The following is a 57,671-nucleotide window of genomic DNA, read 5'->3' as shown; positions in this document are numbered from 1 at the left end:
CCCTGGGCCAGCACGGTGTAGTCGGCGCTGGCCAGAAGGATCGAGGTGGCGGGGTCGTAGTCAGCGATCGCCGTGGGCAAAGCGGTGGTGGGGCGGTGCAGCAGCGGGGACAGGGTGGACAGCGACATGCTGGGCTCCTGAAGTGCGGAAGTGGTGATGAGAGGCGATGCCGGGGCGGGGCGTGGGGTCGAGAGACTGCCGACGGGGTGTGGGCGGTGTGGGTAAGGCCTCGCTTGGACAGTCAGCCGCTGAGACTGGCGCCGCCGTCGACGATGAGGTCGTGCATGGTGATGTGCCGAGCACGCGCGGAGGCCAGGAACAGCACGGCGTCGGCGATGTCAGCGGGAGTGGCAATGCGGCCCAGCGGGATCCCGGGGCGAAACCTCGCCAGTGAACCGGTGATCACTGCATGTGCGTCGTCAGGGCTCGTCCACAGCTGACGTTGCATGGAGGTGTCGGTGGAGCCGGGGGAGACGGTGTTGCAGCGGATGCCGTGCACGGCGAGCTCCAAGCCGAGGCATTTGATGAACATTCGGGTGGCGGCCTTGGAAGCGGCGTAGGCGGCCATGTTCATCCGGGGCACGCTCGCGGCGTTGGAGGCGACCGCGATGATCGTCCCGCGTCGGCGGGGGATCATGTGCTGGGCCGCGGCCTGGCAGGTGTGCATTACTGCGTCGAGGTTGACCGCCATGACCTCACGCCAGTCAGGGGCGGTGATCTCGGTCGCCGGCCCGGTACGCAACACACCGGCCGCGGCGATGAGAATGTCGATGCCTCCAAACTGCTCTGCGATGGTGTCGATGGCGGTGCGCACCGCGGGGGCGTCGCGGACGTCAACCACGACGGGGTGCGCACCTGCCAGGTCCTCGGCCAGGCGCTGCAGTGGGGCGGGCTGGATGTCCATCGCGACGATTGTCACGCCGTGATCGGCCAGGGTGGCGCAGATGGCCGCTCCGATGCCCTGGGCGGCTCCGGTCACCACCGCGACCTGGCCCGCCAGGTCATCGGAGTTTGAGATGGAGGGCACGGCGGGTCTCCTCATCGGCAATCGCACCGCCGCGGCGGTGAGGGGGAAAACAGGGGCGTTCATCGGAGGAGCTTCCCTCCGCGATCACCTCTGTCAAGAGGGTTGTCAAGTTAGGAGTCAGGGGTTCGTCTCGGAAAGGGTAGTGCTGTACCGAAACCAATTCGTGTCTGTTTTGTGACATGAAAGGCAGGTCCTGCCGTGTCGCACCGCTGCATCGAGGTAAACAGCCAGCTCAGAGGATTCATTCTGGATGCCTTTGAGTTGCCGCTTGCAGGTGCCGATGCTGCGGAGGGCGTCGGAGCTGGCTGCGAGATGACAGTTCGATGGCACCGTTATGTGCCGGGCCCTGGCATTTCCAAATGCTTTCTGACAATCTCTGTCAAGCAAGAAGGAGGTAGTGGGAACCGCACCCTCACCGCGGTGGTGACGGCCAGCTTGACGTCACGCATCCGAGGCCGCCAGGGCGGACACGGGCCACCCCAGGGCTCGTGAATCCACCGTGTCCGTGCCGACGATCACGTCATCGATGGCTGGCGATCGCACCCCGCTGCCTCCTGACGTTCACCCATCCACCCCCACCCATCTGGTCTGGGCCGAGTCGAAGACATCGCCGTCACCGAGGCGAGGTCACCACCGGCTCGGCCTAGACCGTCATCGCCGCGGTGTCGGCTGGGAGACTCTGTGATCATCTACCCCTTACCTGGCCTGGGCCGGGTGGCCGCCATCGGCGCGGCATTGAGCCTGGCCGCTGCGTGCGCCACCGCGCCCGCGGCCGCCCCGCCGCCACGCGCCGCTACGAGCGCCCCCTCCCATACCCCCCGGTCCTCCCCGGCGCCGCACCTGACGCTGCGTGAGGCGGAGCGCATCTACGCCCAATACGCTCGCCTCAACCGGGAAATCTACAGCGTAAAGGGCGTGGGTTTGCAAAAAACACTCGCCGGACTCGCATTAGAGCTATCTCGCGCCGACTACCGCCTCGCCGTCAAGGAAGGCTGGCAGCCAACAAGCCCGCCTAAAGTCGTCGATACAGTCGAGATGACCATCGCCCGTGTGCCGCCTGGCCGACCGCAATGGTTTGTGGCGACGTTGAAGTATGCGAAGGCCGGGGCTTCACGGACCCATCTGATTTTTCAAAGCTCATCGGCAACAGCTGGAATTACAGGGTGGCGGGTAGTGGCCGGGGCGACAGCGGCCGCTGGGCAGACGCTGCCACCGATCGCGCGTGATGCAAACGGCATCGCCGAGGCGCTACCGGAGGATGCCGGCGGTCTGGTGGCCACGCCGCGACAGGTGGCAGGCGCACACGCGAGGTGGGTGTCGAATCTGGACGGCACGGCCGCCAGCGAGAAACAGATCCTGACAGCAGATGGCTACACCAGCGCCACAGTGCAATCCCGGCGTGCTGAGCGCGCCGAGCTGCGCGGCCAGTGGCGCTACAAGATGCGCACCACTCATGTGGGGACGGTGTATGGGCTCCGAACCCGAACGGGTGGGGCGCTGGTGTGGTACGCGTTGCGTGAGCAGCACATCTTTCGCGTCGCGGTGCCTGGTGCGGCGCCAGTGGAATTCACTCGCCGGCGCGGGCCGCGAGTATTGAGCAGCGGGCGGTCCTTTACGCGGGCGGTGCAGTTGTATGCCGCCGGCTGGTTCCTGGCGGTCGTCCCGGCTGCGGGGCCTGGTCGTCGAGCGAAGGTCACCGGAGACTGGTATAGCACGCTCTCTGTGCGGGGATCATGAGCGTGGCACAGCCCCTGCTGGATGTCACGGGGGACCATTTGGTGCGTAGATGGCTTTGATCGCCATGGTCGCTGGCCCGCAGCCGTCCACACCCGTCTTCAGTGCGGGGCACCGGGCGCATCGTGGGTAGGGACAAGGAAGTTCGCAGCTTCGGCTCTTCAGCAGGTGATGCATTGCACCATCTGGAGCGGTGAGTCCCTGCCCAGTGACGGTTTGGTTCCGCGGGTCAGATCTCGGGCTGGCAAAACGGGCGTCATAGGGTGCATGGCTGCTTCACCACATTGGGATTCCGTTTTCCAGGTATCGAGGAACATGGTCTTTCAAAGCCGCCAGCGCCTGTGCCGTACGCAGACGCTGGCGGCTAGGGAGACGGTCCAGGGCGCCGGCCTCCTCGAAGAAGGTGCAGGCAGAGAGTTCCTCGTCCTGGAGACGAAGGCGCCCGCACTGGTCATCGGTAAGGATGCCGCCATCGAAGACGAACGCCATCAGGTCGTCCCACGGACCGTGCGGAGCGACCCAGTCGACGCACAAAAGCGCTTTCAACGGGATGTCCAGACCGAGTTCTTCGCTCAGCTCCCGCCTCGCGGCCTCGGTGGGTGACTCGTTAGCTTCGGCCATGCCGCCTGGCAGGTCCCACCCCTCCTTGTATGTCGGCCGGACGAGCAACAGGCGCCCAGCTGCATCGCGCAGCAATACATCTGCGGTGACGCGCTTACGCGCCTGCCGCGCGTTGCCCTCGGCGAGATATTCGTTCCATCCAACGCCCCCTGGCTCAGGACGTCGCTTCACCTCTGGTCACCTCCTGAAGAGGCCGGGCTAAGGCTCGCGAGCAGGGATGTACGTTGCTGGTTAACCGCCGTCAGGTCGTCAAGCAGGGCGTTCACTGCCTGTACGCCGCGGTGGGGGATGAGGGTGAGGGCGAGATCGTTCAGCCGCTGAGTAACTCGTGAGGAGCCGAGAATCTGGCAAGAGCTCAGGAGCGTATGTCCGAGCGAACATGCCGCGTCGAGCTCTTGTTGTTGGACCAGGAGGAGGGCGAGAGAGATCTGGCTGAAGGCCCGGCTGCGGGCTCGTTCCTCACTGCGCAGGGAGACGGCTCGCTGTGCTTCCGCTGTGGCAGCGGGCAGCATGTCCAGGTCTTGTAGACACAAGACGGTCTCGCTGGATAGTGCCGCCTCATCGAAGGGGGCAACCCAGTATGGAAGGACCTCCTGAGACGTGCGTTCCAGTTGCTTTCGGGCTGCGGCTAAGGCGCGCTGTGCGGTATGCGTATTCCCGAGTCGAGCCTGTGCCCGCGCCTCCATGGCATGGAGCCGAGAGGACAACATCGGCACTTGCCCTCCCACTTTGATGCGGTCCTGGCCTGCACGGGCCAACGCTGCAGCCTCATCGGGTTGGTTGCTTTGCAGCGCCAGGTGACTCATGCCTGCCAGGATATTCGCGCCGACCGATGTGTCCGATACGGTCCGGGCGAGCTGGAGGGCTTTGGCGAAGTGCTTACGGGCCAGGTCATCACGCCCCGAGTCGTGGGCCATCCAGGCGGCCATCTCGGTCAACACGGCTGCGGATCGGAAGGCGTCATTGCCGTTGTGCTGTCTGTCGGCGCCGAAGAGTCCGGGTGCGATGGTGTGCAGTAGGTAGCGCAGCACGGAGTGGTAGACGTGTCCGCCTCCGAGTTGGCGATCTGCTCGGCGGAACGACTCTATGGCGATCAGGTGCGGGTTCTTCGCGTCGATCGGTGGTGATGGCAACAAGGTTGCCATCACCCCTTGTGCTCTTCCTTCCTGTATGAGGCTTTCGTCGCGGAAGGAGGAGTTCAACCCCAGCTCTTCGATGGTTACCTTGAAGTACCGCTCCAGCACGGCCGCAGCTGCGGGGCGTGGACGCGACGGGTTCGGGCCTTCCCATCGGCCTAGTTGCCGGACGCTGAATTTGGGCAGCGTTTTGATGGCGCCTTGGCGGTACATCTGCTGCGCGAGCGCCCAGAGGTCTTCCGCTAATTCTTCCTGGGTGCGATTAACGCTTTTTCGTGCATGGCAGAACGGTGAGGCTCTGGCTGGGTCGTAATTCACTCACCCTCCTGTCCGTAATATCCGTTTCCTTACCTTAGCGGGAATATCCGTGCGATGGAACACGATCGTTGTCCGGACCTGAGGAGGGAGTCTAGCTGCGCGAAGTCCTCTAATGGCGGGCTAATGGCGGGTTAGTGGCGGGTTAGTGGCTACCAAGTGTCCTGGTCATCTGTCCTTGACGCCTGTTCAATGACAGCTCTGTCAAAGGGTGCCGATGGCCCTTTAGTCCAGTTTGCGGTTGGGAAGGACATGATGGGCGTATATGACGTAGTGGCCGATCAGTTGCGTCTTCCTCAACTGGCTGACCGAAATGGTCAAGGGACGAAGCTCGGATCAGTTTCAGCGGTGCTTGCCCCGTTACGGCACCGGCTTCGCGCTGATCGCCCGGTTGCGGGGGGTGTGAGCCTCCTCAGGCCAGGGGGGTGGCCGCAACAGGTGATCTGTTTGTCCTGGTCGTTGTCTGTGGCTTTGCTCGTCAGGTTGCCTGTGGCGGGTCGTTTGATACTGCTGGTGCTCGTATGACCTGGCGACAGGGATCGCGCAAGAGGGTTGCCTTTGTCTGTGTGCCTTATGGGGTGGGTCATACGTCGGTGAGTGAGCGGCATGTGGCCGTGCTGGCCGAAGGCGTTCAGGGTCTCGGGCACACGCCGATGGTGATCGCGGCCGGCCCTACGGGGCAGGGGGATGAGGAGCCATTTCAGGTGCTCAGGTTGCGCTCGCTGTCGCTGCCCTACCCCTTGACGGGGGAGGCGCTGCGCGCGCGTCTGGCTGGTCATCCTGAGGTCGTCGACGAAGTGTGCGGGCTGCTTAGTCAGCAGGGTGCGGACTTGGTGTGTTGGAGCGACTTCTTGTGGGGGCTGGGCGTTTTCATGCCGGCTCCTGCCCGGGTAGCTACCGCGCTGCTGATCCATCACGTTCCTCCGGTGGCGAAGGACCCTCGTTGGCGCCAGGTTTTGGAGCGCGTCGGAACTGTGTGCGCAACCGATCCATCCATGGTGAGGCATGGTGCGAAAGCGGGCTGGAACACCGACAAGTGGTGGACTCTCCCCACTGCTGTGCCGGGGCGCAGAGCGGTGGTCGTGTCCGCGCAGGAGCGTGAGCGTCTGCGGCAAACAGGGCCGATTAGAGTCATTTGTGCGCAACCGTCAGCTCGTCTGATCACCCTGATGCGTGACCTCGCGCGAGGCGGGGAGCGGCGCGTCGAGGTGGTCTCCCTCACGCCCGACATCGAAGCGCCGTCAAACAAACAGGCCAACGTTATGGCTGCATGCCGCGGCCTGGCCCAACGGCGGCCCGGTCGTTTCCAGGTGATACGCCCTTTGAGGTGGCCAGAGGTTGATGCGTTTCTGGCTCAGGCAGCCGTGGCCGTTATCGTCACGAACGACTCTGAGGGGTGCTGCCCTCTCACTGCCAGTGCTTGGCACGCTGGTACTCCGGCCATCACGCTTCATCCGGACGGCACGGTGGTCATGGCTGGCGCCCCGCCTGCGAGCCCTTCACCCTCAGCAGGGGTGGGCACAGTGTGGTCGCTGCTTGAAGACCTGCTTGGAGGCATCCACGTCTACACCTCGGCCGTGCCGGTGATACCGGGGGCGTGCGTGCTGGGGGCGGGCCGCCTGCTCAGGCCCTATCACCGCTCGTCCCTATCTGACCCATCAACTCAGTTGCCATTCCTTGTGAGGAACACGCCATGAGGCGAACACGTTTTGTGATACTTGCATTACTTTTTGTGGTTGTGGCTGCCTGTGGAGGGCAGGCGCCGAAAGCCTCCGATACGGGCACAGGCTTGGAAAAGCCGACGTTGAAAGTCGCCTACCTCCCGGTGCCGGACGCCGCTGCGCTGCATATCGCCATCGACGAGGGGTTTTTCGCTGCCGAGGGCCTGACCATCAAGCCCGAGGCGGCGCAGGGAGCCGCCTTCATCCTCGGCCCCCTTGAGGGCGGCAGCGTCGATGTAGGGCTGATGAACTACGTCAGCGTCATCGAGGCAAAAGCCGCCGGTGCGCACGATGTGCGTATCGTCGCCGACGCCTACCAGGCGGCGCCCAACACCTTCGTCCTGATGGTGAAAAAGGGCTCCGCTCTCAAGAGCCCGGCGGATCTGCGCGGCAAGCGCATCGGCGTGGCCACCAAACGCAGCATCGGCACTCTCAGCACCGAAGTGCTGCTGGCCACCTACGGGATCAGCGCGAACGAGGTGACCTTCATGGAGTTCCCGCTACCGGAAATGCCCGCGCGTCTCACGGCTGGCGACATCGACGTGGCCTGGGTGACCGAGCCGTTCATCACCGCCCTGCAGAAGAGTAAGGGCGCCGAGAAGATCGGCGATGTGATGAGTGACGCCACGGCGGACTTCCCGGTGGCGGGCTGGGGCGTGACCGCTGAGTTCGCGAGGAACCACCCGCGCACCGTCGCGGCGTTCCAGCGGGCGATTGGCAAGGCCCAAGAGATCGCGGCCAGTGACTCCAACCGGGTCAGGGCGATCATCCCGACCTACACCAAGATCGACGCAGCCACCGCCGACATCATGACACTGGGAGCCTTCCCCACCACGCTGGAGGCCGCCCGGATCGAGCGGGTGCTGACCATCATGCGCGAGCGCGGCTATCTCACCAAGAACATCGACAAGATCGACCCGATGCTGATACCGCTGCCGGCCACCACATCGTCACCGTCCCCTGCAGCGCTGTGGTGTCTGGCCTGCTGATGATGACCGACCGCGCCTCGTCGAGGCCCTCGCCGCAGGGCCTCGACGACGGCCTCCCACAGTCATCGGCCACCGCCGTCGACACCGTGCCCATCCCTGACCGGCCTTGCGGTGACACCTCTTACCCGTACACGCCCTTCGAGCATGGGGACACCACTCCTAGGCACCTCGCCGGGGAGGATGAGATCACCATCTGCCCGCCACCGGTCAAAACATCATGACGGAGACATCACTTCAGTGCCTCGAGGTGGTGCCGCAGCGGCCGACACCACCGGTAGTGCGGCCGTATCACCGCTTGATCGTCGAAAGACGCCTCAGGGATCTGATGCACCTTCTCGTCCTGGCCACCTTCGTCGAGCTGGAGATCGCCGATCATCTCGCGGACGGGCCGCTGGATGTGCAGGCTCTGGCACGGCGATGTCAGGCCCAGCCCGATGAGCTCGAACGTTTTCTCCCGGTCGCAGCGGCAGATGGACTCCTGCGCCGCGATCGGATGAGCCGCTACCAGCTCACGCACCTGGGCCAAGCGATGCGCGCTGACATCGCAGAATCGTTGCGGCCCCTGGTGAGGGCGTGTACCGATGAGCCCATCGCCGCGGCCCTGCTGCGGCTTCCGGCGACGATCCGCGCCGGTAGCGCGGCAGCTTTCCCCGCAGGACCCCTCACCGGTCGGCCGGCGGCCGCCGCGCTGGTGCGCGAGTCCGGCACCGCTGACCGTGAAGCGCAGATCGTCGAAGCACTGAGCGGCCTCGACCTCGGCCTCGCCCACGCCAGGAGCCTCGTCGTGGTCGGCACCGACCCACGCCTCGTCGCCGCCTTGGTGAAAGCACACCCGCACTGTCGGGGCATCGTGTTTCGCGCCCCCGAGCAGGAGGGCACTGCCGCGGGGGCAGCGGGCTGTGAGGCGGATCGGCAGTGCACGATCGTGTACGGCATCATCACCCAGCACCTTCTGCCTCCTGCAGACATCTACCTGCTGATCGGTCAGCTGCGGGAGATGGACGACTCGAGTGCCCAGCAGGTGCTGTCAGCGGTGCGCGAGGCCATGAACAGCACCAGCAGCCGGTGTGAACTGTGGGTGGTCGAGGGCGTTCTCGACGCCGCCCCTCACCCGCAACACCCGTGGTCTGGCTCCTGGGTCTGTCGTCAGGTGTACCACCTGGCCCTGGGCGCAGGCCGGATCCGCACTCACCAGCAGTACCACGACCTGTTCGAATCGGCCCGCCTGGAACAGGTCAAATCCTCGCGAGCACTGACGGCCGATGACCACCTGTTCACCTTGCGATGTTCACGCTGAGGACCCCGCCGCACGGCCGCCTCATCACCCCATCCAACTTTTAAGGAAATGCATGATTGACAATATTGGTGCAGGCCACCGGGACCTTCGGGCCGCGGCGCACCGCTATGAGTATGAGTACGGCTGCGCACCAGAGCCGGCGACGAGCCCATCGGCGGCCGCATCGGTCCGCGGCGTTGCGTGCGCAGGCGGCCTCAGATGAGGTCCCCGCTGCCTTCTCGCCGGACCACCCCGCCCTCAAGCATCCCTTCGCCCGGTCACCCACGAGAAGTGATCCAGCGCGTCATCAACCGCTACTGGATGGCGTGCGGGGTGCGCGCTTTCATCCGCCTCGGTGTCCCCGACGCCCTGGCCGGCGGCGGCCTGAGCCTTCGCCACCTGGCCGAGCAGTGCGACGCGCACCCTGATTTCCTGGCGAGACTGCTGCGAGCCTTAGCCCCGCACGCCCTGGTGGCGGCCGACGCCACCACGAATCAGTGGTGGCTGCCGCCGGTCGGGGAGACGCTGATCACCGGCCGTCGCGGTGCCCTGGAGGCGGTGATAGAGCGCTGGGAGTCTCCTGCCTATGAACACGACCTGCGAGTCCTGCCCGAACTGCTCACCTCCGCCGTGACCACCCGCCCGGGCCTTCTGCTCGACCTGCTGTCGCCGCCGGCGGCTAACAGTGCTTCTGCTACCGAGATGTCTGACCCTCAGCGGAGCATCGCCGACCTGCTCACCGCCTTCGGTGACCTGGCCGCGCTCCGGGTCGCCGCAGAGCATCGCTGGGCCGATAAGCTACGCGACGGCGCGCTCAGCGCAGCCGATCTCGCCGAGCGGACCGGCGTTCACCCCGATCCCGTCAGGGAGATCGCCGACAGGCTGCGCACGCTGGACGTGCTCACCTCACCCGTCGATGACCACTATGAGCTCACCGCCGCCGGGCAGACCCTGCGCTATGACCGGCCCGACTCCATGCGTCCTGCACTGCAGATGTGCGGCCATCCGGTGTGGTGGGGGGCGATGTGGCATCTGGACACCGTCGTGGGGACCGGTCAGCCGTATCTCGCCCCGGGCACGTCGGCCTACGATGTCATCGGCGGCGATCCCGTCGCCCAAAGCGTGTTCGACCGGTTCATGACCTGCCGCAGCGCCCCGATCGCTGAGGCGCTTCGCATCTGGGCCGCCACCGCGGCGATTGAGCCCGGGTCCGTCATCGTCGACGTTGGCGGCGGCCGCGGCACCTTGCTGGCAGCGCTGCTGGAGGAGCTGCCCGGCTGCCGTGGAGTGCTGCTGGAGCGCAGCGTGGTCCTTCCCGCGGCGCGCACCTACCTGGCCGACCATCAGATGAGCGGCCGATGCGAGGTGGTCGGCGGCGATTTCTTCGCCCAGGTCCCATCCGGCGATGTCCACCTGCTGGGCAGCGTCCTGCACAACTGGAGCGATAAGGACGCCGTAGCGATCCTGAACGGCATCCGCGGGGCCACGACCGGCACGGGGCGGCTGGTCATCGTGGAATACGTGCTGCCCAACGGCCCTGAACCTCATAGCGGCTACGGCATGGACCTGCGGGGGATGGGCCTGTTTGCCGGCGGGCGCGAACGCACCGCCGCCGAATTCACCACCCTGCTGACCGAGGCAGGGTTCACGCTCTTGGCTGCTTGCAGCCTGCCGCACGGGCTCACCCGCATGATTGCCGTCCCGACTGCCGCCTAGAGCGCTCGCCGGCGAAAAGGGGCGCACTTCGCCGCTCAGATTCGCGCCGGATTCGGTGCGGCGGCGGGCACGGGCCGAGGTGCACCTCGGCCTGTGCCCGCCGCCCTTCCCCTGTCGCGCCCAGACCCCGCACCCGCAGCCACCGTGACCTTGTTGCCTGGAGTATTTGATGTCTCACCCCCCTCCTGCCCGCCCTGCGGCGGGTACCGGAAGATGTCCGGTACAGCCGTTGTACGGCGCGGACTTTCACGCCGATCCCATCGCGGTATTTCGCCGCCTGCGCGCCCAGGGCCCGGTCGCACCCGTGTGGCTCGCCGAAGGCGTGCGGGGATATGTCGTCCTTGACCTGGCGACGATCTACCACATCTCCCGTGATCCGCAGACGTGGTCGCGTGACTCGCGCCGGTGCGAGCAGCTGGCCGACGGGTCGATACCCGCCGACTCTGAGCTCAGGCCCATGATGGGATGGCGTAATAACCTGTTGTTCGCCGATGGGGCCGAGCACACGCGGCTTCGACAAGCCGTCGAAGCGGCTTTGTCTGAAATCGACAAGGGCGCTTTGGAGCGGCAGGTGCGTGCTGAGTGCCACCGGCTCATCGACGCTTTCAGCGCCGAGGGCCGCGCCGACCTGGTGGCCGACTACGCCGCCGTCGTGCCGTTGCGCGTCGTCATGGGACTGTTCGGCCTGGAGCCCGTTGAGGTCGACCAGATGCTGCCGCTGCTGCATCAGATCTGGGACGGCACGAACGCCGCGGAGGCCAACAGCAGATACGAGCACATGCTGCGCAGGCTCATCTGCCGCCAGCGCGTCCACCCGGGGGCGACCATCACCAGATTCCTCGAAGAGCACCCCGCCGACCTCAGCGATGAGGAACTCCTGCAGCATCTGGTCCTGCTCGTCGGCGCCGCCGGGGCCCCCACCGGCAACCTGATCGCCAACGCGCTCGCAGCGCTGCTGAGCGATGGGGCGCTGCGCTGTGATGTCGCCGGACAGCGGACCAGCATCCTGGAGGCCGTCCATCGGGTGCTGTGGCAGCAGTGCCCCATGCAGGTCTACCCGTTCGTCTACCCGGTGCGTAACACTACTTTGGGCGGCCACCGCATTGCGGCCGGTACCCCGGTCGGCATGGGGATCACCGCTGCGAATCTGGGAGAGGCCGACCAGATGGGCGGGCAGATGCAGGGCAATCGCGCGCACGCCTCTTTTGGTGCCGGCCTTCACCGATGCCCCGGCGAGAAGATCGCCATGGATATCACCGTCTGGGCCATCACCGTGCTGGCCGAGCGCCTGCCGGATCTTCGCCTCACCGAGCACACCCGCCTGACCTGGCGTCCCTCACTGTTCGCCGCCGCCGTCGAGCACCTGCCCGCCAGCTTCACCCCCTCCCAGGAGAGATCCTCATGGACAGAGCCCACCCCGTCGCCTTGGCCGCCGGCACCCCCCACGAACAAGCAGCCCGCCTCCACGCGCTCGGGCCTGTCTTTCAGGTGGCGCTCCCTGGTGAGGTCACTGCGTGGGCGGTAACCCGCCATGAGCTCTTGCGGCGCATCTGTAGTGATGAGCGCTTTGCGAAAAACCCGCGGCACTGGCGCGCCTGGACCACCGGCCTGATCCCCCCGGACTGGGTGCTGATCTCCTGGGTCGGGGTCGAGAACATGCTCACCGCTGATGACCCCGACCATGGCCGGCTGCGGAAACTGGTCGCCCAAGCCTTCACCCCGCGCCAAATCGAGCGCCTGGCGCCGCGGATCACCGAGATCACCGCCGCGCTGCTGCAGCAGATGGCCGAGCACGCCGCCGACACCGCAGGGCTGGTCGACCTGAAAGCAGGCCTCGCGCTCCCCTTGCCGCTGACGGTGATCAGTGAGCTGTTCGGCGTACCCGGCGAGCAACGCGAGCGGCTGCAACCGCTGTGCGCGACGGTGTTCGACCAGACCATCACCCCCCAACAGGCGCAGGCAGCCCACGAGGGCCTGCAAAACGAACTGGCCGAGCTGGTGCGCCACAAGCGCGCCAGGCCGGGCACCGACCTGACCAGCGCGCTGATCGCCGCCCGCGACGGAGGCGATCACCTCAGCGAGCCAGAGCTGATCTGGACACTGATCCTGATGATCGGCGCGGGTTATGAGACGACCACCAACCTGATCACCAACGCCGTGCACGGCCTGCTCACCCACCCCGACCAGCTCGCCCGCGTCCTCGGCGGTGAGGTCGGCTGGGCGGCGGCGGTGGAGGAGACACTGCGGCTGTATCCCAGCATCGCCGCCCTGCCTTTCCGCTACACCCGCCAAGATGTGCACCTCGGCGGCGTCACCATTCCCGCAGGCGAGGCGGTGCTGATGTGTTACGCCGCCGCCGGGCGCGACAGTGCCCAACACGGGCCTGACGCGGGCCGTTTCGATCTCACCCGGCGCCAGCAACCCCACCTGAGTTTCGGCCACGGCGCGCACTACTGCCTGGGGGCGGCCCTGGCCCGGCAGGAGGCCACCATCGCGCTGGAGATGCTCTTTCACCGCTTCCCCGCTCTGCGCCTGGCCGTTGAGGCCGACACGTTGACCTGGCTGCCGTCGATCGTCGCCACCGGCGTGACCTCGCTACCGGTCCTTCTCAGCGAGCAGCCCCACCCCGGCGCCGCGATCCCCTCAAGGGCCGCCTGACCTCACCGCCGCGCCGCCGGCCGCTTCGCGAGCGCGGCGCGCCCGGCCGTCGGCCCGCCATCCCCGGGCCGTTTTCCAGAGACCAGGGTCCATCCCCGTTCTGGTCTCACAGGGCCGGCAGCCCGAAAGCCTGTTCCCCTTCGCGGGCTTTTGGCTGTCTCGATTCGAGCCTTCACCCCTATCTCCTCTGACCCGAAAGCGTTCTGCTGTGCCCACCACCCGAGCCGGCGACGGCAACCCCACCAAATTGCCCGATGACGCTTTTCTCGTGCCGAACGTCGCTCGCATGAACGACTTCTACCTCAGCGGCAAAGACCACTACAAGGTCGACCGCGAAGCAGCCCTGGCCGTGATGCGAGCAGTGCCCGCACTGCAGACGACCGTGCGAGCAAGCCGCTACTTCCTGCGCCGGGTGATTCAATACCTCATCACCGAGGCAGGCATCACGCAGATCATCGACATCGGCCCTGGCCTGCCCGCGCTGGAAAACGTCCACGACATCGCCCAAGCGCATAACCCCGGTACCAAAGTCGCCTACGTCGACAACGACCCTCTTGTGCTCCTTCACGCCCGCGCGCTGCTCGCGAAGACCTCCGAAACCGTCGTGGCCTGGGGCGACCTGCGTGACCCTGACACCATCAGGACCAACTCCACGATCAGGGACCACATCGACTTCACCCAGCCTGTCGCCATCATGCTGTGCGGCATCTTGCATTTCGTCACCGACGAGCAAGACCCCACCGGGATCGTCTCGGCCCTCATGGACGCGGTACCGGCCGGATCGCATCTGGTCATCTCGCATGGAGAGCTACGCCAAGGTGACAAGGGCCTGCAGGCGGCGCAGAGAATCTACGAAAATGCCAACGCTCCGCTGGTGCTCCGCACCGAGCATCAGATCAGCGCGTTCTTCGACGGCCTGGAGATGGTCGATCCCGGGGTTGTGCGCATTCCCTGGTGGCGCCCCGAACCCCCGATCTTCACCCTCAACGAGGACGTCCTTGGTTTCGGCGGGGTGGGAGTGAAGCGATGAGCGCACACCAGCGAAAAGCCCTGATCAACCGGACACCGGGACTGTTCCGCAACCATCGGGCGTGTAGGTTCCCGCTCTTCGCCCAACGATCCGACCAGGCTCCGGGCGCAGCTCGACACGTCATCCCCAATGGCACATCGACTACGCCCCGCTCCGGCGGTGCTGGATCGCCACACGGCGCAGGCCCCGGCCCTGGCCCTGGCCCCGCAAGAGCATGCGGTCGGCCGCAGCGGATCAAGTCCGTCGCGGGCCTGAACCTGGTCATCGCGACGCTCGCGGACCCGGCGGCGCCGAGACCCTCATGAGCCGGTGCGGCGGCAGGAGTCCCCGTCTCCTGCCGGCGCACCTCCCTTCCCCCTGCGAGCGGTGGTGCGCAACCGGGGAACCGCTCGCGGGGCGGACCCCCAGATCAGCAATACCTTCGCGTGGCGCACAGCACTTTAATGATCTTGAAAGAGTCGAAAGGATTTCGTGAACACCACGACAGGTCAGAAGCTGGGGACGTCACCAAGGCGGCCCCTGCGGTGACACAGACTCTCGACAGCGCGCAGCTGTGGTCACACCAGCCGGTTGCCGTGGCCGCGATCGAACGAACGCTTCGGCGAGGCGGCCGGGCGACGGTGGAATCGGCGTGCGGCACCGGCAAGACCCGGATCGCGGCCCAGGCGGCGGGACGCCTGGCTCCGGCGGGACGAGTACTGATCATGGTGCCGACCCTGGAGTTGGTCGGGCAGATGGTGCGCACCTTCGACCGGCACGGCGGGGTGGCACTGGGCCGGGTGGTCGCGGTGTGCTCCGATGCCCGGGTGCTGTCGCGCGGCAACACGCTGGATGTCGAGGGCGCACAGGTGACCACCGACCCGGCGTCCCTGGCGGCGGCGACGGCGGGCCCAGGCCGGCTGACGGTTCTGGCCACCTATCAGAGCCTGCCGGTGCTGGCCGCGGCCCACGCCCGCTATGGCCTCAAAAGGTGGGATTTGGCGATAGCCGATGAGGCGCACCGCACGGCCGGCCGGGCGGGCCGGGCATGGGCGGCCTTCCACGACGACGCCATGGTCCCGGCCCGGCGCCGGCTGTACATGACCGCGACCCGCAAGATCCTGCTCGGTGACGGGGGGCGTGATGAGCTGGTGTCGATGGACGATCAGGGCATCTACGGGCCCGTGGTCTTTCGCCTGCCGACCTCGACAGCGATCGAGCGCGGCCTGCTGGCCGACTACGAGATCGTCGTCCCGCTGGTCACCGACGAGGAGATCCATCGGCTGACCGAGGAGCAGGAGCGTCACCTGCGGCTGGACACCGCCCTCATGGACCCCCGGACGTTGGCGATGCAAATCGCGGTCCTGCGTGCCGCGCGGGAGTACGGCATCCGCCGGGCGATTAGCTTCCACAACCGGGTGGCCGACGCCCGCCACTGGGCGGCGACGCTTCCCCAGGCGTGGCAGCTCATGGAGCCCGCGCATCGCCCGGCCTCGGTATCGGGCCACTACGTCTACGGCGGCCAGGACATCGCCGAGCGCCGCGCGGCACTGGAGCGGCTCGGCGACGATTCCCCGCACTCTCCCCACACTGAGAGCAAGAGTGGCGGGCACTTGTGTGTGGTGTCCAACGCCCGCGTTCTCACCGAGGGGGTGGACGCCCCCGCGGTGGATGCCATCGTGCTGGCCGCTGTCCGCAACAGCGTGATCGACACGGTGCAGGCCGTGGGGCGGGCGCTGCGAATCGGAGAGCGTCCCGGCAAGATCGCCCGTATCGTGGTACCGGTTTTCCTGGAGCCCGGAGAAAGCCCCGAAACGGCTCTGGAGAGCTCGCGGTACGCGCAGGTCTGGCAGGTGGTCCGGGCGCTGCGCGCACACGATGATCGCCTCGCCAACCATCTCGACAAGATGCGGGTCCAGATGGGTGCCCGCAACCAGGACGCCGCCGCTGCAGCCGACGTCGAGCCGTCACCGATGCGCCCCACCTGGCTGTCGGTGACAGGCGCGCCGGTACCTGAGGGGTTCGCCGCGGCCATCCAGGTCCGCGCGGTCCAGGCGGCCACCTCCACGTGGAGTGAGTACTACGGTGCCGCCCGCGCCTACTTCGCAGAGCATAAAGATTTACTCATCCACGAGAACTTCCAGACCGCCGGAGGCCTGCGGCTGGGGAAATGGGTGAAAAAGCAAGCCGCTGACCACAACGCCGGCGTGCTCAGCGCCGAGCAGATCGATCTGCTGACAAAGATCGGCATGGTCTGGACCCGGCGGGAGGAAAAATGGCAGCACGCCCTGAGCGTGGCTCGCACCTACGCTGAAAAGCACGGCAGCCTGAGCCTGATTCCCGCAGGCCTGACAATAGACGGGGTACCGCTCTCCTCGTGGCTAAAAACCCAGCAAGTTTGCCTGAGAAATGGCACGCTTTCCGAAGAACGCCGCCTGGCGTTAGAAGCCGTCGACCCTGCCTGGCACAAGACCGTTTCCTTATGGGGGCGGACCTACCAGGAGGCGCGTGAATTCGCCGCCACGCACAAACACTTGCGCCCCGACCCCGAATATCGAACCGCTACGGGCACGAACCTGCTTGCATGGCTGGATCATCAGCGTGACCGTGGCGGCACCAAATCAAACAGGCCACTCACCGCCGAACAACGGAAACTCCTGGACGAGATCGGGATGGTCTGGTCAATCATAGAAGAGGAATTACGACGCGGGCTGGCGGCCGCCACCGCATACGCTGCCGAGCACGGCAACCTGGACGTACCCACCATGTGGGAGACCCCCGAAGGTTTCGCACTGGGACAATGGCTCGCTACACGTCGTAAATTCCCTGACCGTCTCGCTCCGCAAGACCGCGCTGTCCTCGACAAGCTGGATCCCAACTGGGTGACTGCCCGCAGCACCAAAGCCCGCTGGAACACCTACTTCCAAGCCGCCCGTGCTTACGTGGAAAAGCATGGCCACTTGCCCCGTAAAACGGGGCATCCGGTCCCAGAAGGTCTCGATTTCCGTCCCTGGCTGAACAGGCAGCGCCAAAACGCCCGGGAAGGAAAACTCACCCCCGGGCGTTTTGGCGCGTTAACAGCTCTAGACCCAGGCTGGCTAGCCGGCCGTGGCGCCAAATCATCCAGTGACAAGAACAAGAAGAGGTCATGACCGCACCCCGCCCCACGCCACAGGTAGCCGAGCATGGCGCAGATGATGCCGCTTCCGAGCCGGATGCGGCAAGATCAGCGGCCTGGCCAGGTCAGATCAGGAAACCGGTGTGCCTGGCAGTCGACTATGGGGGGACGCTCACCGACCCGCTCACACCGCTCGACCCGCGCCTCGCTATGCGCCCTGTATGTCCCCGAGCGGCCAAAACACTGAGGCAGCTGCACGCGATGGATATCCGGCTTCTGCTGACTTCCAACACAAAAACGGGACAACGCAGAGGGCCGGCGTTGGAGGCGGCGGGGGTGTTGCATCTGTTCGCCGAGGTGCTGGAGTCCGACCTTCTGGGGTGTGCCAAACCTGAGCCGTCGTTCTACGCGAAGGTGACAGCCGCCGCCCGATGCCCCCGCGAAGTGATCATGTCCGTCGGGAACAACCTGCTGAAGGATGTCCTGGGTCCGCTCGACTTCGGAATGCGGGCGGCCCTGATCGGCCAGGGCGCGCTGAGCGCTGAGGACAAGACGCTCCTGCCGAGCGGGGTAGTGGTGCTCTCCCACCTGAGCGACCTGCCCGCCTTGCTGCGAGATCGCCCCCCGCGAAAGGAGACCGGACGTTGAAACGAGCCCCGCGGCGGGAAGGACCTGCCGATTTCGGTGGCCGACATCAGCGAAGGGCGGGCCAGGAACCTCCTGTGCCCATCCCTCATCACCTGATACCAGGAGCGTAAGTGGCTTCAAACGACGAGTTGGTGATCGCCGCGCTGAATTTACAGGACGGTGGATGGGACACAACTCACCACGACCATCGAGGACTGGAGCTTCTTCCCCAGCTTGTGAACCAGATCTCCGGGGAAGTCGACGTTCTGCTGTTTCAGGAGGGGAGGGGGTTCACCACTCGGGGGCAGGAGCTACGGTTTCGCGCCGAGGAACTGCTGCGTGACTTCGGGTTGCGCAGCTTCATCACCCGCAGTGTCCGCGGTCAGCTTCATGAGATGGTCTTCGTCCGCTGGCCTCGGTTCCGTCCTGTCCGTCATTACACCCCTGACCTGCCGGACGTCTTCCATGATCAGGTCGGCTGGCTGTACTTTCAGGTGGCGGGCCTGCAGCCGGTGCTGGCGCTGAGGTCGGTGCAGTGGGCGAGCTGGAACGGCGACATCCGCCTGGACGAGGCCCAAAAGCTCACCAAGTTCGCCGCTCGGGGCGTGGCGGCCGTCATCGGCGGTGATTTCAACTCGCTGTTCCCCGACTGCCCAGACCATCAGCCGGAGTTCGAGCCCGACTGGGAGCAGCTTCCGCTCCACAAACGCCTTCACAAGACATTGCCGCCAGGACTGCGGCCTGACGGGCGGCTGGTGTCGGATCGGCGGGCGCTGACCGTGCTCGCCGAGGCAGGTTTCGTCAACGTCGGCTGCGTAGCCGGGGATACGACGGTCACGGTCAGCCCCGACGTTGACTCCGGGCAGGGTGCCCGCATCGACCACATCCTGCTCAGCCCACTGCTCGCCCCTGCCATCGTCCCCGGCTCCTACCAGGTTTGGGCCAATGAGCTGGGCCGGAGCGCGAGCGACCATTTCTTGGTGTCCATACGGCTGGGTCTGCGACGACTGAGCGGGTGATACGCACGACCGGGCCGGCGCGGCGGCACCCATGAGGGGCCGCCGCGCCGGCCCGCCGCGCTGTGGGCTCGGATGGGTTTGGCGTGTGCCGACACGAAGGTCTGGTCGATCGATCAAGAGACTTCTTCAGTGGTCCGGATGGCGGGGATCACATGGTGCAGTAGACCAGCCAGGACCGGCCCGCTTCGGCCGCCTCAGCCGCATGGGCCATGTAAGCCTTTCGAGCGCGCCCCGTGAGCCTTTTCGGCGGCCCGGTTCGCACTTTGAAAAGGCGCGACAAAGTCCACAGCGCGGCCAAAGCGGCCACCGCCTCCTTCGGCGCGGTCCGCCAGGAGGGTACCGCGGCCATGAGCGCCTCGGCCTGCGACGGGGGATGGCCGGTCATGATGAGGCGAGGGACGAGGGCGAACGGCTCTATCCACGCGGCACCCTTGGCTGCCAGGGCCCAGTTGGTGGCGTACGCCTGACCGTCACAGATCAGAAGTTTGTGCGGGGTCAGGTCGTAGTGCAGCAGCGTGTCCCCGGCCAGGTCCTCAGGCCGAAATCCGCGGAGGGCTTCTTCGAACAAGACCTGATACGGCAGGCCCAAGTCACGACTGCCGATCAGGTGCTCGGCGCGGTCCTGGAGCAAGACGAGGTTGTCGGCGACGTCGGGGACCCGCGCGCGGGCCGGACACGGCGTGAGCACCTCGTTGAGCAAGCTCACGGTATCTGTCACCAGGGGGATGTCCGGCGAGCCGGGCGTCAGGTCCGCAGGCCGGCCGTCGATGTAGTCAAACAGAAGCAGCGTCCACCCCTCCAGGCCGCGGCTCCAGCGCAGCCGCGGGGCGGGCAGGTCCGGCGGCAAGACGGTGCCCACCCCTCGCTCGCGCGCGTATCGAGGCGCGGCGGGACTGTCGGCGGGAATCGCCCTCAGAAGGAGAGAGCCGCCGTCCTCAATGTGCAGCCGGGTGATGATGCCCGCTACGAGAGCCTTGGCCGCCGGTTCGGCCTTGAGGACCCGGCCGGTCTGAGCCTCAACGGCTGCGCGCACCGTGGCGGGCAGGTCCTCCCACTGTGGCCTGCTCACGATCGGCTCTCCTGCAACTCGGTGCGGCCCCGCTGCCACTGGCCGCCTTCGATCTTTGAGGTCCACAACGAGGTCCACAGCTCATCCACGACGGGCAGGCCCGCGGCCCGCATCGCCTCGACGCTGGTTTGGAGGGCGGCCTTCGAGTCCGGTGGTGCGTGCTTGGGGACGTCGATCGGCCAGTGGTGGATGAAGCGGCCGGCGACTTGCTGGCAGAACTCCCCGTAGGCCCGGGTGTACGTCAAGAACTTCTCCCAGGCGATCTCCACCGCGGGCGAGGGGAACAGACGCACGTCCGGATTGAGGCCACAGGCGACCAGGAAGGCCAGCGCCTGCTCGATGACCTCTTGTGCCTGGTCTTGCGAGATGTGCTCTTCGCGGGCGATGCGATCGGCGAGGAACCCGAACAGCTGGTCGGGGATGAGGCTGCGCGGGTTGGCCAGCTCTCTGGCGGTGAGCTGTGCTGCGGCAGCGGCCATGGAGATCTCCCTTGCGGTGGGGGTGAGGGGTTCGCGCTGCATGGTGCGGAGCGAAGTGCGCCCGAGCGGGCCCGCGCCACGCCCCATGGGGGCGCTGCGTCGGCCTTAGTGCGCTGGCGTCTTGCGGGGCGGGGCGTAGCAGAAGGCGGCGATCAGGCGGGCTGCCTCGTCCAGGTCGTCCAGCGGCGCGGATTGCTCAGCGATGGCTTCCGGGGACGAGGGCTCCCGCTGCGGGGCCTGCCAGGAGTAGCGCAGCCCGTCGTCGCCGGGGACGACGCACACGGTGACGTCGTTGGCGACGTGTAGGCGTGGCCCGTTCTCATAGCTGATGGATGCGTAGATCCGGTGGGGGTGCAAGCGCTCTCGGAGCCGCTGGAGAGCGTGTCCAGCGTCGAGGATGTCCCGCAGGGCCTTGCTTGCTGGTGTGCCATAGGCGGGAAAGCCCATGCCGCTACCTTTCCGGTGTAGGGGTGTGCTCGTAGGCCTGCTCGCGTCGGCGTCAGAGGGGAGCGACATCCTCGGCCGGGGCGTCGGCCAGCAGTGGCAGGTCGCTAAGCGGGTAAGCGCGCTGGGGCCGGTAGTGCTCAGCGACCCGTTCAGCGACAGTGTCGGGCTTCGCCGCGCTGGTGAGCGGAGCTTCGCCGGGTGGACTGCATGCGGGGTGGGTCCACCGGAATTTCTCGCGCACGAGGTCGTAGATGGCGTAGCCAAGCCGGTCGGGCGTTGATGAGGGTTTCCTCACGGGCGCCGCTCGGGCGAGGAAATCGCATCGTGGGCGGTCCGAAGCGGAGGTGCCTGGTAGTAGTAGATCTCCTCTACCGTGCGTAGCCCTGCCGCCTGGAGGTCGGCCAGTAGCTTGGATGCGGTGGCGGGGACGATGGCGCGGGCCACGTGGGCGCCGTGCCGTGCCCCGGCGGCCAGAGCGGCCGAGATCATTGGACCGGCCAGGGCCGGGCGGTCGGCGGCGGGGTGGATCAGCACATCGGCCAGGAGCGCCTCGGTAGGTTCACCTGGTTCGGTGTGGGCGAGTGGGTAGAGCAGTACAGCTGCTTCAAGCTCGCCATCGCGTCCGGTCACTCCGAGCAGGCCTTCATTGATGAATCGGTCATCGGCGCGCCAGCGACGGTCGGTGTCGGCGGCGACCGTAACCCCCTGGGCGGGGTGCACGGCGTGGTAGAGCCGAGCTAAGGCGTCGGCGTGTGCTGGTGTCACTGCGTGGATCTGCGGGCCGGCGTGCGGCTGGGGTGGGTCCGCTGCCCCGGGTAGGGCGGTGATCGGCCCTTTGAGCAGTGCCGCGGTGGCATGGAGGTGCCAGCCGGCGCGATGGAAGAGGTCCCATCCGTGGCGGCGGCGTGCTGGGATTTCCGCACTGTACACAACCATCGTGGGATCGGTCACCGTGTCGAGGACCTGGGCCAGAAGTGCGGTGCCCAGCCCACGCCGTTGGCAGCTGGGGTCCACGATCGGTCCCCACACCCGAGCGGGCCCGCCCGGCGCGGTGGGCTGGCGTAGTGCGGCTGCCCCGCTCAGGGCTCCGCCAGCGGAGCGGGCCAGGAACACCGTCGTGGCCGCTCCGTTCGCGGGTGGGCGCAGCCGGGAGCGGACCAGAGCGTCGGTGACCGGCCGCTGGTCGGCCCAGCCGACCATGGCGGCATAGCCCAGATGGGCGAGTTCCCTATCCAGCGGTGTTCCGGGTTGGTAGGGGGCCACGGTGATCGTCACGGTCATGGGCGCTCCCGGGGACTGGCGGCGGCCACGCCGACGCATGTGCTGCCCCGGCGGGTCAGAAAGGCTGGGTGAAGCCGCAAGGGCCAGGTCGGCGCGGCAGGGTGGGAGAACAACTGCACCTGCGCGAAGGAGGTGGCGAAGGTGGCGCTGAGCTGCTGCGGTGTGGTGAACGGGCTGGGGCGCGACGGGCGGCGCCAGTTTTGGTGGGCGAGCCGGGCCCGCTGCGGCGCAGAGCCGGGCCAGGTGGCGGCCGCGGTAGCTTGGATGATCCGGCCGAGCGTGTCGTATTCCAGGCGCCCGGCGGGGCCGGCGATGCGGGTGCTGTAGAGCACCAGGCCGTCGCTGGAGAGTAAGGAGGCCAGGCGGCGCAGCAGTGCGTGCCTGTCGGCGGGTTCGGGCAGCAGCGACAGCAGCCCATCGGTGACGATCACGTCGAAGGGCCCGTCGAGGCCCGCCAGGTGCGGTGCGGTGGCGGTCGTGGTGGTGATGTCGATGCCCGCTTGGTGCGCCCAGGCGTTCACCAGGGTCAGCGGGGCGCGACAGCGGTCGACCACGGTGAGAGACAGGTGCGGGGTCAGCTGGGTCAGGGTCTGGGCCATGATTTCGTCGGAGGCTCCGCATACCAGGGCGCGCCGGGGCTGCCATGGGTGGCGTTCGGCCAGGATGCGCCGGTAGAACCCGGTGTGCCAACGGGGGGTGCCTTTCAGCCCTGCCATCCGAAGCAGCCGCCAGGTGGCGTGATAGCAAAAGCATCGTTGGTCACAGTGCTGTCGCGCGGTGTGCAGTGCGCCGGTGAGGGTGAGCTGCCAAAGGTGTGGGTTCATCGTCCCTCCTGAAGTGGGGTATGGGCGATGAGGTGAAGCAATCGCGCGACGCGCCGGTAGGGCTCGAGAGATCCCGCTTGCCACTCGGCCTGCACGATGAGGTCGAAGTCCGGGCCGATCGGGGCATCACCGAGGTGGTCGGTGAAGATGCGCACCCCGTACCACCTCGCGATGACCGCGCCGGCGTCAGTCATCAGGGTCTGGAGTTGGCGCAGGGTGTGGCCGCGGCTGGTCACTCCGAGGTTGCCCACCTCAGTGCCCGCGTTCATGATCTGCAGCGCGTCCGCCCATCGCGCCTCCAGGCCCGGGCGCATCGCCAGAGCGTCGCCGTTCTTGGTGAGCACCGAGATCAGGCCACCGGGCCGTACGGCCGCCACCATCGCGCTCAGCAGGGTGTGCGGGGCGGCGACATACATCAGCACGCCGTGACAGCAGGCAACGTCGAAGCCGTCGCCGACCAGTTCACCGGCGTGTTCGCCGGACCCTAGCACCACGGTGACCCGCTGACGGACGTCGCCGGGTTCGGCGGCCAGGTTGGTCTGGGCTCGCTTGAGCATCGCGGGGTCGGGGTCCAGCAAGGTCACCGTGTGTCCGGCGCGGGCGAGCTGGATGGCTTGATGGCCGTCCCCGCCGCCGACATCCAGCACCCGCTGGGGCCCGGCGGGTAGATGCGTGTGAAGCGCTCGGGCGACCAGAGCGTGGCGCAGGGCGCCCCGTAACGTGCCGGTGTGGCGAAGGTACTGGGCCGAAAGGTCACTGGGGGTTGAGGTCCACGAGTTGTCCACGAGCGCCTTTCGGTGAGAGCAGTCTGGAGAAGAGGTCTGGGTGCTGCAGCACCATCAGGATCGACAGATACCGCCTGTCAAGCAGTGCGCGCAGCTCACGCGCCGCGGCGGTGTCGGGCAGGCGGCCCTGGCGGGCATTTCGGCGCAGCGCGACCAGGTAGGGCAGTTGTTGTTCGAGTTCGTTCAGATCGACTGTGGTGTGGCCGAGCCAGGCGCCGAGCCGCTCGCGGCTCATCACCTCCCACACCACTACGTCGTGTCGGGGTGTGCCGCTGTGTTCGATGGTTGCCAGGTGCGGGATGCGGCACATCGCGCTTGAGGGCAGGTCCGGGCGGCGGGCGCTGGTCACGCACGCCCCGTGCAGACCGCGAGCACGCCGCACTTGGTGCAGATGCTCGGCGAACGTGACCGCCAGGCTCGCCTGCACCGGGCTGGCCTGTTCACAGATGACGGCGACCGCGTGCACCCAGGAACGCCGGGCTACCGCAAGGGCGGCGCGTAGCGCGATGACCGGATCGCGTTGCTCGTAGTAAAGCCTGCTCTGCCGTTCGTCATTACTGACCACGCCTGGGCCGAAGGAATCACCCAGTTCGGTGGCGGAAAAGTACCGTTCTCCGGTGGAGGTGATCATCAGGTGGCCTCCGGTCCGAACCTGGCGTAGTAGCGCTCCAGCAGACCGCACGATTCGAGCACCTGGTCGCTGGCCGCCACGTTGTGCCCCCGCGCGAAACCGTGCTCAGGCGCGGCAAGCGTGGCCGCACCTACCAGCAAACTGGCCAAGATGAGGTCGGAGTACTTGTTCGGCAGGGACTGGGAGTGGTGGAAGTTGATCGGATAGCCGTCACCGACCACCGTGACCTGCACCCCTGAGGGCAGGCTCAACTGGGTGCCGAGCACGCCGAGGTCGGCCACATGCGAGGACTGCCGGCGCAGTTCCTCGACGGCGAACTCCCGGTCTCTGGACGTCGTCGACACCAGGTAGCAGTCCCGGATGATCGCGGCCGTGTGCTCGCCGCGCAGGCTGGTGCGCCCGGTCGCTCCGATGATGAGCAGTGGCCGGTGCTCGCGCAGCAGCTGGGAAAGGAAGCGACTGGTGAAAAAGCCGTGCTCGTGAGCTGCGAGCAGCCGAACCATCCGCTGATCGTGCACGGCGACGCGCATTCGCCGCGTGCGCAGCACGTGGGCGATCTGTTCGCCGATCCGTCCAAAGCCGATCACCAAAGCGCTTTGGCCTTCGAACTTCTCCTCGGGCAGCAGAGCCAGGACATTGCGGACCGCCGCGTCGGCGATGCCGTAGGACTCGATGGTGGCCTTGACCGCTGACTCGGCCACCGAAAAGATCGGCACTGGCAGGTGGTCGGCCCAGGGCTCCAGCTTGGTGATGCCGGAGATCGTCTGCTCGACCAGGCCCACGAACTGGGAGATGAGTTCGGGGCGGTCGGCCAGTAGCACCGGCAGGGTGTATCCGCCGTCGTCGATCAGCAGGCCGCGGCGGCCGAGTGCGCTGGCACGCTGGGCGTGATCTCCGAGCGCGTCCGCGGTCCGCTCCCACGGCCAGACCGTGATTCCTTCCGCACTCAGGTGGGCGTCCACCCGGTGGGTGAGGGGGTAGCGGTAGCCCTTGTCGATGACCGTGATCGCCTGTGGCGGCACGCCCATGGCCTGTACCGCCTCGACCAGCATGAGGAAATCGGTCATGTGATGCACGGTCAAAACGGGGGCGATCGTTGACAGGCAGTCGGGGGGCAGGAGCATCGGCAGGCCTGTGGTCAGCGGCATCTGGCTGCGCAGCGTCTGCAGCTCGCTGCCGGTGAACGGCACCCGCTGGGCGGCGCGCAGGATCGCGGCCGTCTGTTCCGGCGACAGCCCCGCCGCCTTCTCGATGATCAACGTCACGGTGAGCGTGTCGGCCGCTTCGGCTTTGGGATCGATAGGGGGGCCCGCGACCAGCCGCAGACGCCCTTCATCACCCACGGCCAGCTGTAGGTCGTGGCCGTCACCGACCGGCTCTGCCATGTCGACAACCTTGGCGATGGACTCGATCACCGCGTTCAGCACCATCGGCAGATCCTGGCTCTGGCCTTTCACCTTTACCGACGCGACGGGGTTGTGAGCGATCATCAGCGCTCACCGGCGCCGCAGTCGCCAGGCGGTCGGATGGCCGGCAGAGCTGGTGGCGGGGGCGGGCCGGCTATCGGCGGCGTCGCGCGTCCGGCGCCGATGGCGCGTCCCTGAGTGAAGACCGGTTGCGACGGCGCCCGGGTTTGTGCGTCGTCGACTCCGGCCGACGGGCTGTCACTGACCATCACAACGATGGATGAGGCCATGCCAGAGCTCCCTGCGTCGTGGCCTGCGTGCTGGTGCCGGACTCGGTGGCAGCGGCTCGGAGACACGCCCACGCCATCGTGGAGTCGGTGCGTTCACCCTGACGGCTGGGCCATGGCACCGATACGACACCGGACCGCCATCTGACCGCCACGGCCCACTCCGTCCTCCTTGTGGCCCGTGGCGGTCAGATGGCGGCTCGGTGTCGTATCGGTGCCGTCCGTGACACCTCACCGTTGAAGCAACCCGGTTTCGGGCCAAGGGGCGGCTGTTTCGCCGGCATGTGCCACCACCCTGAGGGGAGACTGAGGTGCTCGTCACTCATCAACGCCGTCGAGGTGACACCTCACGACAGGCGGCATCTTGCGTCGGGACCTTGTGGGCCAGACGCGCTGGCATCGGCCGAGCCGATGAGCAGGTGGTCACGCCGGCACAGCGATCCCGCCTGGCTCGCTTGATCATTGACACCCACCTCGAGCGTGTCGTGATGTCGACCTACCGCCGCGGCGCTGATCGACGAGCCGCACATGTGCGGCAGGACAACCCGGGGGAGCGGAAGAACCGGGGGTGGGGCCTGGCGTCGGTGCCAGGCCCCGCCGGGCGGTCGGCCTGCCCGGCTCGCAGCGGTGAGCCCGAGGTGGTCGTGGAGTTCCATCGCCCTGGCGGTACACGGTGAGCATGGCGAACCTGAGACCGCGCTGGTTGTCCGGCACTGTCGCGGCGCATCCCCTGGGAGTGGGCTGCTGGGGCATCGGCGGCCCGTTCTCCAACCTGGAGACGCCGATGGGCTGGTCCACCGCCAACGACGCCCGTTCCCTTGACGGGCTTGTCGCAGCGGTGGAATGCGGCGCCACCTTGTTTGACACTGCCGATGTGTACGGGCACGGGCACTCCGAGCGGCTGCTGGGACGGCTCTTGCGTCGATACCCGCGTGAGCAGATCCAGTTGAGCAGCAAGGTCGGCTACGTGCGCGGCACCGCTGCTCACCCCTACGCCGCCCCGCAACTTCAGCACCAGCTCAGCCAGAGCCTGCAGAACCTCGGGGTGGAGGATCTCGATCTGTACTTCCTGCACCACCTGGACTTCGGCCAAGACGACCAGTTCCTGCCCGAGGCCATCGACCAGATGCGGGCACTGCGCCAGATGGGCTTGGTCAAGGCCATCGGCATGCGCGGACCCCATCCAATGAGCGGCGACCGTAGCGGTGACCACCCGGCCCGGCTGGCCCGCTTCCGCTGGATCTTCCACCTGTTGCGGCCCGATGTGCTGTGGGTGCGTTTCAACCCGCTCACCCCCGAGTTACGCATTGACGATGAGGACCTGTTCACCTGGACCGCGCGACAGGGGGTGGGGCTGCTGCTGGCCGAGCCGCTCGCCGGCGGTCTGCTCACCGGCAAGTACGACCCGGCGCACCCGCCCGCCTTCGGCATCGGTGATCACCGACGTGGCAAGCGGTGGTTCACCCCCGCGGGGCTGGCTGTCGTCGACGACGGACTGACCCCGCTACGCCATCGCTTCGGCACCGGGCACCACGACCTGGCCCGGGTCGCGTTGTGGTACTGCCTGCAACGGGCTGAGCACAGCGCGGTCCTGGCGGGATTCACCCACCCCGAACAGGTCAGCGCCAACTACACCGCGCTGGGCGACCCGCTGACACCGGAAGAGCTCGCCTTCGCCGAAGCCGCCTACGCCCAGCTGCGTGCGGCGTTCATCGAACACGGCGACCGTCTCCTGGATCAGGTGACGGCATGAACGCCTTACACCGGCCGGTGGCCGTTTCGGTGCTGGGACCGCCGGCGAGCGGCAAATCCACCCTGACCAGTGCGCTGGCCACCCGCCACGGCGGGCGGATCTTCCGGCTGCGCGAGTACGCCCACCGGCGCGCCGCAGACGAGCCCGCGCTCGCCGCGGCGATGCACGCGCGCGCCGATGCCCTGGGGTGGCTGCCCGACCGGCTGGCCCTGCGCCTGGTCGGCGACGCCCTTCGGGGCGCCTACCACCCCTTAGCGGGCGCTCCGGTGCTGTTAGAGGGCTACCCCGGTAACGCCGTGCAGGCCGCCCACCTGGCGAAGCTGCTGCGCCGCTGCGACGGGATGCTGGTCGTCTTGGACCTGCACCTCGACCAGGACACCGCCTGGCAGCGGGCCCGCACCCGCCGGGTCTGCCCCAGATGCGAATCCGACACCGGCACCGACCCCCACCGGCCCGCCCCAGCGGCCCCAGACGGGGAGTGCGCGCAGTGCGCGGGGCCGCTGCGACCACGGCACGGCGACACCCCGTCCGCGCTGGCCGCCCGCGCCGACCGGTTCCACCAGCACCGCCCCCAGATCCGGCGCGCGCTGCAGGTACACCACGTGCCCTGGCACACCCTGAGCACCCAGTGCGCCCCCTCAGCCGTCCTTTCGGCGGCCGAAGCCGCCCTCGGCATCCATCCGCCCCTGCACCTCGACCCGGGAGCACCGATTCCATGAGCGCCGTCGACCTGCCCATGCCCGACGTGAGACGCCCGCACGCCGACGTCTACGGACACGCCCGCATGCCCGCTGCGGCCCACACCGACATCGCGCACGCCCAGCGCATCGACAAGGTGCCCTACGGCCGGTTCCGTAACGTGTACCTGTACATCACCGAGGCCTGCCAGTTGCGGTGCGGCTCGTGCTACATGGGCGACCGGCTGGAGCGGGCCCTGAAGATGCCGTTCGAGCAGATCAGCGACAACCTGGTGGCATGGCGGCAGATGGGCGGCTCGAAGCTGACCGTCCTGGGCGGGGAGCCGACCCTGCACCCCCGCTACGAAGACACCATCCGCCTGGCCAATGAGCTCGGCTACGAACACGTGATCACCACCAGCAACGGGCTGAAGCCCGCCGCCCGCAAGTTCGCGCGCATGGAGCCCGGCGACTTCGCCTACGTGCAGATCAGCCTGGACGGTGGCTCCCCGGACACCCACGACGCCGTCCGCGGCGAGGGGACCTTCGCCACCACCTTGCAAACCGTCGGGGAACTGGCCCGGCGAGGTTTCGACACCCGCATCATCTGCACCGTCAACAAGGCCAACCAAAACGACTGCCTGAACCTGCTGGGCATCGCCGACGACTTGGGCGTGTCCCTGGTCAAGTTCCACGTCTTCTCCGTGATCGGCAGAGGCCACGGCAACCAGGACTGGGCCATGCGTCCCCACGAGTGGCTGGAGTTTTGCGACGCGCTACCCGCGGCCGCCGCCGATCGCCGCACCCGGGTGTGGTACCAGCCCACCTTCGCCCGCCGTGAGCAGATGGGCCGCTACCAGGCCGAGGGCTACCGCGGCTGCATCGGCCGGACCCTGGACCGCATCTCGATCTTCCCCGACGGGCGCGCCTATGTGTGCAGCTTCCTGTTCGACACCGATCTGCACTTCGCCACTGTCACCGACCGCGGCCGGATCGAACTGAACAAGGGGCCGAACGAGTTCGACCTGTTCACTGGTGCGCTCACCCAGCACGGCTGCGGGAACTGCAAGGCCCCTGGCTCGTGCATGGGGGGCTGCCCCGCCGAGCAGATCGTCGACGGCACGGCCTCCTGCGCCGAGGAGCAGGACATCGTCTCGGTGTGCCGGCTGTGGAAGTCCATCCCGGCCAACTGACCGATCCCGCCCACAGCCGCCCGCCACCTTCGGCATCGTTACCCCTCTGCGGCAAGTGGCCGCACCAACCCCAACGACAAGGAACACACATGTCCACAGACCGGTACAAGACCTGCGTCGATGTCCACCTGATCCTGCGCCGGGGAGATGAGATCCTGCTCGGCAAGCGGCAAAACACCGGCTACGCCGACGGCTCCTGGCACCTACCCTCCGGCCACCTGGACCCGGGCGAGTCCGCCAGCGCGGCACTGATCCGCGAAAGCGCCGAGGAGATCGGCGTGTCGGTCAAACCCGCCGACGTCCGCTTCGCCCACCTGATGCACCACTACACCAACGACGCCCGCACCGCGCTGTTTTTCGAGGTCACCCAGTGGAGCGGGAACGTCGACAACCGCGAACCCGACAAGTGCTCCGGCTGGGACTGGTTCCCTCTCGACGCCCTGCCCGACCAGATGATCCCTTATGCGGCCGAGGCCCTGGCCCACTACCGCAAGGACCTCACCTACTCTGAGCGTGGCTGGGCCTGAGCATGGACGACGCCGTGGACCTCGCCTGCTTCAGCTACCTCGCCGGCGCCCGGCTGCTGGCGGTGGATCGCTACCCCGCCGCCGACACCGGCACCGAGGTCCACAGCGTCACCCACTCCCTGGCCGGCGACGGGCCGATCACCGCCATCACCGCCAGCAAACTCGGCCTGCGCACCGCTCTTAGCGCCAACCACGTCGGCGCCGACACCACCGGAGTGGCCCTGCTATCGCAGCTGGATGCCGCCGGAGTCCACCACCGGCTGTCCCCGCGAGCCCGCACCACCACCTCGGAGCTGACCGTGGTCACCGACCTGGCCGGCACCCGCACCTGGTTCGCCCACCTCGCCCAGGCCTACATCGGCCTGGCTGATGCCGACCTCACCGCGCTGACCCGCGCCAAGCTCGCCTACATCGACTGCTACCAGGTACTCACAACCGGCGCCGCCCGTGCCATCAGCGCAGCCGCCCACGCAGGCGTCCCGCTGATGCTGAACCTCGGCGGCGACCCGCTGCACCCCGACATCCAGCGCGCCGCCTCCCACGGACACCTCGCCGTCGTTCAGACCAGCCTGCCCGAGCAGCAGGCGCACCTGGCCGACGAGGTGGCCGACGACCTCGCCCGCAGGGTAGCGCCCGACGTCATCCTGGTCACCCTCGGAAGCCAAGGCGCCATCGCCCACCAGCCCGGCGCACGCCACCGCGCCCCGGCCGGGAAGGGCCCGATCGCGCACACCCACGGCGCCGGAGCCGCGTTCTCCGCCGGATTCGCCGCCTCCTACCTGGCCGGCCACGACATCCTCACCGCCTTGCACCACGCCTGCCGCACCGGCACCGCGCACTGCGCCCCACCGGGCAGCCACCCCGCTCTTCCCGGCGACCTACTTCCACCGTCAGGAGTATCGGCATGACCGTGATCGACGACCACATCCCCGCCCTGCGCGCCGCGGACTGGAACGACACCGCCCACGTCGAGGCCAGCACCGCGGGCCTGCTCGCCGAACTCGCCGCCGACCCCGCCGCGCTACGCGCCGCCGTCGAGGCGATCAGCGGCGACCGGCATCTGCAGCAGTTGTGCGAGCACTACGACATCCTCGACAAGCTCGTCTTGCACGACGACCCCTCCGGGTTCCGCGTCCGCCTGCACCTGTTCGGCCCTGAGCACTACGACCGGCCGCACAACCACCGCTGGACCTACAGCGCCCGGCTGCTGTCAGGCAGCTACACCCACACCCTCTACGGCACCGAGGAAGGCTTCGACGAGACCACTGACGTCTCGCGGCTGCATCCCACGATGGTGCGCACCGAGCACACCGGTGACGGCTACACCCTGCACCACACCATGGTCCACGCCGCGGTCGCCCAGCCCGACACCGTCTCCCTCATCGTGCGTGGACCCGCCGTCAAGGACCGCTTCCTGGTCACCGACCGCGCCACGGGCCAGGTCTGGTGGCAGCACGGCGCCGCTCAGGAGTCCCCCGCCGAAGCAGCCGCCAAGCGTATGCATGCCGACCGGTTCACCGGCTGTCTGCACGCACTGGACAAACTCGGCATCATCTGACAGGCACAGCTGAGGCCGGCGTCGGCTCCCCGGTGCCGGCCTCAGCGAGAGGCAGGCTCGCGATCACCTCCCACCGGTACACGCTGTCCTGCCGCCGCAACTCCACCAACTCAACCCGGGAAACCGTGACAAGCACCGGTGGACGCTCGCGCAGCGCGGCCACCCACTCCACCACCGGCGCCGTGGGACGCGGTTGCGCGTTGTAGGCGATCCCCAGATGAGGGCGAAACGACGCGGTGGAGCCGTCTTCCGGCGCGTTCGCCTGCGCCAACACCGCGTGCAGTTCGACCAGCGGCTCCCACGGGGCGACGCTGTAGCGCAGCGCGCCTGATGACCCGGTCAACGGACCCACCTGCACCTCGAACGCCGCCGGAACGCGCTCGGCCGCCACAGCCACGAGGCCTTGCAGCCTCCCCCGATCCATCTGGGCAACATCGGCGACCTTGCACATGGTGATGTGCAGCCCCTCAGCGGGCACCAGATCAAAGCCCTCAGCCGGGATGGCTGCCTGACACGCAAGAGCCTCCTCGATCAGTTCCAGCTCCTTGGGGAAGGTGAGCATCCAATAGAAGGCCCGGCCGCCCTCCCACCCCGGCCGGTCCCAATGATCAGCCATGCGCGGCAGCGCCTGGAAGGCCGACCAATCGTGCGCGGCGATCACCTGCGGTGCCACCAGATCGGGCGGCGGCTCCACCGGGAACGCCCGCTTGTCCGGCCGCAGTACCGTCCCCACCGCTCCTCCACCTGCCCCACGGGCGCCTACGCGCCCTCACACCGCTTGGCTCCTCACTCTGAAGAGCGGCTCATCGTCAGGGAGCTTAGCCGCTCATCGAACTCGCGCACGGGGTGCAGATCATCCCAGCGTGAGGCCTGCACACGTAGTTCGCGCGCACGTTTGAGAATCGACTGGATCGGCTTGCCAGCGGCGGCATCCAACGCCTCGTGGCCCAACTGCATCGCATGCTCAACATCTGGAGCCGCACCCTGAAGCACCGAGCTGGCCACATCCAGCCGCACCAGCGCCTTGCTCCACGCAGAATCGGATGCCATCACGTGAGCGTCGACCGCATCGGCGCACTCCCCGGCACGAGCGGTGTCAGCCAACGACACATACGCGGTCAGCGCGTTGGACAAGGTGCGGGCCATGCCGTAGGGCTCAAAGGAGATACAGGACGTCAGACCGCTCACCAGGCCGGGCTGCCGATCCGACAGCTCCAAAGCCTGTCCGATCGCCTGCACCGCACCTTTGCGGTCGCCGAGCCTGGCCAAAGCGCGTGCCCGTCCGTTGACCAGCAGACGAATCGCCTGTGGACTCGCAGGTGCCAGCCCCACACCCGCAGCGGCGGCGGCGTCGGCCTCTGCGTACCGTTCGGCGTAGTACAAGCCCAATGAAGTCGTCCCCAGAGCCCAGGCGATGGTCGAGTTGTCGTTGATCTCCCGGGCAAGGGCCACGGCCTCCTCGCAATACGCGAACGCGGCCTCAGACCCGGTGTTGACAGCCATGTAACCCAGCAGCCCCGAGACTCGCGCGGCGAGCCGGCACACCTGCTGCCTGTCGGCCTGGGACTGCCGTCCCCTCAGCAGGCCGTGGAGCATCCGGCGCACAATCCGGACCTCCGGACCGAGCCGCTCCGGCCCCACCACTTCATACTGCTGCACAACCCGTTCGATCGCCGCTTGCGCCAGATGAACGTCAGCCGCCTCTGTCTCATCGGGGAACAGCTCTTTCGTCTGGGCTCGAATTCGGCCAGGAGAGTCCCACAGATCAGCCCCGGCCAGAGCGCTCTGCTCAGCTGGTTGCGAAAGCGGCACAGCGCCACTCAATGGGGTGCTGTCGGCGTGGACCGTGGCGAACAGCACCTCCGCTGCGACATCGAACATGTGCTCAAGAACACGGCAAACATCATGTGCTGGGAGACCTTTGATATCCCCGGTCATCCAGCGGTCATACGTGCGACTGGAGATCGTTAGATTCGCCAGCCGCGGTTCGTCATGCAGACGCGCCAACTCCAAGGAGGATCGACCAAAATGAATCAGGAAGGTCGCGAAAGAAAGATGCCGCTGCTGGATCAACAGCCGAAAACGTGTAACCCTCAGCATGACACCCCATTCACCGCCGCCGCCAGAAAACAGGAACCTGTACAAAAGAGCACGTTATACGGAAATGATCCCAAAGGTGCCCGCGGCGGCGGAAAGTTGCGGACCGGTAGCCGCGCCCAGTAGCCCTCACCATGGAAAACACCACGAACAGCGCTCATCGGACATATCCATCCATAAATCCTCTGAGCACCCTACAGATCAGGCAGGAAATGTCACCCGCAACGCTCGCCAAGCCATGGTGACGCGGCTTAATAGCAATTCACACCTAGTTGCGTACCCGGTAAATAGGGGACTCCAACGAGATACAGGCCAGCGTCGAGCGCGGCAGCGGCTCCCACAGGAGAGTTCTCCAAAGCGACGGTGTCATGGGGAGCGACATCCATAGCGGAACAGGCCGCCAGGTAGACAATCGAAAAAAGGGGGATGGTGCGGATCCCTGCTCCAGACACCGATAAGCCGGGGGCGGCCACTGGGGGATCCGCCGGGGTTACGCAGCAGAGGTGAGGGGGCTCTTGCCGGCCGAGGGCCGTGGCGCAGGCCCGGCAGGTGCGCATCAGGCCGACGTCGAACGGCGGTGACCACTCCCCGATCAAGACCGCCTCAGCGAAGGTGCCGCAGACGGCGGTCACGGGCCCGGGCCGAAGTCCGGCGGGGATCGCGATGGCGTGGCGTAGCCGGTCGCCGGTGAGGGCGGTACCGTACCCGAGCTCGAAAGCGGGCTCCGGCGCGGCGGGGGTGATGGTCAGGTCTCCCAGGTGAAAGGTGAAGCGGCGCGCCCGGCCACCGGGGGCGGGAACCGTCTCCTCCAGCTCCACCAGGGCATGGCTACCATCACACATCGCCACGGTCTGTCCGTTTTGGCCTTCGAGATACCTCTTCAACGCGCCCAGGGTGCCGTGGCTGAGAAAGATCCGATCGACCAGGACCCGATCACCCGGCCGGGGCCTTCGCTGGACTGTGGGCGAAGGCGCCGCAGTCACCTCCAGTCCGCAGACCGCCAGCGTCCAGACGGTGCGTCGATTGGCCACCACAGGCAGGCCACTCACCTCGATACTCACCTCGGCGTGCTGACCGCCGGCCAAGACCGCCCTCACCGTCCCGATGCGGCCGATCAGCCAATGCTTCTTACCTGGCTCGACCAAGCCGCTGGAAAGGGAGCGGACGCGGATGGTGTCTCCCGCGGTGAGCGGGCGCCGGGACGTCACCGAGGTGTCCGGTGTGCGCGCCGGGTGCGGGCCCGCCACCGGTGACAGGGGGCAGCCAGAGCGCGGGTGGTGAGACTGAAGGTCCAGCTACCGTCGGCGGCACGCTGGAAGGTGACGCGGCTGGGAGGGGTGAGCCGGTACAGGTGCAGGCGCCATACCGGGAAGGCGGCGAGCCGGTCATGCCAGGGCCCCCTCCACAGGCCGGTTCCGCGCCGGGCGGGCAAAGGGCCGCGATCAGGTCTTACGGGTGCGGTGGCGTTGAGCATGACGGTGTTCTCCTCGCAGTGGGTGTGCAGAGCGGCTGGCACTTGTGGGGGAGTGCCGGCCGGCCTGCGTCCACGCACCTCCGAGTGGGTGTGGGCGCGCGGTATGCCAGGCATGGCCAGAGATGCCTGTGCCGGGGCCCGCGAGAGGGAAGGATCAGCGACCGCGCTCCTCTCCCCACAGCAGCACATGGGTACGCAGCGACAGTGACCAGTCATGGGCGATCACCGCCTCGGCCAGTCCCGATGGCTGCGGGGAACTTGAATCGCGCCCACACGGCCTTGCCGTCGTCGTGCTCGTCCACGCCCCAGGCATCGGCCAACTCGTTCACGATCATCAGGCCCCGCCCGGACGGGTCGGTGCTGTCGGGATGGCGCAGCCGCGGGCGGCGGATGCTGTGGTCGTACACCGCGATGTGGGCGCAGCCGTCACCGACGGCAATCGTCACCACAAACCCGCACTCGCAGAAGTTGCCGTGTTTGAGTGCGTTGGCAGCCAGCTCGGTGACGCACAATCCGGCATCATCGACGCATTCGCCCGCTATGCCCCAATCGGATAAGACGGTGGCGACCAGAACCCGAGCCTGGGGGACCGATTCGGGTACGGCGGAAAAACACCACTTAACGAGGTTCGCCGTGCGCCTCATATCTCAGCGCCCCCGGTGGCGGGTTCGATGGTACGGCAGAGCAGGTGACCACCGTAGGAGCAGGTGGTGCGCTCACCGGCCTGACGGAAGCGGCCCATATTGCGAAGCAACAGCAATCGCCTCTGCCTGACCAGTCCGTCGAGTTGCGCAAGCGGGCCGGGCAGCCTGGTGAACAGGACCGGCTGGTTCTCGTCTTGCCCTTGGAACTCCACCGCCGGTACCCCACGCAGGCTCAGGTGCGCCTGCAGCTGGCTGGGCACCACGACAGCGCTGGTCTTCACGAAAGGCTCCTTACCGGTGACTGATGTGCTTTGCGGGCCGCATCCATCACGTTGTGTGCTTACGCGATGACGTTGTGTCTTTTAGATGAGAATGTGTCGCCCCCGGAGAAAACCCGGCGACGGCGCAGCCTCGCCTTAGGGGAGGCGGAAGACTAAAAAAGGACACGCACTAATTGCGGAAAGCTGTGACTTGATGTTAGGGGCCAATGGGGCACTCCAACAGGGTCGCGGAGGGGGCATGGTGTGTCATGCCTGTGTCGTGGGCGGGTCGCGCGAAACGAAACGCTGCGAGGAACGGGTACAAAAAGAACCATCCATCTAGGTTCAAAGCATCGGGGAAGCGAAAGGTCAGCTTGTTGGTCCAGACGAGAGTGGGTGTGATCCGTGCCCAATCAGCCGAGCCTCCTCAAGACGCTCTTAACGAAGCGGCACCTCACATCACGAGCGGCGTTCGCTGGGGAGTACGACAGGGTCGCCCGGCAGCTCGGAAAGGACTTCATCGGAACGGCCCCCAGCGTGGAGCAGTTCAAGCGGTGGTTGACGTGCCAGGTCAAGACGTTGCCTCGCGCCGATCATTGCCGTGTCCTCGAAAGGATGTTTCCGGGATATAGCGCCGAGGAGCTTTTATCCCCATATGATCCGATTAAGATTCCTGTGGGCGATGACAGACCACACGAAAATGAGGAGGCGAACACGAACCGGCGAGATGTCTTTCGGCTGAGTGCAGGGGCCGTGGCCACTGGACTGGTCGAAAGCGTATGGACTGGCCCGGACCTGCTTGAAAAGATCCTGGACTCAGGCAGCGTCGGCGAAGGCCGACTGCTGCACCTGGAGCACGAAGCGCTACGACTGGGGCAGAAAGTAGTGAAGGTTCCCCCGGCCAGCCTGCTGCAAGAAACGTTGCTGAACCTGTCCGGGGTACAGGATCTTCTCAGGCAACGACAGCAGGCCAGCGCGCAGCAGCGCCTAGCCCGAGTCGTGGCTCAACTCGCCACCGTCGTTGGTGAGATCCTGTTCAACTCCAACCAGTTCGGGCTCGCGCGCCGCTGGTACCGTGCCGCCGCCCGAGCAGCCCAGGAGGCAGGAGACCGCTACCTCGGCGACATCGCCCTGGCCGGCACCTCCTACCTGCCCACCTACGACAGGGAGCCGCGTGAAGTGCTCGCCCACGTACTTCCCCGCCTGGAGCAGGGCCCCCCGCCCAGTCCGGCGGTCGCCTGGCTATGGGGATTCGCCGCCAAGGCATACGCAGCCCTCGGCGACCGGGTCGCGTTCGAGCGGGCGATCGAGGCTTCTCGGACCGCTCTGGAGCGGTCATCCCCCGGGACCATCCAGCCAGGCATCTTCTCGTTCTTGCCGGAGAAAATCTCCTTCTACGAAGCCCGCGGCCGGGTCGATCTCGGAGACGCTGATGGAGCCGCGGCCGCCGCCGCCAGGGCGCTGGCGCACTACGACTTGACCGACACCACCGAACCCGCCCTGGTGCGCTTCGAGCACGCCTCCGCGCTCGCACAAGCCGGAGAACCGCACGAAGCGTACCGGGTTGCGCACGGGGCCGTCACCGATCCGCACACCTTCCACAGTGCCAGCGTGGTGACCCGCGCCCGTGAATTCGCCACCCTGCTCGACCCGAGGAGCCAGACGGGCCGCGCCTGGCGGGAAGTCCTCGCCGACCTTCAACCGCCCGATGCCTCCATCCCCGCCCTCCCACCATCAAGGACCTGATCACGATGAACGCCCGCGACCTACTGAAGGAGTACGTCATGGGCGGGAAGCTCATGCAGATCACTACCCTCGCAGGTGACGGAGCCCCGCAGACATGCAGCGTTTGGTACGACGCTCATTTCGCCCCCGACGTTCTGCGGTGGATTTCCCGCCACGACCGCAGCCACAGCGCCAACATCCGCACTGACTCGCGTGTCTCCGGCGCGATCGTCGCGATCCCCCTGGACGAACTCGGGCAGACGGTGCGGGGGGTCTCCTTCACCGGGCAGGCCCGCGAACTCCCCACCGTGGGCATCGACGAGCAGATCGCAGAGTTCGTTGCCCGCTGGCCAGCCGCAGCGGGTGCCTTGGACCGAACGAAACTCATGGCCAGGCACACCCCGACACGGCTCTATGAGGCCACGATCACTCAGTGGGTGCTCTTCGACGAAGAGCACTTCCCGAGCGATCCCCGCCAGATGGTGGCCACCGGCTGACCGCCTCTACCACGCCGTGATGCTGAGGTCACCTGAATCCACGACGTTGTCACCGTGTCCGGCAAGTCCTCCGAGGCGAGCATGCACACGGCTTCGTTGAATACCGCATCACTGTGGAGAGGAGGGCTTGGCGGCGCGCTGCCGCGTATCACCTGACCTGCTGGCCAGCCGACGGGGCCGGAGACTTTCAGGCAACGATCGCGGAGACGCGGCGCCGCGTCGGCGTTGTGGTGGAGGCCTTTGAGAACACGAAGAAGTGTGATTGGTCTACGCCGTTCAGGGTGGTAGAGCTGATGCGTTCCCCCATGCGGGCCGGGATCGATCGAAGGGGAGAATGGTGACTTCGCCGGCGACCGATACATCCTCCGAACTGCGAATACTGGCTGCGGTGTGTGATGCTTTCGGCCTCGGCGCTCCCAGATGTGTTACTCCGATCGCTGAAGGGCTGATGAACCGCAACTGGCGCGTCGATGCTGGCGCTGTCAGCGTCGCGGTCAAAGAAGTCCGGGACGTCAGCGCCAACCAGACCCTCCTGCAGCACCGCGTCACGGCGGCGCTGGCCGCGGCCGGCCTGCCCGTTCCCACACCACTGACCACGCCTGGTGGGCAAACGCTGCTGCACGTCGACGGCGAGGTGTTTACTGCCGTCTCATGGGTGGAGGGGGAACACGTTCCTGGAACCCGGTGGAGCTTCCAACAGTGCCGTCAGGTCGGCGAACTGCTGGGCCGTATTCACGCGGGCCTGGCCCGGGCGCTGCCCGAGGGAGTCGGCTCGATCCGGCACCAGGTGCCGACTCCCGTCGACGCCCGGGCCGGTTTCGATCGCTACCAGGTGCTGATCGAAGAACGCCCCCAGTTGGACGACTTCGACCGGCTCGCCCTCGCCCAACTCGACGCCCGACGTGAGCTGCTGGAGAGCGTGAGCCACCTGCGGCCCGACGACAGCGCCGATCTGCAGCCGGCCGGGTACGTGCATGGTGACTTCCACCAGCTGAACCTGCTGTGGCGCGGCGGGCGAGTGGTGGCGGTGCTGGACTGGGACCGGATGGGACGCTGCCGCCGAGCCTACGCCTACGAACTGATCCGCTCGATCACGCTGATCTTCACCTCTACCGACACAGGTGTCGTGGATACAGAGCGGGCGGCGGTGTTCACCGCCGCCTACCGCGGCGTCATCGCGATCACCGACGAACAGATCCTGCACACGTTGCGCCGCTTGTGGTGGGAACGGATAGGCGATCTATGGCAGCTGAACTGGCACTACATGCGACACAACAACTCCTGCGATCATCTGTTCGGCTCCGCCTGCGCCTTGCTGAAGTGGTGGAGCACCCACCTGGTGCTCATGGAGCAGACCCTCACCAGCCGATGACCGTCGCCAGAGCGACCACCCGCAGAGCATCTCGCGTGATCCGGCGTTCACCGACATGTACGAGGACTAAGGATGCGCGTGCTCTGATCCTGGCTTGGCCTGATTCCTCCGTCCAGACCGAGCCAATCGCGGCACCTGCAACCGGCGGCGTACCCGCTTCGGCCTGGTGGGGCTTGTCTTGGCGAATGCGTGGCGTCAATCTCGGTGAGACCAGGGTCGTCACAAAAAGCTCACCCATGAAAGCTGACTGTCACGGTATGAGAGGTGATGCGTTCCTGTACATCGGCAGAGCCGGCACCGCGAATCCGCGCAACCGCTCTGCCGAACCGCGTACCCCATCGGGTAAGACACAACGGCCTTACCCGATGCCTCCCCCCATCCGATGAGAAGCCCTTCACCAGCCTGAGCAGCGCACTTTCACCGGCAGGCATCTCCCAATCCCGAAGCAGGAGCCGCTGACATGGCTGATGAGACAGCCGTCACCGACACCACCCCCCAACAGCACGACGAACAGCTGAGGTTCACCTACAGCGGCGGAGACAGCGCTGAGCTGGCTCAGCACCTGACCGGACGCAGCTTGAGCAGCCGCCTGCCGCAACTGGTACGCCGCTCCTTCGCTCTAGCCTGGGCCGTGGACCGGCGTTCGACGATCGCCCTGCTGGCCTGCCAAGTCCTCTCGGGCCTGATGGAGGCGCTGGGCCTGTTCGCCACCACCGCGGCGCTCAGCGCGCTGATCCAATCCGCCCACGATCCCGCGCACCTGCACGTGGCCCTGCCGTCGGTGCTGGTCCTGGCCGGGGCGGCCGGCCTGCGCGCGGTCTTGGGCATCGCGATTCAGGGCCTGTCGAACCGGTTGGGGCCGCGGATCTCTCGGGAGGCGGAGTACCGCATGCTCCACGCGGCCACCAACGCCGAGATGGCCGCCTACGACCACCCGGGCTTCAACGACCGCTACGACAAGGCCGACCGGGGCGTCGAGGTCAGCCGGGACATGATCGGCCAGTCCCAGAACCTGGTCTCCAGCCTGGCCACGCTGATCGCCGCGGCCGCGGTCATCGCGACGCTGGCTCCGATCCTGCTGCCGCTGCTCGTGCTGACCGCGGTGCCACAAGCGCTGGCCTCGGTCACCGGCGAGCGAGTCGCCTACCTGGCGACGCTGAGAACATTCCATGATCGCCGCATGCTGAACATGCTGCGCTGGCACCTGACCCACAAAGACCAGGCCGACCAGATCCGCACCGACACCCTGGCCCCCTATCTTCTGGACAAATACCGGGCCAGCGGCGCGCGGGTGGACCACACCAACGACCAAGCCGCCTGGCAACGCGCCAAGATCAGCTTTGTGGGGTCCGCCGTCAGCGGCCTGGCCTCAGCGTTGATGTGGGCCGGGGTGATCTTCCTGCTCGGCGCCGGCCATATCGGCGCGGCCGCAGCCGGCACACTGGTCTTCGCCCTGCGCTCAGCCGGCGGCGGACTACATGGCATCGTCGGATACGGATCCGATCTCATGCGCACCGGCCGGTACATGGACGACTGGGAGTCCTTCATCACCGAGGCCGCCGGGCAACGCCTGGACCGGGGCAACATTGTGCCGGACCGCCCTCGGCAGGTGGTCCTGCACCGCGTCACCTACCGCTACCCCGAGGCCGACCACGACACCTTGTTCGAGGTGGACTTCACCGTCCGGCAGGGAGAGATCGTCGCCGTGGTGGGCGAGAACGGCTCCGGCAAGACCACCTTGTTGAAACTGCTGTCCGGCCTGAACCTGCCCGCCAGCGGTGACGTCGTCTGGGACGGCATCAGCACCCGCGAGCTGAATCCGCACGCCCTATGGAAACAGTGTGCGGTCGTACCGCAGGAGTTCGCCCGCTGGCCCATGACCGCCCGGGAGAACATCCAACTCGGCCAACCCCAGCCTGAGGCCGATGACGCCGTACGGCGCGCAGCCGATGCCAGCGGCGCCGACGCGGTGATAGCGACGCTGCGCAGCGGCCTGAACACACTTTTGGCGCGGGAATGGTGGGGAGGCCAGGCTCTCTCATCGGGCCAATGGCAGCGCATCGCGGCCGCCCGGGCGATCCACCGCGACGCAGGCCTGCTGGTGATGGACGAGCCCACCTCCGACCTGGACGCGCGCGCCGAACACCGGATCTTCACCGGGTTGCGCCAGCTCGCGGAGCATCGGGCGATCGTGCTGGTCACCCACAACCTCGCCAACACGATCGTTGCCGACCGCATCGTGGTGTTGGAAAGCGGGCGCGTCAGCGCTGAGGGAACGTTCTGCGAGCTGACGGCCCGGCCCGGCCTGTTCCGCGACCTATGGCTCTTGCAACAAGACCGCGCGAATCCCTCCGCACAAGAGGACATGAGACGATGACCGGACCTCAAACAGCGAACACACAGGCATGGGACCGCTACGGCAGCCACCACCTCCGCAAGAAAACGGCCGCTCCTCCGATCCCAGACACCATCCGATGGGCTTTCGGCACCGCAGGGCCCGGAACGGAGGTACTGGGTCCGCTGGCGGGCCGCCGGGTGCTGGAGCTGGGTTGCGGTACCGGCCGGTACGCCGCCCACCTGGCCCACCACCATCACGCGCACGTCACCGGGGTCGAAAGCTCGCTCGCCCAATACCAGCGGGCCGTCTCCTTCTACGGCTCGGTCCCGGGCTTGACGCTGGTGCGGGCCGATGCCGTCGACTACCTCCAGCAGGCCGACACGTTCGATGTGATCATCAGTATCCACGGAGCCCTGTGCTTCACCCCTCCATCCCTGCTGCTGCCGGGTGTCTTCACGACGTTGCGGCCGGGCGGCCTGCTGGCCGCCTCCGTGCTGCACACGAACTACCGCGGCCACGGGCCATCGCAGACCGTCGAGCCGTCACCGCAGCGGTTGCAGATCACCGGCCAAGCACCCGACACGGTGTATCGCTGGGTACTCACGCCCACCCTGTGGAGGCGGCTCCTTGCCGAGCACGGCTTGGCGGTCACCTCCGTCGACCACATCAACAGCGACGCTGACGACGACCCGACCTCCTGCTGCTTGATCCGCGCCACGCGAGATCAGCGGTGATCGTGTTCGTCGCTGCGGCCGCGACGCGCGAGCTACCCGCCGCTCTACGCTTCCCTGGCACAGAGTCCGCGGCTGTAGGACGACGAGCCGGTCGCCGATGTCTCGGAGGAGAGCGTGATAACCCACCGCTTGGCCAGTTCGGCGGAATTGCTGCAGACCAACGCCGCTTACCGCCGTTACGCCGCAGCCCGGCTGGCCTCCACCCTGGGGACGACGGTGGCCCCCCTTGGGCTGGCCTTCGCGGTGATCGAGGGGGGTGGCGGAGCGGCAGCTCTTAGTGCCGTCTTGCTGGTCGAGCTTCTTGCTTTTCTGGTGGTGACGCCGGTGGCCGGGGGGCTGGCCGATCGGCTTCCTCGCTTGAGCATCATTATCGGCTGTCAGATCATCAATGCCCTGACCCAGACGGTAGCGGCGGTGTTGGTGGCGACTGAAGCCGCCACGGTGACCACGCTGGCCGCGCTGGGGGTGCTGACCGGCGCGACGACCGCGTTTTTTCAGCCCGCGATGAAGAGCGCGCTGGCGAGCCTCGTCGCCCGCCGGATGCTCGTCGATGCCAATGCCTTAATTCAGATCGCCAGCAACATCGTCGCCGTCGTCGGGCCCACGCTGGCCGGGTTCGTGATCACCGTCAGCGCGGCTCACTGGGTGCTGGCCTGGGATGCGTTCACCTACGCCGTCTCAGCTGCGGTGTTTTGCACGCTACGGCTACCGCCCATGCAGGCCTCAGGCCGACGGCGGTTCTGGATGGACCTGACCGACGGCTGGGCGGCATTCGTCTCCCGCCGCTGGCTGTGGGTTCTCACCATGCTCAGCATGATTACCGGGGCCTGCTGGGCAGGCATAACGATCTTGGAGCCTATCTACGCCACCCGGTATCTGGACGGGGCGCTCAGCTTAGGTCTCATCAACTCCGCGACCGGCATTGGCCTTGGGATCGGATCGCTCAGCGCGCTCCTGCTGCGCCCGGCCCGGGTCGGCCTCATCGGCTGCGCGGCCGCGATCTCTGTGGGGTTGCTGCTGGTGAGCATGGCCGCCGGGGCACCCCTGCCGGTGATCGCCGGGGCCGCAGGGGCGACCGGCGCCGCCGGCACCCTCCAGATGGTGAGCTGGACGTCCCACCTCCAAGCCGTCATTCCCGACGCTCAGCTCAGCCGGATCCTGGCCACGACCGCGGCGCTCGGTACCGTTCTCGTGCCGGTCGCCTACGCGATCATTGGCCCGCTGTCTGAGCTGGTCGGGGTACGGCCGGTGCTGTGGGGGTGCGCCGCCCTGGTGCTCGCCGGTGCCGCCGTCACCGCGTGCGTCGGCGACGTCCGCCAGGTGACCTCGGCCCCCGCTGTCGCCTCAGCTGGACCGTGATACCGGAGGCTGACACCTGCATGAGGTCGACCACTAGCGAGGGTGGCCGTGCTACCAGCCGCCAACCGGGTTGATCGCCCAAGCCAGGCGATGCTCCTCCCAAGAAGAAGGGGAGCAACCGGGGGCTTTCAAGCTTGAAAGTTTGAGATCGCCGAGCCCGCCGAAGTGGTGCACTCGAGACGAGGGGCGGCCGGGAGACAACGGCGAAATCTCCCGGCCGGGCCGGTCTCGGCCGGCTGTTAACGCCTTCTCGTACCTGAGGGGTGTGCGGCCACGTCTAGCTTCCGCGGGCGGCCCTCCACCCCGCGCTGGTCAGCCCGGGTGGTTCGGTTGATCGTGAGGAACATGCTCAGCGAAGGGGGGCTCGGTGTCGCTCAAGCAGCCACCTGTCCACGCATGTCCGAAGGTTGCGCAAGGCCGCCCACGGTGGGTGGGGCGATATGGTCGTGGGCTTTCAACATTGTGGGCGGGTGCGGGCGTACAGGGCGGTGAGCGCGTTGTGGTAGGCGCCGGCCGGGTCGTCGCTAGAAAGGGCGATGAGCTGCCAGTCGTGACCGGTGGCGGCGAAGGGGTACCATCTGCCGTCATCATGTCCGTGGCGGATCTCAATGTCGGCGCTGGGGTCGGTGACGCGGTTGTCGGCGATGGCCAGCGCAGCGGCCGCCTCCGGGCGCAGCGGGTTGATGGCCGCGGCGGCCTGCTGGAGGATCTGGGGGTCGTCTGGGTAGAGGTGGAGGGTGGCGCGGACGCCGGGGGCGCCGGCCAGCGCATAGGTTTTCAGGAGCCGGTGGAAGGCTTGTGGCTCCATGTCGAGCCGGTAGGCCACGTTCTCGGCACGCTTCCCGGCCGGTAGGGAAGCGGTCAGACGCACGGCGTCGGCGACCGGGTCCGTCTCGAGCAGGGTGCCTTCGGCCAAGAGCTGCTGGGCCTGGCGGGCGGCTTCGGTCACAAGGTGGCCAAGCAACTGCAGCGAGGGTGCGGGTGCCGGTGGCTCGGGCAACCCCATCGCCGCGAAGCTCGCCGCGGACGCGTCGCCGACGGCGGCGACTTCGCGCGCGGGAAGGGGCGGTGCGCTGTCGTCCCAGTTTCGATATGCCTGGTGGGCGGCGATGTAGGGGCCCGCCGGGCGTGGCGGTATGCGGGGCCGGTCGTGCTTTTCGGGCGCCGCCACGGCGGCGGGGTCCGGCGCTTGAAGAAGACCGATCAGGTGCCGGTGAGGAAGGCCGCGCAAGGTCATCAGCAGGGAAGGGTTGGCGTTCAGGCGCTGGGTGAGAGCGTGTCCGAGGGCGGCGGTGTGCTGGCACGGCGCTTGCCGGCAGTCGCAGGCGAACCTCACCTGGGCGGCGCCGGGGGCGAGGGGGACGTCGCCGGTGTGGGCGGGGTCGGCGAGTTCGGCGGGTAGCTGGCCCTTCAACAGGGCGCCCTTATGGCGGCTGCGGGTCAGGGCCGCGGCCAGTGCCTGCTGTTCCTCCTCGCTGAGCGGGGCGATGCGGATAGTGGCGCGGGCGGGTTCGCCATGGCGGGGGGTGATGAGGGTACTGATCTGTCCAGGCTGGGAGTCCAGGCCCGCGGGGACGCCGCCGGCCTGGTAGATGGTGTAGCCCAGCAGGAGAGTGGCAGGGCTGGCGGTGGCCTGATTGTGCGCCGTCTCCCAGGCCAGCGCCCACGGTGAGGTGGCGTCGGTCACGAGCGGGCTCCCAGGGCGATGAGTTCGGCGAGTTCGGTGTCTGAGAGGTCGGCGAGCGCGGTCTCTCCGCTCGCCAGGACGGCGTCGGCCAAGGCGCGCTTGCCTTCCAGAAAGGTGTCGATGCGGTCCTCGATCGTCAACTCGGTCTGCATCAGATGTACTTCCAGGATGCGGGCCTGGCCGATGCGGTGGGCTCGGTCGATGGCCTGGTCCTCCACGGCGGGGTTCCAGGGCCGGTCGAACATGACGACGTGGCCGGCCTCGGTCAGAGTCAGACCGGTGCCGCCCGCCTTCACCGTGAGGATCATGACCGGGTTGCGGCGGGCCTGGAAGGCGTCGACGAGGTCCTGGCGGGCCTTGCCGGGCGGGATCTGGCCGTGCAGAAACAACGGGTCGATACCTTGGGCGCGAAGGTGGGTCACCAGCAGCTGGCCCATGGCGGCGTAGTTGGTGAACACCAGCGCCGACTCGCCCCCCGCGGTGATCGGGGACAGGCGCTCGTCGAGGGCGGTGAGCTTGCCCGAGCGGCGCCGCTCGACCTGTGGGTCGTAGCGATGTGGGTCGGGAATCTCGCGCAGGTAGTGGGCCGGGGTGTTGCAGATCTGGCGCAGGTGCGTGATCAGGGTGAGGACCAGGGCGCGGCGCTCGCCGGGCTGGGCGGCGCGGATCTGCTCCATCGCCTGGCGAGCCACCGCCTCGTAAAGGCTGACCTGCTCGAGGGTGAGGGTCACATAACGGCGGGTGGTGACCTTCGCGGGCAGTTCCTTGAGGATGTGCGGGTCGCTTTTTCGGCGCCGGAGCATGAAGGGGGCCAGCACGCGGGTTAGGCGACGGGCCTCATCGCCGTCGGGGTCGTGCTCGATGGGACGGGCGTAGCGGTCGTTGAAGGTGCGGGGGCTGCCGAACAGGCCGGGGTTGGTCCAGTCCAGGACCGACCAGGCATCCATGAGGCCGTTCTCGACGGGGGTGCCGGTCAGCGCGACCCGGGCTTTGGCGCTCAGCCGGCGCAGTTGCCGGGCGGTCAGCGAGCGGTGGTTTTTCACCTGCTGGGCCTCATCGGCGATGGCGAGGTCGAAGCTTTGCGCGGCAAGGATGTCGGCGTCGCGTCGCAGGGTGCCGTAGGTGGTGATGACGACCTCGTCGCCGCTCAGGCCCTCAAGGGTGCGGCCTTCGCCGTGGTAGCGGCGGGTGGGGGTGGCCGGGGCGAAGCGGGTGATCTCGCGCTCCCAGGTGGCGAGCATGGAGGCCGGGCAGATGACCAGGGTTGGGGCGGCGCGTTCAGCCTGCTCGCGGCGGTGCAGGTGCAAGGCGATAGCGGTGATGGTCTTGCCGATGCCCATGTCGTCGGCCAGGCACGCGCCGAAGCCAAAGCGGGTGAGGTTGGCCAGCCAGGCCAATCCTCGCGCCTGGTAGTCGCGCAGCGTCGCCTTCAGCGCGGCGGGCGCGGGGATGGGCTGGTAGGAGCCGACGCGCAGGAACTCCACCAGATCGGCGAGCGCGTCGGTCGGCTCACACGCCACCAGGTCACCGTCGACGGTGAGGCTGCCGGTCAAGGCCGCGGTCAGTGCCTCGGCCGCGGGGAGCATGCCAAGGTCGCGGCCAGCTGCGCGGCGGGCGGTTTGCGCGGTGACCAGCAGCCAGCGGCCTCGCAGGTGGACCAGGGCGCGGCCGGCGGTGGCGAGGGTGTCCATCTCGGCATCGGTCAGGCCGTCGCCGTCGACGGTCAGCTGCCAGCGGAAGTCCAGGACGTTGTCCAGACCGAAGGCGGGCTCGCCGGCCTCGGGGGCGTGGCGGGTGCCGATCAGCGCGCGCACGCCCAGGGCGCGGGCCCACTGCTCGGGCCAGGTGATCTCGATGCCGTATCGGGCCAGGTTCTGGCCCATCTCGCCGAGCAGGAGCGCGGCTTCGGCGGCATGCACGGTGAACCTGGCCGGGTGGTCTTGCTCCAGGAGTCGCTGCAGCGGCGGCCAAAGGCGGGCAGCAGCGCGCAAAGACCGGCGGACCCTCTCCAATTGGAGCGGGTCGGCGCCGTGCTCGGGCAGGTACGTGGCGGCGTCGACGAGCCGGGACTCGCCGCCCGGCGAGGTGGTCTTGATCCGCAGCACCGCCCACAGCAGTTCGGTGTCGCCGGGGCTGTTGGCGGGCGGTGGCTTGATCGTCACGACCAGGCCGAGCGGCGGGCGCGGGTCGAGAATCGTGTCGATCTGGTCCGTCCATGCGACCAGGTCCAGGCTCTGGGGGCGCGGGGAGGGGGCGGTGTAGGGGGCTGCGCCGAGTGCGTACGCGGTTCCCGGGCCACGCACGACCGCATCAGCCAAAGCGTCCAGGACGCGACGCACCACGATGCGCGGCGCCCACAGCTGGTAGGGGGTGCGGGCGGCCGGGACGCAGTGCGCGTACGGGGGCATCGCCTCGGCGAGATCGGCAGCGATGGCCTGCTGCCCTGAGGTCAGGGGCCCCAGGTGCCAGGCGTCGCGGCCGGCGGAGTCGGTGCCCGGGTACACGCGCTCATCGGCGATGGCTTCAAGGCCCAGGCGGATGACGGCCCGCCATGTCTGCGTACTGGGGTGCAGGCCGTCATCGGCCAGCCGGGCCAGCACCCCGGCCAGCAGCCTCAGCGGCACCGGCCACACCGGGACCGATGCGGCGCGCACTCCGACGCCCATCCCGGGCAGCACCAGCTCGACGTTTTCCGCCCGCAGCGGCGCGGGCGGGTCGGTGTCGGGCAGAGAGCTGCCGTCAGGGTGGTAGATCACCATCCGGGCGGCGCTGCCGCTCAGGTCCGCACTCACCGCGGCACCCGCCCGAAGGACGGACTCCAGCAGCCGCACGGCCAGCAGCGTCTGGGCGGGCGTTCCCGCAGCAGGCGCGGTGCGCGGGTGCGGCACGAACGCGGGCGTGGCCGGCTCCGGCGCCGCGTCCTCGGCGTTGTCGGCGTGCGCGACCGGGCTGGCGGGTACCAGCGCGAGACGGGCGAGCAGCGCCCGCGCGGCGACCTGATAGGAGGCGCGCTTGCTCGGCGCGCGCCCCTGCGCCTGAACCGTCTGGTCCTGGTAGCGGCACGACAGGGTGCACTGAAACACCCGCCGATGCGCCGGGCCGGTGGTCGAGTAGTCCGGCTCGACGTCGGTGATGACGCCGGTCTGCCGCAAGGAGTTCAGCGCGCCGAGGGGGTCCTTGCCTGGAGCCAGTGGCTTGATCGCGGGCACCGCCTGGACCGGTGCGGCTGGCCGGGGCTCATCGTCGGCGACGATCAGGGCCAGCAGCGCGCGGGCCGCCTGCTCGCGGGCCGCGCCCTTGCTCAGCCCACTTCCCGCCGCCTCGAGGTCGCGGCCCTTGGAGCGGCAGGTGGCCTGGCAGGTGAACAGCGGCTGTTTGCCGCTGAACCCGGGCGAGACCTCGAAGGCCACGTCGGTGATCAGCTCGATCTGCGCGAGCTCGTTCAACGCGCTGATCGGATTCTTGTCAGGCGGAAGCGGCCCCACCGAGGTCCCCTGCTCCGGTACCTGCGAGGGCTCCGGCAGCGCCAGCCCCGCCAGCTGGGCCAAGACGGCGACCGCGGCCGAGCGCCGGGCGTGCCTCTTCGAGCGCTCCGGCGCGCTGTCGGCGTGCAGGGGACCGGTGCCGGGGTCGTAGGTCACCCTCGTCTGGAACCGCGTCGTCTCCTGGGTGGCTCCAGGGATGACGGTGTCCTCATAAACCGGGGTGGGCTGCCCGGCAGCGGCCGCGTGGAGATTGAGGATCGCCGGTGCGAACCCTTCGCCGACGGCGATCGAGTCCATGATGGCCCGGCGGGCCGGTTCCCACTGCGGCGCCGGCGCCTGGAAGAGCACGAGGTACACATCACGCGGGTCCAGCACACCGGCCCTGGCCCGGGCCGCGATCTCCGCCACCAAGGCCGGCGCCACGGCGGCTTGTACGCACACCTGCTGAAGCTGCGCGCGAAAGCCGTCCGCGGACAGCGCACCCGCCAGCGCCACGGACGCGTTGTCGCCGACTGCGACCGGTTCCCATTCCGCGCCATCGCCTGACTCCTGCACCACCGGCTGAACCGCGCACAGATGCCCGAGCAGGCTCACCGCGGCCCGGTGCTGGGCCGTCTTGCGCTGGTCGGCGTAGGCGGCGATGCCGTGGGCGAACCCGTCGGGCGTACGCCACCCGGCCTGTGCCCCGAAGCGGCCCAACCCGTCCCTGGCCGGTAGCTTGCGCAGCACGAACACCGTCTTCACCGCCTGGGCGTGTGAGGTGAGAACGGCGGTGGCGTGCTCTGGAGCCAAGGCCAGCGCCGTCCACGCGGCCGACCGGGCCGGCTGCATCTGCGCGTGCGCAGCCGTGCCGTCCAGCAAAAGAGCCCGCAGGTCCCGCGTCCGCAACCGGCCCGCCCCGGCCCGCCGGGTGACCTCGGCGGCGAACGCCCCGGGCCACAGGCCGTCCGCGCACGCCCTGGACAACAAGCGGCTGAACTCCCGGTCCTCCAACCGCCGAAACGCGGCCGCGTCGCCGCCGCGAAGCTCCTGACGTTCCTTGTCCTGGGCGCGCTTTTTGAGAAAATCGCTGGTTGTCAGCGGAGTGGGCCGGGTCGTCACTCTGGCGAAGCCTCCAGGTAGCTGGATGGGCCGCACAGGCCGTCAACGGTCGAACCGAGCTCGACGATGGATCCAGCGTCGGCGTAGTCGGCCTGTATGTGCCCTCCCGCGGCCCCCAGCAGCACCGCAACGTCGATAAACGCCTTTTCAGGACTGGGAAAGAGCTCACGCATCCCGAACGGCCCGACGTCGCCGGGGCGAGATGCACCAAGCTGTGCGGCGCCTTTGCGGCGGTGCGGGTCCGGAATCATCTCAAAGCTGCTGGCAGGAGGCGGCCACTGATCGCCTCCGTCCACCGGTGTGCTTCATCCCGCCGGTGTGCGGCTGACCATCGGCGCTGTTGCCTGTGCAGGAGTAGGTGCTCGTTCTCATGACCGCATCTGATCACATGGCCGTTCCGACGCGCCCAGGGTTCACACCATCTGCGTCGCTTTTCGTCGGCCGCCTGCTCTGATGTGCCTTCAGGAGGTCAGCGGACCGGCCGCCAGTCTCCGGACGGTCTCCATGTCGTCGAAGTGGATGGTCCGCTCGCCGATGATCTGGTACTTCTCCGCGCCCTTGCCTGCGATCAGCACGATGTCGCCGGGCTCGGCTACGGCCAGCGCCCACTCAATCGCCGCTCCGCGGTCGGTGATCCGCGCATACTGGGTGCCGGTCGCGGCGACCGCGGTGATGATCTGATCCATGATGGTCTCGGGATCTTCGCTACGAGGGTTGTCGCTGGTGACCACCACCACATCGGAGTGCTTTCCGGCGATCTTCCCCATGGGGGCGCGCTTGGTTCTGTCGCGATCTCCGCCGCAACCGAAGACCGTGATGACACGGTGGCCGGCATCCGAGACGTCGCAGCTTGTTCAAGCTGGGGCGGGGAGATAGATCGTCTGCTGTTGTTGACGGGCTCGGCGGGCGGCAGGGATACGGGCGGCGGTGTTGGCGGGCAACTTGGTCTCGGCTTCTTCCCAGGTGAAAAACCCAAAGCCGTCGAGTTCGGCGCTCTCTACCCGGATCAGGCCTGGGTCGGTGACGGTGCCGCCGTCGAACAGGAAGTTGACCATCGGCTTGGGCCGGTCGCCTAGGGCCGGGGCGAAGTCCACAACCAGCAGTTCCCGGGCTTGGATCTTCAACCCGACTTCTTCGACGACTTCGCGTTCGCCGCATTCGTGCGGGGATTCGCCGGGTTCGATGATGCCGCCGGGGATGGCCCAGTAGGGCCGGTAGTTGGGTTTGACCATCAGAACCCGGTCGCGATCGTCGGTGAGTAATACGACCACCGACAGGTAGACGGTTGGGAGGGTGGGATACCAGTCCTTGGGTTCCAGGTAGGTCACCCCTTTCACGCTACTCCAGCATGTCGGTGGGCGTGAGCTCGCCGATCTTCGTCAGTGGCTTCAGTTCGGGACGGCGACCTGTTCCAGGAACATGGTGACCTCGGGTACCGGCCGGTAGGGCGCAAGGGTCGCGGCCAGAAGCATGATCCGGGCGTGGACGCGTTCGGATCGGATGCGGTGGGCCAGGCCGAGCGCTTCAAGGGCGAGATGGGCGGCGGCGTCGATCCGGCCCGCCTGGGCGTGGGCCGTCGCGGTGAGCGCGGTGTGCAGGGCGCGAGTGCGGACGTTGCCCGGCGCCAAATCCATGACCTGGTGGTGGAACGTCAACGCCTCTTCGGGCCGGCCGAGGTCGAGCAACGAGCGCATGGCGCTTCCGGCCAGGTGAGCGGGACCGAAGTAGCGCGCCCAGGACGGGCCGGTTCCGTTCGAACGGTTGAGCGCATGCTCGGCTTGGCCGATCGTGGTCCGAAAGCCCCGCAGGTCCCCGGCGATCGCGTACGCGGTGGCCTGGCTGCTCAGCAGCCGGGCCGAGACCGCGGGGACAGGCCACCGCCCCGCGCCCTCGGTGGCCGCCCGCGACAGGCGGACGGCTTCGCCAGGAAGGTTGAGGAACACGGCCTGGGTGGCAAGGTTGGCCAGGATGTGCGCACCGTAGGTGCGGTCGCCCGATGCCTTGGACAGCCGCAGCGCTTGGATGAACGCGCGCTGGGCGGCGCCTTGTTCGGAAATGTCGTAGGACATGAACCCCACCATGCCGGTCAGCTCGGCGGCCACGGCGAACAGCTCTCTGCCGATCGGGTCGGTGTAGGAGCCGCGCAGCATGGGGGCGACGTCGCGGCTGAGGAAATCGGCCAGGAAGGTCCGGGCGTGGCCGCCGCCGTGCCGCCGGTCGAGTTCGAGGAACTGATCGAAGCAGCCGCGCAGCGCCTCCACGTCTTGACCGGTGACCCGGTGCCCCGTCGCATGGGCGACCGTGGAGTCTGGGGGGTCGAAGTGCCAGCGCCACCCGGCCTCGATCGCCGCCGCGGTGACGAACGACGCGCTCGTCGTCGGCCGTCCTCGCCGCCCGAATCGGCGCCACAATGTCGCGACTGTCTCGACCGCCTCGGGCACGGTGGTGGGGAACAGTAACCCGTCCTGTTCACGATCGCGACCGGTGAAGCCGAGCTCGGTGACGTTCACCTGCCGGTGCAGGCGCGCCGCCAGGATCATGGCGATGAGCTCTGGGACGGGCTGTTCGGGACGGCGGCCGCGCAGCCACCAGTACACCGATGCCCCGTCGTATTTCAAGATCAGCCCGTACTCCTGGGCGCCGGCCTGATTGACCTGGCGGGCAAACGCGGCGTGGGAACGGTCGAAGGCGGCCTCGGCCAGGAGGTCTTCCAGTCCGTGATTGGTCACCGGCTTGTTCACCTGTGCCCCTTTGCTGCCCGGGCGGGACGGAATGGCTCAGCTCGAACCTCAAGGTAAGCGCTGATCGCCGGTACGTCATCAACCGCACAAGGACACGCAAGCCTCACATGATGGGCACACACCCTCGCATGCACGTCCATCTGTGCCTTCTCCCGTCGCCGAGGTGATGTGAAGGTCTCCCACTTGAAGAAGGGCACTGACCGAACCTGAGCCAGAGCGGCCACCGCCGCTTCTGCGACGACCGCGGGGCCCAGGCGGCTCAAGCCCATCGTCTCGCTCCGGGAGAAGCAAAGCCGTTTCCATCGGCTCATGTGGGATCTCGGCCAGAGGAGATCAGGTGCGAACTGCACATCTCGAAGAAACCGACTTTCTATCCATTGATCCGCTCGCCGGGCCGCTTGGCCTCACCGAAGTGGTCAACGACGGCGCCGAGCTGTTGTTGATCGCGGTTTCTGAATCGGTGCGCCAAGAGCTCCCGGCTGTCCGGCTCTGGCACACCCCACTGCACGCTGACGGACACTGCGCCCACATCCGGCCGGCGGTCTCTGATCACCACATCCTGCGCTTCAACATCGACCGTCGCCTCGTGGACGACATCCTCAACCAGCATCCCGACACATCCGCATACGGGGCATAGTCCGTCCGCTCACCTGTCGTGTGGCCCTCAGACCGCCCATATCACCGACCCCCGAGAGGGAAGTCCATGGATTTCAGCTCGGTGCCACCCCCCTCCGGCGCGTTCACCATCGGCAAGACCTTCGATTTCGAGGCCGGGCACCGGCTGCCCAGCCTCCCACCCGGGCACAAGTGCTCGCAGCAGCACGGACACAGCTATCAGGTCGAGGTCATTCTCACCGCCCCTGCCCTGCAGGCCCCCGGCTTCGTCACCGACTTCGGGGCCCTGTCGCTGTTCAAGAAGTTCCTGGACGACGAGCTCGACCACCACAACCTCGACGAGATCCTGCCCTTCGAGCCGACCTCGGAGCACCTGGCCCGGTTCCTGGCCGGATGGTTCATCCAGAACGTCGAGCCGGAGATTCCCGGCCGGCTGGTCGCTATCGGGGTCCGCGAGACGCAGCGCAGCTGGGCTCGCTTCGACGTGGAGCAGCGATGACGTCCGCAGGTGCCGACGCGGTGGCGCTCACAGGCAGCGATGAGGAGTTCCGGCTGATCGTCGCCGAGTGCTTCGGCGTCGAAAAGCCGACCTTTCAGGGTGAGGGCCCCAGCTGCGGCGTCCCGGCCCTGTTCATCCGCTTGTCGAGGTGCAACCTGACCTGTAGCTGGTGCGACACCACGTACACGTGGGACTGGTCCCGCTTCGACCCGCACAAAGAGTCGACGCGACAGACGGTGGCCGACCTCCTCGCGTGGGCACTCGCATCAGCTGTGAAGTTGGTCGTCATCACCGGCGGCGAGCCGCTGATCCAGCAGCCGTCCCTGATCCCGCTGGTGCGGGGGCTGCTGGCCGCAGGCAAGCGGGTGGAGTTCGAGACGAACGGCACCATTGCCCCCGACCCGGCGCTGCTGGTCGACGGCGTCTGCTTCAACGTCTCTCCCAAGCTCGCCAACTCCGATGTCGAGGAGGACAGGCGGATCAAACCGGCCGTATTGGAGGCGTTCGTGGCGAGCGGCCGGGCCGTGTTCAAGTTCGTCACCCGCACCGTGGCGGAGCTGGATGAGATCGGCGCCCTGGTGGACCGGTACGGCCTGGACCCGGTGTACGTGATGCCCGAGGGCACCACGCCGCAGGACCTGATCGCGGCCACCCGGGTGCTCGCAGACGCTGTCGCGGCCCGCCGCTGGTACTTCACTCAGCGCCTGCACGTCCTGGCGTTCGCCGAGAGGCGCGGACGCTGACCCGCCCCCTCCTTGCTCACCCCCTGTTTCCCCAGCCCCTTGGAAGCGAGGCGCAGTCCATGACCCACGCCCTCTACAGCCCGGTGAGCGGTGAGAGCACCGCCCTGCCGCCGCAGACCGGCCCTGCCGCGCCGGGACCGGTCGATACCGAGCGAATCGCGGATTTGATCGGCCAGCTCCTCGCTGCGCTCGGTGAGGACCCCGCCCGGGAAGGATTGGCGGGCACGCCGGCCCGCGTCGCGGCCTGGTGGCGCGACTTCCTGGCGCCGGACCCCTCGGCGATGGCGACATGCTTCACCGAGACCCACGCCAGTGACCAGCTGGTCGTGGTCGGGGGACTGAACGTGTGGTCCCTGTGTGAGCACCACATGCTGCCCATGCAGCTGGACGCGCACGTCGGCTACCTCGCCGACGGCACTGTCCTGGGGCTGTCGAAGTTCGGCCGGATCGCGCAGCACCACGCCGGGCGCCTGCAGATGCAGGAGCGCTTCACCCGCCAGCTCGCCGATGAGGTAGCAGCCGCCATCGGCAGCCAGGACGTGGCCGTCACGGTGCACGGCGTGCACCTGTGCATGAGCATGCGCGGCGTCCGGATGGAGAGGGCCCGCACGTCCACCGTGCAGGCCGGCGGCCGGTTCAAGACCGACCCGCTGCTCTCCCAGCAGTTCCTCACCCTCACCACCGCCGGCCAGCGGGGAACAGCGTGATGGCGATCAGCCCCTCAGCGGTGATGCCTTCCGGCATCCCCAGCGCCTGCACGTCCTCGCGTTCGCCGACGCCCGCAGGCGCTGACGACCAACGCTGGTCAATGCCCCGAGGGTTACTAGGAAACGAGGCGCCATTCATGTCGGACACATCCCCCACTCAAAGTGCCGTTTCCGGACTGCATGCCGCCGCGCTCCTGCCAGCGACGGCGACCGGTAGCGACAATCGGGGAATCACGCACCTGACGTGGCCTCGAATGGAAGAGCTGGTCAGCCGGATCGCCGAGGCGATAAGGGATGACGGCGCTCCCCAGACCCTGGTGGCAGTCCTGCGCGGTGGTGGCATACCGGCCATCTGGCTCTCCCACCAACTCCGGCTGCGAGATGTGCGGGGGGTCGGGGTAACCCACACCACAGACGACAGCACCAACGCCGCGAAGACCCCGCAGCCAGTGGCCGTCAACCCGGCCTCGCTGGGCGACCTCACCGGCCGAGACGTCCTGATCGTGGACGACGTCGCCGGCACCGGGCACACCCTCGCCGCCGCGGCGCGACTGGCCGCCGACGCAGGAGCCAGTCGGGTTCGGACCGCGGTGTGCGTGGTGAACGAGGACAACTGGACCGGCCGCCCCCCGGCTGAGGCTGGCGTCACCTACATCGGCACGATCACCCACGGGTGGGTGGTCTTCCCCTGGGAGGGCAACGATGAGCACGAGCACTGATCAGCTTCCCGAGCAGTTCCGCACCCGGCCCGAGACCCCCATGATCGGCCCGTACAGCATCAACCAGATGGATGACTTCTACGCGGCGCTGCACCGCGGGGAGGCTAAAGCATCGGGGCTGATGAACCTGATGCAGCACCTCATTGCCGCCGAGCGGTGCGCGCCGGGCGCGAAGGTGCTGGACGTGTGCTGCGGCCGCGGGCTGGCGCTGCCGCTGCTGCGCCGGTACACGCCGCAGATCGAACGCTACGTTGGGCTGGACATCAGCTCCGACAACGTGAACGAGGCCCGAGAACGGATCGCGTTCTTGCGCGAGACCTACGGAGGGCTCTTCCCGGTCGAGCTCGTCGAGTGCGATGTGGCCGAGCCCTGGCCGCAGCTGCCCGCCTTCGACGTGGCGCTGTACACCTCGGCGCTGGAGCACCTGCCCTTCGAACTCGGTGCGCGCAGCCTGCGCAGCACGGCGCAGGCACTCGCGCCCGGCGGGGTGCTATTGCTGTCCACACCGCAGGCGTTCGGCCCGCCACCGCGGCCTCTGCAGTACCGCGTCCACGTCTACGAGTGGTCGCGGCAGGAGGTGGAGCAGGTCGTCGGCGAGGCGGGCCTGGTCGTCGAGGACGTGATGGGCTTGTTGCCGCCCGAACCGGACGTGGTGGCCGACGAGCTCACCGAACGGTACGGGCAAGGTGCGGCCGACTGGTACCGCGACCTGGCCGCGCGCGTCCCTGGGGCGCTGCTGGACACGGTCTCGGCAGTGTCGGTGCCGAAGAAGGCGACCGAGCTGCTGTATGTGTGCCGGAGGCCCGCATGAGTGCCGCCGCTGTCCCCGCACCGCGCCGTGAGCCCGCCCCTGACCGGCCGCTGCGAATGATCATCGAGGGCATCAACGGCGTCGGAAAAACCACCACGGCCCGAGCGCTCGCCGCCGCTCTCGGCGAGCGGTGCCTGCTGCTGGCCGAACTCACCGACCAGCCCGGCGACACCCTGCCCG

Annotated in this window: 53 protein-coding genes (2 of these 53 cut by a window edge); 30 read left to right on the top strand and 23 right to left on the bottom strand. The window is 67.7% G+C overall.

Annotated features, from left to right (window positions below):
• Both ACQP0P_RS00800 and ACQP0P_RS00795 read right to left on the bottom strand, forming a co-directional pair.
• Positions 1-128 carry the start of an isochorismate synthase gene (locus ACQP0P_RS00800; protein WP_433358889.1) on the bottom strand. 1,108 nt of this gene lie to the left of the window's left edge, so only the first 128 of its 1,236 coding nucleotides appear in the window; its start codon is at positions 126-128; its stop codon lies off the left edge, out of view.
• Between the two features lie 113 nt (positions 129-241).
• Positions 242-1,027, bottom strand: a complete 786-nt coding sequence (locus ACQP0P_RS00795) for a 2,3-dihydro-2,3-dihydroxybenzoate dehydrogenase (protein WP_433358888.1) — start codon at positions 1,025-1,027, stop codon at positions 242-244.
• Between the two features lie 681 nt (positions 1,028-1,708).
• Here ACQP0P_RS00795 and ACQP0P_RS00790 point away from each other — a divergent pair.
• A complete protein-coding gene (locus tag ACQP0P_RS00790; RefSeq protein ID WP_433358887.1) occupies positions 1,709-2,764 on the top strand; it encodes a hypothetical protein in 1,056 nt (351 codons plus the stop codon).
• Positions 2,765-3,037: 273 nt separating this feature from the next.
• Here the strand turns inward: ACQP0P_RS00790 and ACQP0P_RS00785 are convergent, their stop codons facing one another.
• Both ACQP0P_RS00785 and ACQP0P_RS00780 read right to left on the bottom strand, forming a co-directional pair.
• Entirely contained in the window at positions 3,038-3,553 is a 516-nt protein-coding gene (locus ACQP0P_RS00785) for an NUDIX domain-containing protein (RefSeq protein ID WP_433358886.1), read from the bottom strand.
• On the bottom strand, positions 3,550-4,836 hold the full coding sequence (locus ACQP0P_RS00780) for a hypothetical protein (RefSeq protein ID WP_433358885.1): 1,287 nt from the start codon (positions 4,834-4,836) through the stop codon (positions 3,550-3,552). The genes ACQP0P_RS00785 and ACQP0P_RS00780 overlap by 4 nt, the downstream gene beginning before the upstream one ends.
• A 605-nt stretch (positions 4,837-5,441) precedes the next feature.
• On the opposite strand from ACQP0P_RS00780, the gene ACQP0P_RS00775 reads away from it, so the two are divergent.
• From ACQP0P_RS00775 to ACQP0P_RS00730, 10 genes are all read left to right on the top strand, one after another.
• Positions 5,442-6,530: a hypothetical protein gene (locus ACQP0P_RS00775; RefSeq protein WP_433358884.1), complete on the top strand. Its 1,089-nt coding sequence runs from the start codon at positions 5,442-5,444 to the stop codon at positions 6,528-6,530.
• Positions 6,527-7,543 (top strand): ABC transporter substrate-binding protein, encoded by a 1,017-nt coding sequence (locus tag ACQP0P_RS00770; RefSeq protein WP_433358883.1) that lies wholly within the window; start codon positions 6,527-6,529, stop codon positions 7,541-7,543. The genes ACQP0P_RS00775 and ACQP0P_RS00770 overlap by 4 nt, the downstream gene beginning before the upstream one ends.
• A gap of 217 nt (positions 7,544-7,760) precedes the next feature.
• Positions 7,761-8,840 (top strand): methyltransferase, encoded by a 1,080-nt coding sequence (locus ACQP0P_RS00765; protein WP_433358882.1) that lies wholly within the window; start codon positions 7,761-7,763, stop codon positions 8,838-8,840.
• Between the two features lie 270 nt (positions 8,841-9,110).
• A complete protein-coding gene (locus ACQP0P_RS00760; RefSeq protein ID WP_433358881.1) occupies positions 9,111-10,535 on the top strand; it encodes a methyltransferase in 1,425 nt (474 codons plus the stop codon).
• Between the two features lie 229 nt (positions 10,536-10,764).
• Positions 10,765-12,060 (top strand): cytochrome P450, encoded by a 1,296-nt coding sequence (locus tag ACQP0P_RS00755; protein ID WP_433358880.1) that lies wholly within the window; start codon positions 10,765-10,767, stop codon positions 12,058-12,060.
• Positions 12,061-12,074: 14 nt separating this feature from the next.
• On the top strand, positions 12,075-13,193 hold the full coding sequence (locus ACQP0P_RS00750; RefSeq protein WP_433358879.1) for a cytochrome P450 family protein: 1,119 nt from the start codon (positions 12,075-12,077) through the stop codon (positions 13,191-13,193).
• 208 nt (positions 13,194-13,401) lie between these two features.
• The gene (locus ACQP0P_RS00745; RefSeq protein ID WP_433358878.1) at positions 13,402-14,223 is read left to right on the top strand and encodes an SAM-dependent methyltransferase; all 822 of its coding nucleotides are present in this window, start codon (positions 13,402-13,404) and stop codon (positions 14,221-14,223) included.
• Positions 14,224-14,666: 443 nt separating this feature from the next.
• Positions 14,667-17,354 carry a Helicase associated domain protein gene (locus ACQP0P_RS00740; protein ID WP_433358877.1) on the top strand — a complete coding sequence of 896 codons (2,688 nt, stop codon included), beginning with the start codon at positions 14,667-14,669 and terminating at the stop codon, positions 17,352-17,354.
• Positions 17,351-17,968: an HAD family hydrolase gene (locus ACQP0P_RS00735; protein WP_433358876.1), complete on the top strand. Its 618-nt coding sequence runs from the start codon at positions 17,351-17,353 to the stop codon at positions 17,966-17,968. The genes ACQP0P_RS00740 and ACQP0P_RS00735 overlap by 4 nt, the downstream gene beginning before the upstream one ends.
• 110 nt (positions 17,969-18,078) lie before the next feature.
• A complete protein-coding gene (locus ACQP0P_RS00730; RefSeq protein ID WP_433358875.1) occupies positions 18,079-18,966 on the top strand; it encodes an endonuclease/exonuclease/phosphatase family protein in 888 nt (295 codons plus the stop codon).
• A 148-nt stretch (positions 18,967-19,114) separates the two neighbouring features.
• On the opposite strand, the gene ACQP0P_RS00725 is transcribed toward ACQP0P_RS00730, so the two are convergent.
• The 8 genes from ACQP0P_RS00725 to ACQP0P_RS00690 all read right to left on the bottom strand — a co-directional run bounded on the left by ACQP0P_RS00725 (position 19,115) and on the right by ACQP0P_RS00690 (position 25,972).
• Positions 19,115-20,035, bottom strand: a complete 921-nt coding sequence (locus ACQP0P_RS00725; RefSeq protein WP_433358874.1) for a hypothetical protein — start codon at positions 20,033-20,035, stop codon at positions 19,115-19,117.
• Positions 20,032-20,556 carry a glycine-rich domain-containing protein gene (locus ACQP0P_RS00720; RefSeq protein ID WP_433358873.1) on the bottom strand — a complete coding sequence of 175 codons (525 nt, stop codon included), beginning with the start codon at positions 20,554-20,556 and terminating at the stop codon, positions 20,032-20,034. The genes ACQP0P_RS00725 and ACQP0P_RS00720 overlap by 4 nt, the downstream gene beginning before the upstream one ends.
• A gap of 63 nt (positions 20,557-20,619) precedes the next feature.
• Positions 20,620-20,961 (bottom strand): hypothetical protein, encoded by a 342-nt coding sequence (locus tag ACQP0P_RS00715; protein WP_433358872.1) that lies wholly within the window; start codon positions 20,959-20,961, stop codon positions 20,620-20,622.
• A 291-nt stretch (positions 20,962-21,252) separates the two neighbouring features.
• Positions 21,253-22,242 (bottom strand): GNAT family N-acetyltransferase, encoded by a 990-nt coding sequence (locus tag ACQP0P_RS00710; RefSeq protein WP_433358871.1) that lies wholly within the window; start codon positions 22,240-22,242, stop codon positions 21,253-21,255.
• Positions 22,239-23,066: a hypothetical protein gene (locus ACQP0P_RS00705; RefSeq protein ID WP_433358870.1), complete on the bottom strand. Its 828-nt coding sequence runs from the start codon at positions 23,064-23,066 to the stop codon at positions 22,239-22,241. The genes ACQP0P_RS00710 and ACQP0P_RS00705 overlap by 4 nt, the downstream gene beginning before the upstream one ends.
• Entirely contained in the window at positions 23,063-23,851 is a 789-nt protein-coding gene (locus tag ACQP0P_RS00700; RefSeq protein WP_433358869.1) for a methyltransferase, read from the bottom strand. Before ACQP0P_RS00700 ends, ACQP0P_RS00705 begins: the two co-directional genes overlap by 4 nt.
• The gene (locus ACQP0P_RS00695; protein ID WP_433358868.1) at positions 23,820-24,482 is read right to left on the bottom strand and encodes a hypothetical protein; all 663 of its coding nucleotides are present in this window, start codon (positions 24,480-24,482) and stop codon (positions 23,820-23,822) included. Before ACQP0P_RS00695 ends, ACQP0P_RS00700 begins: the two co-directional genes overlap by 32 nt.
• Entirely contained in the window at positions 24,482-25,972 is a 1,491-nt protein-coding gene (locus ACQP0P_RS00690; protein ID WP_433358867.1) for a hypothetical protein, read from the bottom strand. The genes ACQP0P_RS00695 and ACQP0P_RS00690 overlap by 1 nt, the downstream gene beginning before the upstream one ends.
• Before the next feature lie 882 nt (positions 25,973-26,854).
• Here ACQP0P_RS00690 and ACQP0P_RS00685 point away from each other — a divergent pair.
• From ACQP0P_RS00685 to ACQP0P_RS00660, 6 genes are all read left to right on the top strand, one after another.
• Positions 26,855-27,928 (top strand): aldo/keto reductase, encoded by a 1,074-nt coding sequence (locus tag ACQP0P_RS00685; protein ID WP_433358866.1) that lies wholly within the window; start codon positions 26,855-26,857, stop codon positions 27,926-27,928.
• Complete coding sequence (locus ACQP0P_RS00680; RefSeq protein WP_433358865.1) at positions 27,925-28,647, top strand: nucleoside monophosphate kinase; 723 nt, start codon at positions 27,925-27,927, stop codon at positions 28,645-28,647. Before ACQP0P_RS00685 ends, ACQP0P_RS00680 begins: the two co-directional genes overlap by 4 nt.
• Positions 28,644-29,798, top strand: coding sequence for a radical SAM protein (locus ACQP0P_RS00675; protein WP_433358864.1), 1,155 nt, complete (start codon positions 28,644-28,646; stop codon positions 29,796-29,798). The genes ACQP0P_RS00680 and ACQP0P_RS00675 overlap by 4 nt, the downstream gene beginning before the upstream one ends.
• Positions 29,799-29,887: 89 nt before the next feature.
• Positions 29,888-30,325, top strand: a complete 438-nt coding sequence (locus ACQP0P_RS00670) for an NUDIX hydrolase (protein WP_433358863.1) — start codon at positions 29,888-29,890, stop codon at positions 30,323-30,325.
• A gap of 2 nt (positions 30,326-30,327) precedes the next feature.
• Positions 30,328-31,233, top strand: coding sequence for a PfkB family carbohydrate kinase (locus ACQP0P_RS00665; protein WP_433358862.1), 906 nt, complete (start codon positions 30,328-30,330; stop codon positions 31,231-31,233).
• Positions 31,230-31,883, top strand: a complete 654-nt coding sequence (locus ACQP0P_RS00660) for a hypothetical protein (protein ID WP_433358861.1) — start codon at positions 31,230-31,232, stop codon at positions 31,881-31,883. Before ACQP0P_RS00665 ends, ACQP0P_RS00660 begins: the two co-directional genes overlap by 4 nt.
• Here ACQP0P_RS00660 and ACQP0P_RS00655 read toward each other — a convergent pair.
• From ACQP0P_RS00655 to ACQP0P_RS00635, 5 genes are all read right to left on the bottom strand, one after another.
• Positions 31,876-32,616, bottom strand: a complete 741-nt coding sequence (locus ACQP0P_RS00655) for a 2'-5' RNA ligase family protein (RefSeq protein ID WP_433358860.1) — start codon at positions 32,614-32,616, stop codon at positions 31,876-31,878. The genes ACQP0P_RS00660 and ACQP0P_RS00655 overlap by 8 nt on opposite strands.
• A gap of 53 nt (positions 32,617-32,669) precedes the next feature.
• A complete protein-coding gene (locus ACQP0P_RS00650) occupies positions 32,670-34,028 on the bottom strand; it encodes a hypothetical protein (RefSeq protein ID WP_433358859.1) in 1,359 nt (452 codons plus the stop codon).
• Between the two features lie 203 nt (positions 34,029-34,231).
• Positions 34,232-35,227 carry a hypothetical protein gene (locus ACQP0P_RS00645; RefSeq protein ID WP_433358858.1) on the bottom strand — a complete coding sequence of 332 codons (996 nt, stop codon included), beginning with the start codon at positions 35,225-35,227 and terminating at the stop codon, positions 34,232-34,234.
• 439 nt (positions 35,228-35,666) lie between these two features.
• Positions 35,667-36,098: an ATP-binding protein gene (locus ACQP0P_RS00640; protein WP_433358857.1), complete on the bottom strand. Its 432-nt coding sequence runs from the start codon at positions 36,096-36,098 to the stop codon at positions 35,667-35,669.
• Complete coding sequence (locus ACQP0P_RS00635) at positions 36,095-36,379, bottom strand: hypothetical protein (protein ID WP_433358856.1); 285 nt, start codon at positions 36,377-36,379, stop codon at positions 36,095-36,097. The genes ACQP0P_RS00640 and ACQP0P_RS00635 overlap by 4 nt, the downstream gene beginning before the upstream one ends.
• A gap of 732 nt (positions 36,380-37,111) precedes the next feature.
• Between ACQP0P_RS00635 and ACQP0P_RS00630 the strand changes: the two genes are divergently transcribed.
• The 6 genes from ACQP0P_RS00630 to ACQP0P_RS00605 all read left to right on the top strand — a co-directional run bounded on the left by ACQP0P_RS00630 (position 37,112) and on the right by ACQP0P_RS00605 (position 44,383).
• Positions 37,112-38,104 (top strand): hypothetical protein, encoded by a 993-nt coding sequence (locus tag ACQP0P_RS00630; protein ID WP_433358855.1) that lies wholly within the window; start codon positions 37,112-37,114, stop codon positions 38,102-38,104.
• Positions 38,105-38,109: 5 nt separating this feature from the next.
• Positions 38,110-38,580, top strand: a complete 471-nt coding sequence (locus ACQP0P_RS00625) for a pyridoxamine 5'-phosphate oxidase family protein (protein ID WP_433358854.1) — start codon at positions 38,110-38,112, stop codon at positions 38,578-38,580.
• Positions 38,581-39,028: 448 nt separating this feature from the next.
• Positions 39,029-39,952 carry a phosphotransferase enzyme family protein gene (locus ACQP0P_RS00620; RefSeq protein WP_433358853.1) on the top strand — a complete coding sequence of 308 codons (924 nt, stop codon included), beginning with the start codon at positions 39,029-39,031 and terminating at the stop codon, positions 39,950-39,952.
• A 460-nt stretch (positions 39,953-40,412) separates the two neighbouring features.
• On the top strand, positions 40,413-42,329 hold the full coding sequence (locus ACQP0P_RS00615; protein ID WP_433358852.1) for an ATP-binding cassette domain-containing protein: 1,917 nt from the start codon (positions 40,413-40,415) through the stop codon (positions 42,327-42,329).
• Positions 42,326-43,024, top strand: a complete 699-nt coding sequence (locus tag ACQP0P_RS00610; protein ID WP_433358851.1) for a class I SAM-dependent methyltransferase — start codon at positions 42,326-42,328, stop codon at positions 43,022-43,024. The genes ACQP0P_RS00615 and ACQP0P_RS00610 overlap by 4 nt, the downstream gene beginning before the upstream one ends.
• Positions 43,025-43,153: 129 nt before the next feature.
• On the top strand, positions 43,154-44,383 hold the full coding sequence (locus tag ACQP0P_RS00605) for an MFS transporter (RefSeq protein ID WP_433358850.1): 1,230 nt from the start codon (positions 43,154-43,156) through the stop codon (positions 44,381-44,383).
• Positions 44,384-44,837: 454 nt separating this feature from the next.
• Here ACQP0P_RS00605 and ACQP0P_RS00600 read toward each other — a convergent pair whose 3' ends face one another.
• From ACQP0P_RS00600 to ACQP0P_RS00575, 6 genes are all read right to left on the bottom strand, one after another.
• A complete protein-coding gene (locus tag ACQP0P_RS00600; protein WP_433358849.1) occupies positions 44,838-46,070 on the bottom strand; it encodes a hypothetical protein in 1,233 nt (410 codons plus the stop codon).
• Positions 46,067-50,656, bottom strand: coding sequence for an SNF2-related protein (locus tag ACQP0P_RS00595; protein ID WP_433358848.1), 4,590 nt, complete (start codon positions 50,654-50,656; stop codon positions 46,067-46,069). Before ACQP0P_RS00595 ends, ACQP0P_RS00600 begins: the two co-directional genes overlap by 4 nt.
• On the bottom strand, positions 50,653-50,952 hold the full coding sequence (locus ACQP0P_RS00590) for a hypothetical protein (protein WP_433358847.1): 300 nt from the start codon (positions 50,950-50,952) through the stop codon (positions 50,653-50,655). The genes ACQP0P_RS00595 and ACQP0P_RS00590 overlap by 4 nt, the downstream gene beginning before the upstream one ends.
• Positions 50,953-51,117: 165 nt before the next feature.
• Positions 51,118-51,423 (bottom strand): glutamate ligase domain-containing protein, encoded by a 306-nt coding sequence (locus ACQP0P_RS00585; RefSeq protein ID WP_433358846.1) that lies wholly within the window; start codon positions 51,421-51,423, stop codon positions 51,118-51,120.
• Between the two features lie 87 nt (positions 51,424-51,510).
• Positions 51,511-51,984: an NUDIX domain-containing protein gene (locus ACQP0P_RS00580; RefSeq protein ID WP_433358845.1), complete on the bottom strand. Its 474-nt coding sequence runs from the start codon at positions 51,982-51,984 to the stop codon at positions 51,511-51,513.
• A gap of 60 nt (positions 51,985-52,044) precedes the next feature.
• The gene (locus tag ACQP0P_RS00575; RefSeq protein WP_433358844.1) at positions 52,045-53,385 is read right to left on the bottom strand and encodes a hypothetical protein; all 1,341 of its coding nucleotides are present in this window, start codon (positions 53,383-53,385) and stop codon (positions 52,045-52,047) included.
• 349 nt (positions 53,386-53,734) lie between these two features.
• On the opposite strand from ACQP0P_RS00575, the gene ACQP0P_RS00570 reads away from it, so the two are divergent.
• The 7 genes from ACQP0P_RS00570 to ACQP0P_RS00540 all read left to right on the top strand — a co-directional run.
• A complete protein-coding gene (locus ACQP0P_RS00570) occupies positions 53,735-54,034 on the top strand; it encodes a hypothetical protein (protein ID WP_433358843.1) in 300 nt (99 codons plus the stop codon).
• A gap of 66 nt (positions 54,035-54,100) precedes the next feature.
• Positions 54,101-54,511, top strand: a complete 411-nt coding sequence (locus tag ACQP0P_RS00565; protein WP_433358842.1) for a 6-pyruvoyl trahydropterin synthase family protein — start codon at positions 54,101-54,103, stop codon at positions 54,509-54,511.
• Positions 54,508-55,254, top strand: a complete 747-nt coding sequence (locus ACQP0P_RS00560) for a 7-carboxy-7-deazaguanine synthase QueE (RefSeq protein ID WP_433358841.1) — start codon at positions 54,508-54,510, stop codon at positions 55,252-55,254. The genes ACQP0P_RS00565 and ACQP0P_RS00560 overlap by 4 nt, the downstream gene beginning before the upstream one ends.
• Positions 55,255-55,313: 59 nt before the next feature.
• Positions 55,314-55,961, top strand: coding sequence for a GTP cyclohydrolase I (folE, locus tag ACQP0P_RS00555; RefSeq protein WP_433358840.1), 648 nt, complete (start codon positions 55,314-55,316; stop codon positions 55,959-55,961).
• Positions 55,962-56,215: 254 nt separating this feature from the next.
• Positions 56,216-56,680, top strand: coding sequence for a phosphoribosyltransferase (locus ACQP0P_RS00550; protein WP_433358839.1), 465 nt, complete (start codon positions 56,216-56,218; stop codon positions 56,678-56,680).
• Entirely contained in the window at positions 56,664-57,491 is an 828-nt protein-coding gene (locus ACQP0P_RS00545) for a class I SAM-dependent methyltransferase (protein ID WP_433358838.1), read from the top strand. The genes ACQP0P_RS00550 and ACQP0P_RS00545 overlap by 17 nt, the downstream gene beginning before the upstream one ends.
• On the top strand, positions 57,488-57,671 hold the beginning of the coding sequence (locus ACQP0P_RS00540) for a thymidylate kinase (protein ID WP_433358837.1). It continues 533 nt past the right edge of the window; the window shows 184 of its 717 coding nt (coding positions 1-184); it begins with the start codon at positions 57,488-57,490; the stop codon falls past the right edge of the window. Before ACQP0P_RS00545 ends, ACQP0P_RS00540 begins: the two co-directional genes overlap by 4 nt.

The organism is Streptosporangium sp. CA-115845 (assembly GCF_050943795.1).
Taxonomy (GTDB): domain Bacteria; phylum Actinomycetota; class Actinomycetes; order Streptosporangiales; family Streptosporangiaceae; genus Streptosporangium.
This window is presented reverse-complemented; position numbering and strand designations above follow the sequence as displayed.

What these genes read in the sequence shown, in the direction of transcription:
- ACQP0P_RS00550 (WP_433358839.1), top strand. Translation starts at nt 56,216, where the DNA reads ATGGAAGAGCTGGTCAGCCGGATCGCCGAGGCGATAAGGGATGACGGC.
- ACQP0P_RS00715 (WP_433358872.1), bottom strand. Translation starts at nt 20,961, where the DNA reads ATGGGCTTTCCCGCCTATGGCACACCAGCAAGCAAGGCCCTGCGGGAC.
- ACQP0P_RS00690 (WP_433358867.1), bottom strand. Translation starts at nt 25,972, where the DNA reads ATGATCGCTCACAACCCCGTCGCGTCGGTAAAGGTGAAAGGCCAGAGC.
- ACQP0P_RS00545 (WP_433358838.1), top strand. Translation starts at nt 56,664, where the DNA reads ATGAGCACGAGCACTGATCAGCTTCCCGAGCAGTTCCGCACCCGGCCC.
- ACQP0P_RS00710 (WP_433358871.1), bottom strand. Translation starts at nt 22,242, where the DNA reads ATGACCGTGACGATCACCGTGGCCCCCTACCAACCCGGAACACCGCTG.
- ACQP0P_RS00770 (WP_433358883.1), top strand. Translation starts at nt 6,527, where the DNA reads ATGAGGCGAACACGTTTTGTGATACTTGCATTACTTTTTGTGGTTGTG.
- folE (WP_433358840.1), top strand. Translation starts at nt 55,314, where the DNA reads ATGACCCACGCCCTCTACAGCCCGGTGAGCGGTGAGAGCACCGCCCTG.
- ACQP0P_RS00735 (WP_433358876.1), top strand. Translation starts at nt 17,351, where the DNA reads ATGACCGCACCCCGCCCCACGCCACAGGTAGCCGAGCATGGCGCAGAT.
- ACQP0P_RS00670 (WP_433358863.1), top strand. Translation starts at nt 29,888, where the DNA reads ATGTCCACAGACCGGTACAAGACCTGCGTCGATGTCCACCTGATCCTG.
- ACQP0P_RS00660 (WP_433358861.1), top strand. Translation starts at nt 31,230, where the DNA reads ATGACCGTGATCGACGACCACATCCCCGCCCTGCGCGCCGCGGACTGG.
- ACQP0P_RS00640 (WP_433358857.1), bottom strand. Translation starts at nt 36,098, where the DNA reads ATGAGGCGCACGGCGAACCTCGTTAAGTGGTGTTTTTCCGCCGTACCC.
- ACQP0P_RS00615 (WP_433358852.1), top strand. Translation starts at nt 40,413, where the DNA reads ATGGCTGATGAGACAGCCGTCACCGACACCACCCCCCAACAGCACGAC.
- ACQP0P_RS00705 (WP_433358870.1), bottom strand. Translation starts at nt 23,066, where the DNA reads ATGAACCCACACCTTTGGCAGCTCACCCTCACCGGCGCACTGCACACC.
- ACQP0P_RS00560 (WP_433358841.1), top strand. Translation starts at nt 54,508, where the DNA reads ATGACGTCCGCAGGTGCCGACGCGGTGGCGCTCACAGGCAGCGATGAG.
- ACQP0P_RS00620 (WP_433358853.1), top strand. Translation starts at nt 39,029, where the DNA reads ATGAACCGCAACTGGCGCGTCGATGCTGGCGCTGTCAGCGTCGCGGTC.
- ACQP0P_RS00610 (WP_433358851.1), top strand. Translation starts at nt 42,326, where the DNA reads ATGACCGGACCTCAAACAGCGAACACACAGGCATGGGACCGCTACGGC.
- ACQP0P_RS00565 (WP_433358842.1), top strand. Translation starts at nt 54,101, where the DNA reads ATGGATTTCAGCTCGGTGCCACCCCCCTCCGGCGCGTTCACCATCGGC.
- ACQP0P_RS00625 (WP_433358854.1), top strand. Translation starts at nt 38,110, where the DNA reads ATGAACGCCCGCGACCTACTGAAGGAGTACGTCATGGGCGGGAAGCTC.
- ACQP0P_RS00695 (WP_433358868.1), bottom strand. Translation starts at nt 24,482, where the DNA reads ATGATCACCTCCACCGGAGAACGGTACTTTTCCGCCACCGAACTGGGT.
- ACQP0P_RS00685 (WP_433358866.1), top strand. Translation starts at nt 26,855, where the DNA reads ATGGCGAACCTGAGACCGCGCTGGTTGTCCGGCACTGTCGCGGCGCAT.
- ACQP0P_RS00665 (WP_433358862.1), top strand. Translation starts at nt 30,328, where the DNA reads ATGGACGACGCCGTGGACCTCGCCTGCTTCAGCTACCTCGCCGGCGCC.
- ACQP0P_RS00765 (WP_433358882.1), top strand. Translation starts at nt 7,761, where the DNA reads ATGACGGAGACATCACTTCAGTGCCTCGAGGTGGTGCCGCAGCGGCCG.
- ACQP0P_RS00675 (WP_433358864.1), top strand. Translation starts at nt 28,644, where the DNA reads ATGAGCGCCGTCGACCTGCCCATGCCCGACGTGAGACGCCCGCACGCC.
- ACQP0P_RS00740 (WP_433358877.1), top strand. Translation starts at nt 14,667, where the DNA reads ATGATCTTGAAAGAGTCGAAAGGATTTCGTGAACACCACGACAGGTCA.
- ACQP0P_RS00720 (WP_433358873.1), bottom strand. Translation starts at nt 20,556, where the DNA reads ATGCAGCGCGAACCCCTCACCCCCACCGCAAGGGAGATCTCCATGGCC.
- ACQP0P_RS00585 (WP_433358846.1), bottom strand. Translation starts at nt 51,423, where the DNA reads ATGGGGAAGATCGCCGGAAAGCACTCCGATGTGGTGGTGGTCACCAGC.
- ACQP0P_RS00680 (WP_433358865.1), top strand. Translation starts at nt 27,925, where the DNA reads ATGAACGCCTTACACCGGCCGGTGGCCGTTTCGGTGCTGGGACCGCCG.